The organism is Microtetraspora fusca (genome assembly GCF_001570365.1).
Classification (GTDB): domain Bacteria; phylum Actinomycetota; class Actinomycetes; order Streptosporangiales; family Streptosporangiaceae; genus Microtetraspora; species Microtetraspora fusca.
This window is the reverse complement of sequence record NZ_BBYK01000043.1, coordinates 268,197-323,981: the sequence shown is the minus strand read 5'-3', so window position 1 is coordinate 323,981 and position 55,785 is coordinate 268,197. Positions and strand designations below refer to the sequence as shown.

Below are 55,785 nucleotides of genomic sequence, written 5' to 3'. Positions count from 1 at the left end.
GCTGTGCGCGGTGAACACCAGCCGCGCCCGGTCCCGCAGCCCCTCGGGGAGCCGCTCCAGGGCCTCCCGCGTGTGGTCCGCCATCGCGGCGACGAAGCCCGGGTGGTCGAAGAAGTGGCGCAGCTTCACGATCTCCGGCGCCCCCGGCACCGCCGCCCTGGCCCGCTCGATGTCCTCGATGTACTGCCGACAGCTCGAATACGAGCGGTGCGCGGACGTGACGAAGGCGGCCGCCCGGCGCACGCCGTCGGCCGTCATCTGGCGGACGGTGTCCTCCAGGAAGGGGTGCCAGTTGCGGTTGCCCCAGTAGACAGGGACGTCCACGTCCAGCGCCGCGATCAGGTCCCGGCACTGCCGGTTGATCGGACTGACCCCGCCGAAGCGCTGGTAGTGCGCCTCCACCTCCAGCAGCCGCTCGCGCGGCACCCCGCGCCCGCGCACGACGTTCTCCAGGAACGGCATCACGTCCTCTGGCTTCTCCGGCCCGCCGAAGGACACCACGAGCAGCGCGTCGTAGCGCGGGGCCCGCCCGCCCTCAGGTGTCAGATCGCCCATCGCTCCCCGCCCGATCAGCTTCGCCGTACCGGCCGTCGGCCGGCCCGGTCTCACAGATTATGCGGCCGCGTCTCCGGTCGGCCGCGCGGACCGTCCCGGCCGCCGACGGGTGATCAAATGCCTTGGTCACCCCAGACGATCGGGGTAGGTTCGATCGGTGAGTCATTTCCGGGATATGAGTGAATACGTCGCCCTGCCGCGCGTGCTTTCGCTGCGGCTCTCCCCGGACGGGACCCGGCTGGTGTCCGTGGTCCAGTCCCTCAATCCGGACAAGAAGTCGTACGGCACCGCCCTCTGGGAGATCCCCGTCGATCCCGAGGGCCGCCCCCACCGGCTGACCCGGTCCGCCAAGGGCGAGGCCGGCGCCGACTTCACCCCCGACGGCGAGGTGCTCTTCGTCTCGCGGCGCCCCGACGAGACGGTCAAGGGCGAGGGGGAGGAGGTCCCGGCGCTGTGGCTGCTGCCCGAGCGCGGCGAGCCGCGGCGGATAGCCGAGCGTCCGGGAGGCGTCACCGGCGTCCACGCGGCCGGCGGCACGATCGTGTACAGCGCCGACGTTCTTCCGGGTGACGCCGCCACCGAGGGCGAGCGCCGCAAGGTCCGCAAGGAGGCCGGGGTCAGCGCGATCCTGCACGAGAGCTACCCGGTCCGCTACTGGGACCACGACCTCGGCCCCGGACAGACCCGGCTCTTCGCGGCGCGCGCGGGAGCCGCGCCGGACCGGCTGGACGCGCGAGACCTGACCCCCGAGCCGGGCAGGGCGCTCGACGAGGCCTCGTTCGCGGTGACGCCGGACGGCCGCACGGTCATCACCTCCTGGTACGTCCCGCTCCCGGGCGGCACGCAGCGCTCCGAGATCGTCGCCATCGACCTGGACGCCGACGCGGGAGCCGAGGGAACGGGCCGCAGGGTGCTCGCCTCCTCCGACACCCACGACTTCTGGGGGCCGGTCGCCGTCTCGCCCGACGGACGGTACGTCGCCTGCACTCGGGGCCGGCACGCGAACGAGGAGCTCTCGACCACGTCCGAGTTGTGGGTCATCGACCTGGAGACCGGCGAGGGGCGGGCGCTCGGCGGCGAGCTGTTCCCGGCCGACATCGCCTGGGCGCCCTCCTCCGACGCGATCTTCATCGTCGCCGACCACCAGGGCCGCCGCCCGATCTTCCGGGTGGCCCTGGACGGGGACGGCACGGCCGTCCGCGTCACCCCGGACGACGGCGCCTACCTTCAGCTCTGCCCGGCGGCCGACGGATCGGTCTACGCGCTGCGGAGCGCCGTGGACTCCCCGGCCGTGCCGGTGCGGGTCGCCCCCGACGGCAGCGTGACCCGTCTGCCGTCCCCGGCCCCCGAGGTGGAGCTGCCCGGCACGCTGACCGAGGTCAGCGCCGTCGCCGAGGACGGCACCGAGATCCGCGGCTGGCTGGTCCTGCCCGCGGGGGCGAGCGCGGAGAACCCCGCCCCGTTCCTGCTGTGGATCCACGGCGGCCCCGTTTCGAGCTGGAACGACTGGTCCTGGCGCTGGAACCCGTGGATCATGGCGGAGCACGGGTACGCGGTGCTGCTGCCCGACCCGTGCCTGTCCACCGGGTACGGCCAGGCGATGATCGACCGCGGCTGGGCGAACTGGGGCCCCGTCACCCACGCCGACCTGATGGCGATCACCGACGAGTGCCTCAAGCTGCCCGAGATCGACGAGCAGCGGATCGCGGCGATGGGCGGGTCGTTCGGCGGCTACATGGCCAACTGGGTCGCCGGGCACACCGACCGGTTCCAGGCGATCGTCACCCACGCCTCCCTGTGGAACCTGGACCAGTTCGCGGGCACGACCGACGCCTCGATGTACTGGGAGCGCGAGTTCGGCCGGCTGGGCCACGAGCGGTACGCGCGGCTCTCCCCGCACAACTCGCTGGGCGAGATCAGGACGCCGATGCTCGTGATCCACGGCGACAAGGACTACCGGGTCCCCATCGGGGAGGGGCTGCGGCTCTGGTGGGACCTGCAGCGCTCCGGCGTCGAGTCCAAGTTCCTCTACTTCCCGGACGAGAACCACTGGGTGCTCAAGCCCGGGAACGCCGTGGTCTGGTACCAGACCGTGCTGGCCTTCCTCGCCCAGCACGTCCTCGGAGAGGAGTGGGCGCGCCCCGCCGCCCTGGAGTGACCGCTGACCCGGTCACCCTGGCCGCGTCGGTGTCGCAGTGACCCGATCCATGCCGCCCCGGGTACCGGATCGCCGGGATCCACGCGCCCCTCACGCCCCGCCGGTCCGCGACGGACCGGCGGGGCGGTCCGTGTCCACCCTCCGCCGGGACCGGGGGCCGATTCCCGGTACGCCATCCGGGACCGGCCGCCCGGTCCCCGTGCCCGTCCTGCCCTCCCCGGGCGGGCCTGCCCCGCATCCCGATCTGGGAGGATGCCTCAAGTGACCCTTTAGTCACGAAATTTCAGAACTTGACGTGATCGGACCGAGGAGGGGGCGGGTCAGGATGGCCGAGGAGCGGGTCTCACCCGATCAGGCGGAGTTGCTAGCGCTGGCGGTGAGCATCGCCGAGGAGGCGGGACGGATGCTCGTCGCCAAACGCCCGGCCCGGCCGGAGGTGGTCGAGACCAAGTCCAGCCCCACCGACGTCGTCACCGCGCTCGACCGCGCCGCCGAGGAGCTGATCCGGGCCCGCATCGCCGAGGCCAGGCCGCACGACGCGGTGCTGGGCGAGGAGGGCGGCGACACTCCCGGCACGGGCGGCGCCCGCTGGGTCGTCGACCCCATCGACGGCACGGTCAACTTCCTGTACGGCCTGCCCGACTGGGCGGTCAGCGTCGCCGTCGAGGTGGACGGCGAGATCGTCGCGGGGGCGGTGAGCGTCCCGCAGCGCGGCGAGCTCTACTCCGCGTCCAAGGGCGGCGGGGCATGGCTGGGCGGCGAGCGGCTGCGGTGCAACACCGGGGTCGAGCCGGGGCGGGCGCTGGTCGCGACCGGGTTCGGGTACGACGCCGCCCGCCGCGCCGTCCAGGCCGAGGTCCTGGCGCACGTGCTGCCCCGCGTCCGCGACATCCGCAGAGGCGGGTCCTGCGCCGTCGATCTCTGCTCGGTCGCCGCCGGCCGGGTGGACGCCTACTACGAGCGCGGCACCCAGTACTGGGACCACGCCGCCGCTGGGCTGATCGCCACCGAGGCGGGCGCCCGGATGGGCGGCCTGCGCGGCAAACCGTACGGCACGGACATGCTGGTGTGCGCCGCCCCCGGCCTGTTCGAGGAGCTGGACGACCTGCTCGCGCCGCTGGACCCCGAACGCGACACGCCCGCCGGCCGGGAGTGACGGCAGGGCCGGTTCCGGGGAGCCGCGAGCCGGGCCCGGAGCGCGGGCGCGGCGAGGAGAAGGCGGCCGTGGAACGGCGCCGGAGGCGAGGCCGCGGCGCGACACGGACGGTGGAACGCGTGGAAGCCGGTTCGTGAACGCGGCGAGAAGATTGGAAAACACAACGCGGGGACCCGCCGGAAGGGCGGGTCCCCGCGTCGTCGAGGGGTGCTATCGCTCGATGGCGATGCCGTGATCGACGGCCAGGCGGCGCAGGTCCTCGATCTCGGCGGTGAGGGTGTCGGCGAGGAAGTCGTCCCCGTTCGCCGTGGCTTCCTGGAGACCCTCGTAGGCCTGGTTGAGCCGGGTTTCGATCGTGGTCGTGAACTCGCCCATACTCACCTTCTTTCTCAGGGGGCGAAAAGGTGCCGGTCGACCCCGGTGACGGATCCTGGGGAGAGCATGGCCCTTCCCCGGCACACGGCAAAGGGGTGTAGACCTGCCTTACCCACCCTGCGGGAACTCTCAAACCACCCAATACTTGTGCTCTACGTCACGTAGAGCTGAGGAACCGCTTACCGTCGACTTACGTCCCACCGGGTCACAATGAGTGCCTGAGACCTTCCGAGGAGGACCTGGATGCGCGTGCTTGTGGTGGAGGACGAACGCGTCATGGCGGACGCGATCGCCACCGGACTCCGCCGCGAGGCGATGGCCGTGGACGTCGCCTACGACGGCGCAGCCGCCCTGGAGAAGACCGGTTACATCGACTACGACGTGATCGTGCTCGACCGCGACCTGCCCAAGGTCCACGGCGACGAGGTCGCGCGCCGCCTGGTCGCCCAGCGGTCGGCCTCCAGGATCATCATGCTGACCGCCTCGGGCGAGGTCGACGACAAGGTCGAGGGCCTGGAGCTGGGCGCCGACGACTACCTGGCCAAGCCGTTCGCGTTCATGGAGCTGGTGGCGCGCGTGCGCGCGCTCGGCCGCCGCTCGGCCCCGGCGCTGCCGCCGGTGCTCGAACGCGGGGGCATACGATTGGACCCGGGCAAGCGCCTGGTGACCAGGGACGACAAAGAGATCTCCCTCACCAAGAAGGAGTTCGCCGTCCTGGAGGAGCTGATGCGCGCCGAGGGTGCGGTCGTCAGCCAGGAGGACCTCCTCGACAAGGCGTGGGACGAGCACATCGACCCGTTCACCAACGTGGTCCGCGTGACCATGATGACGCTGCGCAAGAAGCTCGGTGAGCCCCAGATCATCGAGACCGTGCCGGGAGTTGGATACCGACTGTGACCGAGCCGTACGAGCCCGCGAGGGACGAAGCGGACGCCGCCCGGGGGTCCTCCCCGGGCTCGGAGGGCACCGCCGCCGCACCCGCCCCAACCCAGGGAGGCCAGGGCGCGTGGACCCCCCAGAGGAGCTCGCCGACACGTACGCGCCCGAGTCGGATGACATCGACGATGGGGACCGGGCCCTACCGCGCCCAGGTCCCGCCGCCGCCGAGCGGCCCGCCGGTCTGGGACGGCCCGCCGCCGCTGGCGGCGATGCCGGTGGAGCCCGGTCTGCTCGACCAGATACGCGCGCTGCCCGGCCGGGTGAGCATCCGCTGGCGGCTCACCCTGGCCTACGGCGCGCTGTTCTTCGCCGCCGGCGCCGTGCTGATCTTCGTGATGTACGTCATGGTCGGCTGGGCGATCCAGGCGAACTGGCCGGACCTCCCGGTCGTCTGGCCCACCGTGGAAGACCGCGTCCTCTTCGAGACGTACGTGCAGTCCATGCAGGTCGCGGCGATCGAGGGCGCGCGGCGGGGCCTGCTGATCCGGTCGCTGCTGGCGCTCGCCGGGATGGGCATCATCGCGCTCATGCTCGGCTACTTCGTCGCGGACCGGGCGCTGGGGCCGGTGAAGAAGATGACCGCCACGGCCAGGAAGCTCTCCGGCACCTCCCTCGCCCACGAGCGGATCGACCTGCAGGGCCCGGACGACGAGCTCAAGGAGCTGGCGGACACCTTCGACGACATGCTCACCCGGCTCAACTCGGCCTTCGACGCGCAGCGGCGGTTCGTGGACAACGCCTCCCACGAGCTGCGCACGCCGCTCGCGATCAACCGGACGGTCCTGGAGGTCGCGCTGTCCGACCCGCACGCGTCCGAGGATCTCAAGGTGCTCGGCCGTACGCTGCTCGGGACCAACGCACGTAACGAACGTCTCATCGAGGGGCTCCTCCTGCTCGCCCGCAGCGAGCGCGAGCTGTCCGTGCGCAAGCCGGTGGACGTCCAGGAGGTCGCCACGACCGCCGTCGAGCAGCTCGCCTCCTTCGCCGCCGAGCACGACGTCGCCGTCGAGCACGATCTCCATCCCGCCCCCGCCACAGGGGATCCCGTCCTGCTCGAACGCTGCGTCTCCAACCTCGTGGAGAACGGCATCAAGCACAATTCCGGCACCTCCGGAAAAGTCTGGGTACGGACGGGAATGGTGGACGGGGCCCCCGTTGTTCAGGTCGCCAACACGGGGCAGCACGTTCCCGCGTACGAGGTGGACTCCATCTTCGAGCCGTTCCGCAGGCTGAACGCCGACAGGGTGGAGTCCGCCAAGGGTGCGGGGCTCGGGCTGTCCATCGTGCGGGCGATCGTCCGCGCGCACGGCGGCGCGGTCACCGCCGTCCCCAGGGACGGAGGCGGTCTCGTGGTGACGGTGCGCCTGCCGGGACCGGGCGCTCTGGCCGCGACGACACTGTCGGCGCGCTGATGGAGCGGCCGCCCCGCACATGTGGTTGGATGTGCCGTCGAACGCGATGGGTCATACCCGCAATGCTTTAGTTTTCGCCATATTTGGCTAACTGGAGCCTTGCGCGGCATCCCCTCGCGTGCCGGAAGGTTCAGTGATCCGGGAACCGGGGTACCGATTGCAAAATCTCCCGGGCGAAACGGGCACAAGAACGGCCTTCCAAGCGTTAAAGACGCGCGACCCGCGCGACAGATAGATGAGGGGGATGGAGTACGCACATGGCTACCGACTACGACAGCCCGCGCAAGACCGACGACGACCTGAACGAGGACAGCCTCCAGGAGCTTCAGGCGCGGCGCAGCGACAAGTCGTCGGGCAGCATCGACATCGACGAGACGGACCTCGCCGAGTCTCTCGAGCTGCCGGGGGCGGACCTGTCGAACGAGGAGCTGTCGCTCCGCGTGATCCCGCGCCAGGCCGACGAGTTCACCTGCTCGCGTTGCTTCCTGGTGCACCACCGCAGCCAGTTGGCCTCCGAGAAGAACGGCCAGCAGATCTGCCGCGAGTGCGCCGCCTAGCAGACGCGGGGAGGAGTCCGTTGACTTCGGAAGCGGATCGATCACAGGACGAGGTCGCCGAGCTGGTCGGCAGGCTCGTGACCCCTGAGGAAACGAACGGGGCCGAGCGGCGCCGGCTGCTCGGCCGCCTCAGTACAGTGCTCGTCCGGTCCGCCAAGAAGACGAAGGACTCAGTTCCGGGGCGTGGCCGCTGGCTCGCCGATGTCTTCATGAACATCGCGCCGCGTCTCCCGATCAGGGACGCCGCGACGCTTCGGGAGCACCATTACGGGCTCACCGGCGAGCAGCTGGCCGACGATCTGGTCCGTACGGCGGCGAAGGGCACGATGGCGGTCGGCGCGGTGGGCGGAGCCCTGGCCGCGGCCCAGTTCGCCGCTCCTCCACTGCTGCTTTCCGCTCCCGCCCAACTGGTCGCCGAGACGCTCGTCGTCGCGGCCATCGAGGTCAAGCTCATCGCTGAGCTGCACGAGATCTACGGCGTGCCGGTCCCCGGCACGACCACCCAGCGCGCCACCGCGTTCGCGGTGGCTTGGGCCAGGGAGCGCGGGGTGAACCCGCTCGCCCCCGGCTCGGCCACCATCGCGGTCGGGGCCGCGGCGAAGACCGCGTTGCGCAACCGCCTGATGAGGACGCTCGGGCGGCATTTCACCACACTTGGCCCCTTCTTCACGGGAGCCGTCGCGGGCGGCACGCTCAACCGCATCGCGACCAAGAAGCTCGCCCAGGCCGTACGAGCGGACCTGCGCGGGCGCGCCCTTCCCCCTGCCTGACCCCGGTCCGCGGCGCTCACGCCCGACCGCGCGGTACGTGACCGTACGGTACGGAAATGTAACCGGCTGGTCTAAACCTCTTGGTCGACGCCCGTGACCAGGGGAGATCATTCTCACACCTGCCCAAATGAATTGTGCACTTCATGGCGGGTATGGGCGGCATGACTGGCCTTTCGTATGGTTGTTCTACGGGGGCTCGGCGTAGTGGACGATCTCCGGAGGGCTCAATGGATGGCACCAGCTCGTTTCTGATCGTCGCGAATCGGCTGCCGGTCGACCGGGTCGGCGAGTCCGAATGGCGGCGCAGTCCGGGCGGCCTGGTGACGGCGATAGCGCCGGTGATGCAGCGTCGCGACGGAGCGTGGCTCGGGTGGACCGGCGCCGCCGGCGAGGAGCTGAAGCCGTTCGACCACGACGGGATGCACCTGATCCCGGTGCCGCTCTCCGCCCTGGAGGTGGAGCTCTACTACGAGGGCTTCTCCAACGCGACCCTCTGGCCCCTCTACCACGACGTCGTCGCGACGCCGGTCTACTCACGGGTGCTGTGGGACGCCTACCGCGCGGTCAACGACCGGTTCGCCCGCGCCGCCGCCGACGCCGCGGCCCCCGGCGCCGTCGTCTGGGTGCAGGACTACCAGCTCCAGCTCGTCCCCGCGATGTTGCGCCGGCTCCGTCCCGACCTGCGCATCGGCTTCTTCCTGCACATCCCCTTCCCGCCGGCCGAGCTGTTCTGGCAGCTCCCGTGGCGCAGGGAGATCCTCGAGGGCCTGCTCGGCGCCGACCTGGTCGGGTTCCAGCGCCCAGGCGGGGCCTCCAACTTCATCCGGCTCTGCCGTCGCCTCCTCGGCCTGCAGAACCACCGGAACGAGGTGCAGGTCGAGGGCCGCACCGTCCGGGCCGAGGCGTTCCCCATCTCGGTCGACTTCGGCGAGCTGGACCAGCTCGTCCGCGAACCGCACATCCTGGCCCGGGCCAAGGAGATCCGGGCCGAGCTCGGCGACCCCGAGCACGTGCTGCTCGGCGTCGACCGGCTCGACTACACCAAGGGCATCGGCCAGCGGCTCAAGGCGTTCGGCGAGCTGCTCGGCGACGGCTCGATCCAGCCGGGGGAGGCGGCGTTCGTACAGGTCGCCACCCCCACCCGCGAGCGGGTCGCCGAGTACATCCGGCTGCGCAACGACATCGAGCTGCGGGTCGGCCGGATCAACGGCGAGTACGGCATGCTCGGCCGCCACCCCATCAACTACCTGCACCAGTCGTACGACAAGAACGAGCTTGCCGCGCTCTACCGCGCCGCCGACGTCATGGTCGTCACCCCGCTGCGCGACGGCATGAACCTGGTGGCCAAGGAGTACGTCTCCTGCCGCCACGACCTGCGCGGGGCCCTCGTGCTCAGCGAGTTCGCCGGGGCCGCCGACGAGCTGCGCCAGGCATACCTGGTCAACCCGTACGACATCGATGGGATGAAGCGGGCGATGCTGGCGGCGATGCGGGCGACGCCGCACGAGCTGGCCCGGAGGATGCGCTCGCTGCGGCGCCGGGTGGCCACCCACGACGTCGACAAGTGGGCGGGGGACTTCCTCACCGCGCTGGAGAACGGCTGACGGTCAGAGCTTGGCCTCGGCCTCGGACTTCCACGAGTGCCACTTCTTGGCCGCGGCGCGCATCGCGACGATGCGGGCGACCTCCATGCCCAACCCCATCACCACGGCGTAGGCGATGGCCTCACCCAGGCTGATGTCCAGCGAGTCCGCGCTGGCCGGGGGCTTTCTCCCGGTCGTCTTCTGCCAGGCGAACGTGAGCACCTTGCGCGAGGCGAAGCCCACGCCGAGGCCCACCAGGCCGCCGACGATCTTCCATGTCATATCGGGCTTTTCCGCCGCGCCTGATTCGTGGCCGGCGTGCGTGATTTCCGCCATGATTCCTCCTCGGTAACGACCCTAGTCTCTCGGTACAGCGCGCCCGCCGACGCCATACCATTAGTCGGCATGACCGAACAGCCACTGCGCACCACCGCCATGCCCGAGAAACCCACTCTGGATGGACTCGAGGCGGTATGGGTAGCGCGCTGGGAGGCGGACGGCACCTACCGCTTCGACCGGTCCCGCACGCGCGACGAGATCTACTCGATCGACACGCCGCCGCCCACGGTCTCCGGCTCCCTCCACGTCGGGCACGTCTTCTCCTACACCCACACGGACACGGTCGCCCGCTACCGGCGGATGCGCGGGCGCGAGGTCTTCTACCCCATGGGCTGGGACGACAACGGCCTCCCCACCGAGCGCCGGGTGCAGAACCACTTCGGCGTCCGCTGCGACCCCTCGCTGCCGTACGACCCGGACTTCCAGCCGCCGGCGAGCGGAGGCAAGGGCGCCAAGGGGCAGGTCCCGGTGTCCAGGAAGAACTTCATCGAGCTGTGCGAGCGGCTCACCGCCGAGGACGAGAAGGCGTTCGAGGAGCTGTGGCGCCGCCTCGGCCTGTCCGTGGACTGGTCCCTGACGTACGCCACGATCGGCGAGCGGGCGCGGGTCGCCTCCCAGCGGGCGTTCCTGCGCAACCTCGCCCGCGGCGAGGCCTACCTGTCCGAGGCGCCCACGCTGTGGGACGTGACGTTCCGCACCGCCGTGGCCCAGGCCGAGCTGGAGGACCGGGAGTGGCCCGGCGCCTTCCACCGCATCGGGTTCGAGCTGTCGCCCGAGCAGCGTGAGCAGGGCTTCGGCGACCGGGTGTGGATCGAGACGACCCGCCCCGAGCTGATCCCCGCCTGCGTCGCCCTGGTCGCCCACCCCGACGACGAGCGCTACCGCCCGCTGTTCGGCACCACCGTGCGCACGCCGATCTTCGGCGTCGAGGTGCCGGTCCTCGGCCACCATCTCGCCGAGCCGGACAAGGGTTCGGGCATCGCCATGATCTGCACCTTCGGTGACGTCACCGACGTCATCTGGTGGCGCGAGCTCGACCTGCCCACCCGCCCCGTCATCGGCTGGGACGGCCGCCTGCTGACCGACCCGCCGGAGGGCGTGCCCGCCGAGCCGTACAAGGAGCTGGCCGGCAAGACCGTGCACAGCGCCCGCGAGCGGATCGTGGAGATGCTGACCGAGTCGGGCGACCTGGACGGCGAGCCGCGCAAGGTCCAGCGCCCGGTGAAGTTCTACGAGAAGGGCGACCGGCCGCTGGAGATCGTCACCACCCGCCAGTGGTACATCCGGAACGGCGGACGTGACGTCGAGCTGCGCCTCGCCCTGCTCGACCGCGGCACGGAGCTGCGCTGGCACCCGCCGCACATGCGGGTCAGGTACGACAACTGGGTCGAGGGCCTGGCCGGCGACTGGCTCATCTCCCGGCAGCGCTTCTTCGGCGTGCCGATCCCCGTCTGGTACCCCCTGGACCGCGACGGGCGGCCCGTCTACGACGCGCCGATCCCGGCCGACGAGGCCTCCCTGCCCGTGGACCCGTCCACCGACGTGCCCCCGGGCTTCACCGAGGACATGCGCGGCACGCCGCTCGGCTTCGTCGGCGATCCCGACGTGATGGACACCTGGGCGACCTCGTCGCTGTCGCCTCAGATCGCGGCCGGCTGGGAGCACGACGACGACCTGTTCCGCCGGGTCTACCCCATGGACCTGCGCCCGCAGGCCCACGAGATCATCCGGACCTGGCTGTTCTCCACGGTCGTCAGGGCGCACCTGGAACACGGCGGCCTCCCCTGGAGGCACGCGGCGATCTCCGGCTGGATCCTCGACCCCGACCGCAAGAAGATGTCCAAGTCCAAGGGCAACGTGGTCACGCCCCTCGCCCTGCTGGAGCAGTACGGCTCGGACGCGGTGCGCTACTGGGCGGCGAGCGGCCGGCCCGGCACGGACACCGCGTTCGACACCGGGCAGATCAAGATCGGCCGTCGCCTGGCCATCAAGATCCTGAACGCCTCCCGCTTCGTGCTCGGCTTCGGCGAGGTCCCGGCGGGCGAGGAGCGGGTCACCGAGGCGCTCGACCTGTCCATGCTGGCCGCGCTGCGCGCGGTCGTGACGGAGGCCACCGAGGCGTTCGAGGAGTACGACTACACCCGGGCGCTCGAACGCACGGAGCGCTTCTTCTGGGAGCTGTGCGACGACTACCTGGAGCTGGTCAAGGCCCGCGCGTACGACGGGAACGCCTCGGCCGTCACGGCGCTGCGGCTCGCGCTCGGCGTGCTGCTGCGGCTCTTCGCGCCGTTCCTGCCGTTCGTGACGGAGGAGGTCTGGTCGTGGTGGCGGAGCGGTTCCGTGCACCGCGCCGCCTGGCCGACGCCGTCCGAGATCGACGCCGTGGCCGGTGACGGCGACCCGGCCGTGCTCGGCGCCGTGGCCGAGGTGCTGCGCCGGGTGCGCAAGGCCAAGTCCGAGGCCAGGCTGTCCATGCGGGCGGAGATCTCCCGGCTCGTCGTGTCCGGCCCGCACGCCCGGCTCGTACGGCCCGCCCAGGACGACCTGTGCGCGGCGGGCAACGTCGAGGAGTTCGTCCTCGACGTCGCCGGAGACGAGCAGGTGGTGTCCGTCACACTGGCGGGGTGACATGGCGCGATGTTCGTCGTCGGATGAATAATCGGCTGCGCGCATCGGGGGCTGACGTGTCAGGCTGGACGTTGTGATCCCGGAAAAGCAACGTCGCACCCTTCACGTGCCCCCCACGCTGCTCACGCTGGCAGTGTGGGGCGCCTGCCTGATCGTGCTCGGCGTGGTGATCTACTTCTTCTGGCAGATCATCGGCCGCGTCGGCATCATCGCGCTGCCGGTCGCGGTGGCCTTCCTGTTGACGGCGCTGCTCTATCCGGTCACCGGACGGCTGCGCCGCGTGATGCGGCCGATATACGCCACCTGGCTCACGATGCTGCTCTTCTTCGCGGTCATCGTCGGCATCGGGTTCCTGATCGGCATCCGGGCCAACGAGGAGGCGCCGCGGCTCATCGACCAGATCGCCAAGACCTCGCACGAGGTGCAGGACTGGCTGATCCACGGGCCCTTCCAGGTGAAGGAGTCCCAGATCACCGGCGTCGTCGACGAGCTGACGAAGCAGCTCTCCGAGCGGCGCGGCCAGATCACCGGCACGGTCATCACCGGGGCCACCGCCGTGATCGAGGTGCTCGCCGGCATCGTGCTGATGCTCTTCGTGACGTTCTTCTTCCTCAAGGACGGCGACCGCATCTGGAACTGGTTCCTGCGCGCGTTCGGCGGCGCGGCGCCCCGGGTGGACCGCGCCGGTCGCTCCGCCTGGCGGACGCTCTCCCACTACGTCCAGGGCACCGTCGCGATCTCCGCGATCCACGGCGTCGTCATCGGCGCCACCCTGGCCGTGCTGGGCGTGCCGCTGTGGGCGCCGATCGCGGTGCTGGTCTTCATGTCGAGCTTCATCCCGATCGTCGGCATCCTCTTCGCGGGCGCCGTCGGCACGCTCGTGACGTTCGGCTCGCAGGGCTGGCTGGCCGCCGTGATCTTCATCGGCGTCCTCATCGTCGAGCAGCAACTGGAGAACCACGTCCTGCAGCCGCTCATCGTCGGCCGCGCGGTCGAGTTCCACCCCCTGGCGATCATCCTGGTGCTGGGCGTCGGCGGCGTGATCGCCGGGATCGCCGGGGCGGCGGTGGCGGTCCCGGTGTCGGCGGTCATCTACCGGGTGCTGCAGGAACTGTTGCGCCGCGAGCCGCCCGCGCCCGCGGCGGCGCCCCCGGAGTCGCCGCCGCTGCACCCGGAGGGGGACGAGCCCAAGGACCGCTCCGCGTCGGCGTCGCAGCAGCCTCCGACGTCGCCGCCGCTGCACCCGGAGGGAAACGAGCCTGAGGAACGCTCCACGCCGGAGCCGCCGGGCACCGGAGAGGCGGTATCTCCCCAGCGCAACGGGTAGTGTCTTGGCCCATGAATGTTGAGGTGCTGATCCACCGTCTCGACACGGGGCTCCCGCTTCCCGGCTACGCGCACCCCGGCGACGCCGGGGCCGACCTGTACGCCGTCACGGACGTCGAGTTGCTGCCGGGGGAGCGGGCCGTGGTCGGCACCGGGGTGGCCATCGCCCTCCCCGACGGGTACGCCGCTTTCGTGCACCCCCGCTCGGGGCTCGCGTCGAAGTACGGCGTCACCCTGGTGAACGCGCCGGGCACGGTCGACGCGGGGTATCGCGGCGAGATCAGGGTCACCCTCCTCAACACCGACACCAAGGAAGCCGCCCGGCTCAAGCGCGGCGACCGCATCGCCCAGCTGGTCATCCAGCGCGTGGAGAGGGCGTCCTTCCACGAGGTGGAGCGGCTGCCCGGTTCCGTTCGCGGGGCGAACGGGTTCGGCTCCACCGGTCGTTGATCAAAGGCGAGCACAGGTCCTAAGGAGTGTGAACGACGTGTTCGGACGCCGTCGGCGCGCGGAGGAGGAGACGGCGCAGGCCGTACCCGAGAGGGAGCCTGCCGTTCCCGCGCGCGAATCAGGTCCATGGGACGCCGACGAGGGCTATCCCGAGGCCGAGCGGGTCGACCTGGGAGGTCTGCTCCTGCCCGTCGGCCCCGGGTTCGAGGTCCAGCTCACCGTCTCCGGCGACAGCATCGTCGGCGCCGTCGTCCTCGTCGAGGAGAGCGCCCTGCAGGTGCAGGCGTTCGCCGCGCCGAAGCGCAGCGGCATCTGGGACGAGGTCCGGGCGGAGCTGGCCCGCGAGGTGGCCGCCCTTGGCGGCAGCACCGAGGAGCAGGAGGGGCCCTTCGGCACGGAACTGGCCGCGCGGGTCCCGGCGCAGGACCGGGAGCCGCAGCCGGTGCGCTACATCGGCGTGGACGGGCCGCGCTGGCTGCTGCGGGCGGCGCTGAGCGGCCGGGCCGCGCTCGACGAGGCCGCGGCGGCGACCCTCGAGGGGGTCGTCCGCGACATCGTCGTCGTTCGCGGCGACGAGCCGATGGCGCCGCGCGAGCCCATCGAGCTGCGGCTGCCCTCGGAGGCCAGGCATGCCATGGAGCAGGAGCCCTCGCACGAGGAGTTCCGGCCGTTCGAGCGGGGTCCGGAGATCTCCGAGATCCGGTGAAACCCGGACCGCGCTTCGCCGCCTCCCATCGCCTACGCTTGGGATGGCATGGACACGGAGCGAGCTCGGTGAGCACGCGGAGTGCCGGGCGGGCGCCCCACGAGGTGGGAGCGTCCCCGGCGGCGAAGCGGCCCGCAGGGCCCGCGAGGAGACGGTGAACGATCGATGAGCACGGCGGAGCCGGTGAAGAAGGGCCGACTGCGCGGTTTCTTCCAGCGGCTGACCAGTACCCAGGCCGAGTTGGAGGCCGAAGAACTCCGCGAGGACCTCGGGCGGCACGGCGCGACGCCCATCGCCTCCTGCGCGGAACGGCAGCGCTCCTGCGTCGCAGGTACGCTACGGACCGTCACGCTTCGGCCTCGGGGCGGGGCACCCGCCCTGGAGGCGGAGCTGTACGACGGATCCGACGTGATCGATCTGGTCTGGCTCGGCCGTCGCAAGATCGTCGGCATCGAGCCGGGCCGCGTGGTCCGCGCCGAGGGCCTGATCAGCATCCAGGACGGCCGTAAGGTCATGTTCAACCCACGGTACGAGCTGCGCCCCGCCGGAGGGCAGTGATCAGCGGGGGAGCGCGCGTGAGCGCGCTCGCCCGGCGGGCCGACGCGCGCGACGCGCCGCGCGGCCGGACGAACCGGTCGCAACGCGAGGAGGAATCATGAGTGCAGCGGACGTCACGGCGACGCACGCCGCGCACGACACCGTCGAGGCCGCCCTTCGGGCCCAGCTCGGCAGGGCGCTCGGCGGCAAGCGAGGGATCGTCGAGGCGGCGGTTCCCACGATCGCCTTCACCGCGATGTGGGTGAGCACCAACCAGCTCAAGCCCTCGCTGATCGTGAGCATCGCCACCGCGGTGGTCCTGCTGCTGGTGCGGCTCGTGCAGCGCAGCACACCCCAGTTCGTGATCAACAGCCTCGTCGGCATCGCCATCGGCGCGTTCTTCGCCACCCGCAGCGGCGACGCGAAGGACTACTTCCTCCCCGGCATCCTCTACAACGCCGCGTACGCCGGGGCCATGCTGGTGTCGATCGTGACCCGGTGGCCGGTGGTGGGCTTCCTCATCGGCTCGGTGACGGGGGACCCGACGGCGTGGCACAAGGACCCCGGCATGGTTCGGCTGTGCTCCAGGCTCACCTTGCTGCTGATGCTGCCCTGCCTGATCCGCGTGATGGTGCAGCTCCCGCTGTACATGTTCGACCAGGTGGTCACGCTCGGCGTCACCAAGATCGCGCTGGGCTGGCCGCTCCAGGTCGCCGGGCTCGCCGCCATGGTCTGGGTGCTCGCCCGGGGCCGTACGCCGCTCCAGGACGCAGGCGCGGCCGGCTGAGACCCGCCGGTTGAGCGGCGCCCGGGGGCGGCCCGTCACGAACGCGCCCCAGGGGCCCGCCGGCTCAGCGTCCCGACAGCAGCTCGGCCAGCTCGTGCTCCACGTCCTGGTTGGCCACGAACAGCAGTTCGTCGCCCGCCTCCAGCGGGTCGTCCGCGGAGGGGACCAGGACGCGGCCCTCACGCAGGATCGCGACCAGCGCCGCGTCCACCGGCCACGGCACCGAGCCGGCCCGCTGGCCCACCACGGGCGCGTCCTCGGCCAGGGTGAGCTCGACCAGGTTCGCCTGGCCCTGGCGGAAGGTCATCAGCCGGACGAGGTCGCCCACGCTGACCGCCTCCTCGACCAGCGCCGACAGCAGGCGCGGCGTCGAGACCGCCACGTCGACGCCCCAGGACTCGTTGAACAACCACTCGTTCTTGGGGTGGTTGATCCGGGCGACGACCCGCGGCACGCCGTACTCGGTCTTGGCGAGCAGGGAGACGACCAGGTTGACCTTGTCGTCGCCGGAGGCCGCGATCACCACCTGGCAGCCGTTCAGCCCCGCCTCGTCGAGCGAGGAGATCTCGCAGGCGTCGGCGAGGAGCCACTCCGCCCGCGGCACGCTGTCGATCTTGATGGCCCGTGGGTCGACGTCCATGAGAAGGACCTCGTGGCCGTTCTCCAGGAGCTCGGCGGCGATGGAGCGCCCGACGGCGCCCGCGCCCGCGATGGTGACGCGCATCAGTGCTCACTCTCCGACGGTGCGGCGGCCAGCACCTTGTTGATCCGGTCCATGTCGTTCTCCGCGGCGATGACGTGCAGGATGTCGCCGTCCTGGATGACGGTGTCGTCCTTGGGCACCAGGGACTCCCCCATGCGGTTGAGGAAGGCGACCCGGCCGCCCGTGACCTCCTCGACCTTGCGGGTGCGAGTCCCGATCCAGCCGGAGTTGAACGCCATCTCGGCCAGGATCACCGTCCCGGTGGGGTCGCGCCACAGGGGCTCGGCGCCCTCCGGGAGGACCCGGCGCAGGATCTGGTCGGCGGTCCAGCGGACCGTCGCCACCGTCGGGATGCCGAGGCGCTGGTAGACCTCGGCCCGCCGGGGGTCGTAGATGCGGGCGACCACGTTGTCCACGCCGAAGGTCTCGCGGGCCACCCGCGCGGAGATGATGTTGGAGTTGTCGCCGCTGCTCACCGCGACGAAGGCGGACGCCGTCGCCAGCCCCGCCTCCTCCAGGACGTCGCGGTCGAACCCGACCCCGGTGACCCTGCGGCCGCGGAAGCCCGCGCGCAGCCTGCGGAAGGCCTGCGGGTCACGGTCGATGATCGCGACCGAGTGGCCGCTGTCCTCCAGGATGTGGGCGAGAGTCGATCCGACCCGCCCGCATCCCATGATCACGATATGCATGCTCTCCCGCCGTTGGGTAGAGGCGGTCTCCTTCGAGCACAGTATGTCTCCCAGAGCGGACGCCGGGTGCGCGGGGAGCCGAGGTGAAGGACTAGCATCGACAGTCGTGCCAAAGGTGACGGACCTCGTCAAGCGACTCCTCGTGGGGCGTGCGCTTCGCAGCACGCAGCTCCATGACCAGCTGCTCCCCAAACGCGTCGCGCTTCCGGTTTTCGCCAGTGACGCACTTTCCTCCGTCGCGTACGCGCCGCAGGAAATCCTCGTCATCCTCTCGCTGGGCGGGGCTGCGTTCTACAGCTTCAGCCCGTGGGTGGCCGCGGGCGTCGTCCTGGTCATGCTGACCGTGGTCGCCTCGTACCGGCAGAACGTTCACGCCTACCCGAGCGGAGGCGGCGACTACGAGGTGGCGACCACCAACCTCGGGCCCAGCGCCGGGCTCACGGTGGCCAGCGCCCTCCTTGTGGACTACGTCCTGACGGTCGCGGTCTCCGTGGCCAACGGCGCCGACTACGTGGGCGCCACCGTGCCCTTCGTCGCCGAGAACCGGCCGCTGGTGGCGATCGCGATCGTCGTCCTGCTGACCATCATGAATCTGCGCGGCATCCGCGAGTCGGGCGTGGCGTTCGCCGTCCCGACGTACGCGTTCATGTTCGCGGTGATCGGCATGGTGTTCTGGGGGCTGTTCCGGCTGCTCGTGCTCGGAGACGAGTTGCACGCCCCCACCGCCGACTACACGATCGTGGCGGAACAGGCCGACATCGCCGGGTTCGCGATGGCGTTCCTGGTGTTGCGCGCGTTCTCGTCCGGCTGCGCCGCGCTGACCGGCGTCGAGGCGATCAGCAACGGCGTGCCCGCGTTCCGCAAGCCCAAGAGCAAGAACGCGGCGACGACGCTGCTCATGATGGGCGTCATCGCGGTCGTCATGTTCAGCGGCATCATCTATCTCGGCCTCAAGTCCGGGGTGAAGCTGACCGAGCCGGCGAACGCCGCCAGGGACATCCTGATCAACGGCCAGCCGGCCGGGCCGGGCTACTACCAGCAGCCGATCATCGCGCAGGTCGCGTCCGCCGTGTTCGGCGACGGCTCGATCCTGTTCATCGCGATCGCCGCGGTGACCGCGCTCATCCTGTTCCTGGCCGCGAACACCGCCTTCAACGGCTTCCCCGTGCTCGCGTCGATCCTCGCCCAGGACCGGTACCTGCCGCGCCAGCTCCACACCCGCGGCGACCGGCTGGCCTTCAGCAACGGCATCATCCTGCTCGCCGCCGGAGCCTGCCTGCTCATCTGGGCGTTCCAGGCCGACGTCAGCAAGCTGCTCAACCTGTACATCGTCGGCGTCTTCGTGTCGTTCACGCTCAGCCAGATCGGCATGGTCCGGCACTGGACCCGGCACCTGAAGACCGAGACCGATGCCCGGACGCGCTTCCGGATGCACCGCTCCCGCGTCATCAACGGGTTCGGCGGCGTCATGACGGCCATCGTGCTCGTCGTCGTCCTGCTCACGAAGTTCACCCACGGCGCGTGGATCGTCTGCATCGCCATGCCGGTGCTGTTCCTGATGATGAAGGGCATCCGCCACCACTACGACCGGGTGGCCGCGGAGCTGGCCGCGCCCGAGGGCGAGATCGACGAGACGCTGCTGCCCGCGCGCAACCACTCGATCGTGCTCGTGTCCAAGATCCACAAGCCGACGCTGCGCGCCCTCGCGTACGCCAGGGCCACCCGGCCGTCCACACTGGAGGCGGTCACGGTCGGCGTGGACGCCGACGAGTCGGCCAAGCTCCAGGAGGAGTGGGACCGGCGCGGCATCCCGGTGCCGTTGAAGATCCTCGACTCGCCCTACCGGGAGATCACGGGGCCGGTGCTCGACTACGTCAAGTCGCTGCGCCGCAAGTCGCCCCGTGACGTCGTGACCGTGTACATCCCGGAGTACGTCGTGGGCCGCTGGTGGGAGCACCTGCTGCACAACCAGAGCGCGCTGCGGCTGAAGGGGCGGCTGCTGTTCAAGCCCGGCGTGATGGTCACCAGCGTGCCGTGGCAGCTCGCCTCCTCGGACCGGCTCAAGGGGCGTCCGGAGGCGTTCGCGCCCGGGGCCGTACGGCGTTCGCACGGCGAAGTGAAGAAGGGCGAGATCAAGGCATGAGCCGAGACGTGATCGGCGGGGGGAGCACGATGGCGATCGAACTGACGGTGGGCCAGGTCGCGAACGGCGGCTGGTGCGTGGCCCGCCACGAGGGCCGGGTCGTGTTCGTACGGCACGCCCTGCCCGGAGAGCGCGTGATCGCGGAGATCACCGAGGAGACGGCGCGGTTCCTGCGCGCGGACGCGGTCGAAATCCTGGAGGCGTCGCCGGATCGGGTGACCCCGCCCTGCCCGTTCAGCGGCCCGGGGCGTTGTGGCGGCTGCGACTGGCAGCACGCGTCGCCCGAGGCCCAGCGCCGGCTCAAGGCGGCCGTCGTCGAGGAGCAGCTCGCCCGGCTCGCGGGCATCGAGCGCCGGGTCACGGTCGAGGAGGTGCCCGGATCGGCGGGCGGGCTCGGCTGGCGGACGCGCGTGCAGTTCGCCGTCGACCGGGACGGCTCCATCGGCCTGCGCCGCCACCGCTCCCATGACGTCGAACGCGTGGACCACTGTGCGATCGCCCATCCGGCGGTCGAGGAGGTCGGCGTGGAGGCGCTCACCTGGCCCGGGGCGGCGGCCGTCGAGGTGGTGGCCGCCTCCGGCGGCGACCGCGCCGTCATCGTCACCCCGAAGCCCGGCAGGAGGGTGTCCCTGCCCGACGTCGACGCCGCGGTCCTGATCGACGAGGGCAAGCGGGGGACGCGCGCGCTGCGCGGCCGGGCGGCGATGACCGAGCGCGTCGGCGACCGGGACTTCCGGGTCACCGCGAGCGGATTCTGGCAGGTGCACCCCGGGGCGGCGGCGACGCTCCTCGACGCCGTGCTCGACTTCGCCCGCCCGAAGGCGGGGGAGTGGGCGCTCGACCTGTACTGCGGTGTCGGCCTATTCGCCGCGGGGCTCGCCGAGGCGGTGGGGCCGGAGGGCGCGGTGCTGGGCGTCGAGTCGGACTCGCAGGCCGTACAGGACGCCCGGTGGAACCTGCGGGACCTGCCGCAGGCCGTCACCGAGCGGGGCAAGGTCGAGGAGGCGCTCGACCGGCTGGAGATCGAGCGGGCCGACCTCGTCGTCGTGGACCCGCCGCGCGCGGGGCTCGGACGGTCCGTGGTGGACCGGGTGGCCACGCTGGACGCGCTCCGGATCGTCTACGTCTCCTGCGACCCCGCCACCATGTCGCGGGACATCGCGTGGTTCGCCCCGTACGGCTACCGCCTGGCGGACCTGAGGGCGTTCGACCAGTACCCGATGACCCACCACGTGGAGTGCGTCGCGCTCCTGATCAAGGAGTTGGCATAGCGTCTGACCTGGGGTGGAGCACTTTGCAATCCTCCACAGTCCTCCAGAGTTCTCCAGACTCAGCCAAGATCAACGCGCACGAGTGACGCACGATCATGAAAAGCGCCCCGCCGCCTGAATGGCGGCGGGGCGCACGTGCGCACAGGCTTAACACTCGGCCCGCAGCGCTCCGGCTAAAGAGGTGGGCAGGGGCGGCAAACCCAGAAGGATGTTCGGTCGTCTCATATTCGAGTCGCTCCGCGCCGAGACGGCTCACGCCAGGGGACCGGCCCGTCTCCTCGTCAGGGGAAGGCGGGCCATCATCCTCGCCTGTGTTGCCAATGGAACGGCTCTCGATCGCCAACATGCTCCCGCCGGCAGGCGTCTTACTGTGGCACCCACCCCAAGCAAGGGAGCGATCATGCGTACCCTCGTTCTCGCCGCGACCCTCGCCCTGACTCTCGCCGGCTGCGAAGCTCCTGCCTTCGTGCCCGGGGCGCCGCCGTCCTTCACGGCCTCGGGTACTGTTCTGGCGGCTGGGGCCTCCTCGTCCAACAAGGAGGGCGAGAAGTGCGAGTACACCAGCAGAAAGAGCGCCGACATCAAGGAAGGTCTGCGACTCGTCCTCACTGACTACGCCGGCAAGACCGTCGCTATCGGAAGCCTCGGGCCCGGCACGCTCATGCTGGGGGACAACCCGCCCGCCACGCAGCGATGTGAGTTCCGGTTCTCCATCCCGAATGTGCCCGGCCACTCGACCTTCTACGGTCTGAAGATTGGCGACCGGGAAAGCGTCGAATTCAATGCTGCGAAGCTGCGGAGCGGCGGGCTCAGGATCGACACTGACGTCTGACTCGAGCATGAGAGAGCCCCGGCCATGTCTTCCCAACGGGCCGGGGCTCTCTCGTCTCAGCTTGTCGGAGTGGACGCCCAGACCAACCTGATCATCAACCTCACCGGGCCGATCGCCGTGACCAGGCCCCTCGGCCGTCGCGAGCACATCACCACGGTCCGCTTCTACGCCGACGACCCCGGCTCTGCCCTGAGAACCTGACAACGTGACAGCACTCCTGGCACGTCTTCACCTCGGGTGGCCACGATGGGGATCCTCGCGTTGTGGGCCAAGACGGAGCGATCGGCTACCGCTGGCCCGGCTCCTATCCACTCGTACGGAGCCAGCCCGGCAGGTAGTCCACGGACGGCGGGACGATGACCTCGCGCTCCAGGCCGAGGCTCACGATCTCGGGCACTGTTCCTCCTTCGGTTGCGGTGCAGGGGTGGCCGGTGCGGTGGACGGGCGAGGCGCTCCGGCCTGCACCCAGGCGTACAGCGCGGGCCCGGGGCAGCCGGTGGAGTAGCCGTCCTTGTGGCCCTTGATCTCGCGATCGGCGCCGTCCTCGCGACGGAGCCAGTCGATCGCGTCGAGGATCGCGTGCAGCCCTCGTTTCGCCGCCGCGGACGCCGTACGTCGAGTGCTCCCGGCCAGGGGCTGACGCCGGGCGGTCATAGATCCCTTGCAAATAGTGATCAAATTAGAGAAATCGGTACATCTCTCCGCTCCGGGCGGGGAATCTCCTTCTCCGCAGACATCCGACGCGGCCCGGCCGGCCGGGCGGTCACGATCACGGGGGAAGCATGAAGCAAGAAAGCAAGATCACGGCGGAGATGCAGCGATGCATCGACAAGTGCATGGAAGTGCACAGCTGCTGTGAGCAGACCATGACCCACTGTCTCCAGCGGGGCGGCAAGCACGCCGACATGGCGATGATGGGCGTCCTGATGGACTGCTCCGACATGACCCGCATCTGCGGCGACATGATGATGCGCCAGTCGCCGATGGCCATGGAGATGGCGTCGCTGTGCGCCCGGGCCGCGGACAAGTGCGCCGAGATGGCGATGTCCATGAGCGACGGCGACCCGATGATGCAGAAGTGCGCGAACGTGTGCCACGAGTTCGTCCAGGTCGCCCGCAAGCTGTCCCCGGCCCGCGCCTGATCTCGGCACCGCCCGCGTCGCCCCGCTCCGCCGCCGCGGAGCGGGGCGTCGTCGTGTCGGGCTTCACGACAGCTCCGCCCCCGGGGGCCTCGGCAAACGGGACGGCGGGCTATTTCCCGGCGTACGACCAGGAGTGCCAGGAGGTGACCTGGATCAGGATGGCGGGACCGGCGGGCGGCCGCTCCTGGTACTGGGCGTACTTGGCGACGAGGGGGGCCAGGGCGGGTGTCCGCTCCGCGTCGTCCTCGACGACCGTGGCGAACCCGTCCACCCGGACCCACCACAGCTCGTCCCAGTCGTCGGCGTAGTGGTCGGCCAGCACGCACACGTTCGGGTTCTCCTCGATGTTCCGGAGGCGGCGCAGGCGCGTCGTGGTCTTCGGCTTGTGGTCGACGGCCGTGACGATCGTGTCCCCGGTGAGCGCGAACGTGACGGGCACCATGTGAGGGACGCCGGCACCGCTCACCGTGGCCAGCCGGGCCACCCGGGCCTCCTCCAGCAACCGTCGTGCGTCCATGTCCTCATTGAAACAGCGGCCGGACGATCAGGATCCGGCGGTGCCCAGGATCCGGCTCACCTCGTCGCTCGGCCGGGCGCCCCGGACCGAGACCCAGGCGAGGCCGTTGCGCGCGCGGAAGCCGGCCAGCCGCCGCGCCCGCCCGCTGCCGAGGTCGGCGGGGGAGGCCAGCACCGGGGCGAGCGCGATCCGCTGCCACGCCGCCTGCCCGGTCAGGCCCAGGACGTCCCCGAACTGGGCCTGTACGGCACGGGCCGCGACCGCCAGCCGGTGCAGGTTGCCGGACGCCCCCGTACGGAAGGGCACGAGCAGGTTGACGGCCCGGATCTCCACCCCCGCGGCGCGTACGGCGCGCAGCATGGCGGCGTCGGCGGTGGACAGGCCCGACTCCGCGGCGGGGAGCGTGAAGGTGACGGCGAGCGGGCGCCCGGCCGCCGCGGCCTCCCGCTGCAGCAGGCCGAGCGCCGCCGCCCGCCGGGCGGTCGCCGCCGCGTCGGTCGAATCACGCACCTCGAAGTCGATGACGGCGGGGTCGAAGGCTCCGATCACCCGGCGGTAGGCGGCGAGCAGCAGGTCCGGCTCGCGGCAGGTCTGCGCGAGCTCCTGGCCCGAGGGGCCGCCGAACGCGATCCCGGCGTCGCCGCCCTGTGCGCGGAGCGGCCCGAGGCGGTTCGCGACGGGGTTCCTGCCCTGCTCGGTGACGCCGCCCCAGCGCGGCGTGCAGCCGTCCGGCCCGGGGATGAGATGGCCGAGGGTGTACCAGCCGGTGCCGGTCCGACGGGCCGCCCCTGCCAGGTCGAAGCCGGGCTCGCGCACCGCGTCCACGAAGACGACGTAGCCGGTGGGGCCGCCGGTCCGCGCCCCCACCGGGATCGGCGTAGCCGGCCGGGACTGGCGCCAGGTGGCCGCGCCGGCGCTCACTATGGGCACGGGGGCGGTCGGGACGGGGCTGGGCGCCGCGGCGGTGACGCCGGGAGCGGGAGCGGCGGCGGAGGCCGGCACGTCAGGGAGTGCCGTGGCGGGCAGCACCCACATGGCGTATCCGGTGCCGACGGCCAGGGCCGCGCCGGCCAGGGCCACCAGGGGGCGCGGAGGCGTCCCCGGCTTGCGCTCGCCTCGTTCGGAATCCACGCGTTCACCACCTGGAGTCATATTGCGACTACGTTACGCGCATGATGCGTGGACCATATCAACCACGCCGGAGCGGCCGGGGAGATAATGGCCGGATGAAGCTGAGGATCTTCACCGAGCCGCAAGAGGGCGTGACGTACGACGAGCTGCTCGCGGTGGCACAGGCCACGGAGCGGCTGGGGTTCGACGCGTTCTTCCGCTCCGACCACTACCTGCGCATCCGCCCCGGCGACCCCGGCGCCGGCTCGTCGGACGCCTGGGTTACCCTCGCCGGCCTCGCCAGGGAGACCTCGCGCATCCGGCTGGGCACGCTGGTCACGCCGGTGACCTTCCGGCTGCCCGGCCCTCTCGCGATCAGCGTCGCCCAGGTCGACCAGATGAGCGGCGGCCGGGTCGAGCTGGGCCTCGGCACCGGCTGGTTCGAGGCCGAGCACACCGCGTACGGCATCCCGTTCCCGCCGGTGAGCGAGCGCTTCGACCGGTTCGAGGAGCAGCTTGAGATCATCACCGGGCTCTGGGGGGCCACCAAGCCGTACTCCTTCGAGGGTGCGCACTATCGGCTGGAGGAGTCTCCGGGGCTGCCCAAGCCCGTGCAGCGGCCCCGGCCGCCCATCATCATCGGCGGCGGCGGGCCCCGCCGCACGCCCCGGCTGGCCGCCCGGTTCGCGGACGAGTTCAACCTGCCGTTCCGGACCCTGGACGAGACGCGGCAGGCGTTCGGGCGGGTGCGCGAGGCGTGCGAGGCGGCCGGGCGCGAGTCCATGGTCTACTCCGCCGCGCAGACGGTGTGCGTCGGCCGCGACGAGGCCGAGATCGCCCGGCGGGCCGCGGCGATGGACCTGGACGTCGCGTCGCTGCGCGCGGGCGGCCTCGCCGGCACGCCCGCCGAGGTCGTGGAGAAGATCGGCCGGTTCGCGGAGATCGGCGCGGAGCGGATGTATCTCCAGATCCTGGACCCCACCGACCTCGACCACCTGGAACTGATCGCCGCCGAGGTCATGCCGCACGTGTGACGCCCGCGCCCGGACCGGCGCCCTTGCCCGGGGTAGCCGGTCCGGGGGATCGGGCGCGGGCCTCGCAAACCGGTGGAAAGCGCGGGAGACGGTGCGGAATGCTTGATCCGTGCTTCTCACGATCTCGACCGTTTCCTCCGTGACGTCCCGCCCGGCGACCGATCTCGGCTTCCTCCTGCACAAGCACCCCGACCGCGTGCAGGAGTTCGCCCAGTCGTTCGGCACGGCGCGGGTCTTCTATCCGGAGGCGACGGAGCGGCGTTGCACGGCGGCGCTGCTGCTGGACGTCGATCCCGTCCGGCTCGCGCGCTCTCACGGGAAGACCGCGCCCGACTTCAGCCTGGGCCAGTACGTCAACGACCGCCCGTACGCCGCCTCGTCGCTGCTCGCGGTGGCGCTCGGGGACGTCTTCCGTACGGCCCGGACGGGGCGCTGCGCCGCCAGACCCGAACTGGCGGAGGCGCCGATGCCGCTGGAGATCCGCCTGCCCGCGCTGCCGTGCCGCGGCGGCGCGGCGCTCGCCCACCGGCTGTTCGAGCCGCTCGGGTGGGAGATCGCGGCGGAGGCCCTGCCGCTCGACGAGGGGTTCCCCGAGTGGGGCGACTCCCGGTACGTACGGCTCGCGCTGCGCGGCGAGGTGCGGCTGGCCGACGCGCTCAACCAGCTTTACGTGCTGCTCCCGGTGCTGGACGACGCCAAGCACTACTGGCTCGCGGGCGACGAGGTGGACAAGCTCGTCCGGGCGGGTGGGGGCTGGCTGGCCGGGCACCCGGAGAAGGGCCTGATCACCCGCAGGTACCTCGGCCGCCGCCGGGCGCTGGAGCGCACCGCCTTCGCCCGGCTGGCCGAGCTCGGCGACGACGTCGAGGAGGCCCTTGAGCCGCCCGTGGACGAGGAGGTCGTCCCGGAGCGGGAGGACGGCGTCGCCGGGACGGACGTGGGCGACCCGGAGACCGCGGCCGTCGCCGAGGGCCTGGGCGAGCACGCGGACGAGCACACGAGCGAGCACGGGGGCGAGGCGCCGCACGACTCGGCGGCTTCGGAGACGCCGGATGGGGACGCCACCGGCCCGGAGGCCGTCCGCGTCCCGCTGAACGTCCTGCGCAGGGACGCCGTCGTCGCCGCCGTCGAGGAACTCGGCGCGCGTACGGTGATCGACCTCGGATGCGGGTCGGGTCAGCTGCTGACCGCGCTGCTGGCGCGGCCGGCATTCACCAGGATCGCGGGCGCCGACGTGTCCACGCACGCGCTCGCCATCGCCGCGCGCAAGCTCAGACTGGACCGGATGCCGGACGCGAAGCGGGCCCGCCTGGAGCTGTTCCAGGGCGCGCTCACCTACGCGGACCCCCGGTTCGCGGGATACGACGCGGCGGTCCTCATGGAGGTGATCGAGCATGTCGACCCGCCCCGGCTGCCCGCCCTGGAACGGGTGGTCTTCGGAACGGCGAAGCCCGCGCACGTCGTGGTGACCACGCCCAACCGCGAGTACAACGTGCGCTACGACTTCCTGGGCGAGGGCCGGGCGATGCGCCACCCGGACCACCGGTTCGAGTGGACGCGGGCCGAGTTCGCCGCGTGGGCCCGCGCGGTGGCCGACCGGTACGGCTACCGGGTGGCGTTCCGGGCGGTGGGAGACGACGACCCGGATGTCGGGCCGCCCACGCAGATGGCGGTGTTCAGCGTGGCGGGGGAGAGGAGCGAGGGCGATGGTTGAGGTCAAGGTCCCGGAGATGGGCCTGGTGGTGCTCGTCGGCGTGTCCGGCAGCGGGAAGTCGACCTTCGCGGCCCGGCACTTCGCGCCCACCCAGGTGATCTCGTCGGACTTCTGCCGGGGCCTGGTCTCGGACGACGAGAACGACCAGTCCGCCACCCCGGACGCGTTCGACCTGCTGCACCACATCGTCGGGGTCCGCCTGCGGCGCGGCCTCCTCACCGTCGTCGACGCCACGAACGTGCAGTGGGACGCGCGCAAGAAGCTGGTCGAGCTGGCGAAGAGCCACGACGTGCTCGCCGACGCCATCGTGCTCGACGTCCCCGAGAGCGTGGCCATCGCCCGCAACGCCGTACGGCCGGACCGGGACTTCGGGCCGCGGGTGGTCGCGCGGCAGAGCAAGGACCTGCGGCGCTCGCTCGCGCGGATGTCGAAGGACGGCTTCCGCCGGGTCCACGTCCTGCGCGGGGACGAGATCGACCGGGCGGTCGTCGCGTACGAGCGCGCGTGGACCGACAAGACCGAGCTGACCGGCCCGTTCGACATCATCGGCGACGTGCACGGCTGCCGGTCGGAGCTGGAGGCGCTGCTGCGCGCCCTCGGCTGGGAGGTCGGCGCCGGGGGCGCGGTCCACCCCGAGGGGCGTACGGCGGTGTTCGTCGGCGACCTGGTCGACCGCGGGCCGGACACCCCTGGCGTGCTGCGCCTCGTCATGGGCATGGTGGCGGCCGGCACGGCGCTGTGCGTCTCCGGGAACCACGAGCAGAAGCTCGTCCGGGCGCTCAACGGGCGCAAGGTCACGGTCGCGCACGGCCTGAAGGAGTCCCTGGAGCAGCTCGCCGCCGAGCCGGAGGAGTTCCAGCGCGAGGCCAGGGCGTTCATGGACGGCCTCATCAGCCACTACCGGCTCGACGGAGGGCGGCTCGTCGTCGCGCACGCCGGGCTCAAGGAGGCCTACCACGGGCGGGCCAGCGGCCGGGTCCGGTCGTTCGCGCTGTACGGCGACACGACCGGCGAGACCGACGAGTACGGCCTGCCCGTCCGTTACCCGTGGGCGGAGGAGTACCGGGGCCGGGCGACGGTCGTCTACGGCCACACGCCGGTGCCGGAGCCGGAGTGGGTCAACAACACGATCTGCCTGGACACCGGCGCCGTCTTCGGCGGGCGGCTGACCGCCCTGCGCTACCCGGAGCGCGAGCTGGTCTCCGTTCCGGCGGAGAAGGTCTGGTACGAGTCGGTGCGGCCGCTCGGCGCGCCGAAGGCGGGCCGGGAGCCGGGCGCCCTGCGGATCGGCGACGTGTCCGGCACCCGCTACGTGGACACGCGCTTCGGCGGGCGGATCAAGGTCCGCGAGGAGAACGGCGCCGCCGCTCTGGAGGTCATGAGCCGTTTCGCGGTCGACCCTCGCTGGCTGGTCTACCTGCCGCCGACCATGGCGCCGCCGGAGACGTCCACGCTCGACGGCTTCCTGGAGCACCCGGCGGAGGCGTTCGAGGAGTTCGCCGCGGCCGGGGTCACGCGGGTCGTGTGCGAGGAGAAGCACATGGGCTCGCGGGCGATCGCCGTACTGGCCCGGACCCCCGAGGCGGCGGCCAAGCGGTTCGGGATCACGGACGGGAGCGCGGGCGCGGTCTACACACGCACCGGGCGGCCGTTCTTCGGCGACGGCCGGATGGGCGAGCTGGTCGACCGGCTGCGCGAGGAGGCGCGCCCCCTCTGGGACGAGCTGGTCTCGGACTGGGTGGTGCTCGACTGCGAGCTGCTGCCCTGGTCGGCGAAGGCGGAGGAGCTGATCCGCGGCCAGTACGCCTCGGTCGGGGCGGCGGCGCGGGCCGCGCTGCCCGACGCGGTCGCGGCCCTGTCCGCGGCGGCCGGGCGCGGTCTAGACGTCGGCGACCTGCTGGAGCGCACCCGGCGTCGCCTCGACAACGCCACGCGCTTCCGCGACGCGTACGCGCAGTACTGCTGGCCGGTGTCCGGGCTCGGCGGGGTGCGGCTCGCGCCGTTCCAGGTCCTCGCCTGCGAGGGACGGGCGACGGCGGCCACGGAGCCGCACTCGTGGCACCTGGAGGTCCTGTCGCTCCTGACCGGCGAGCCGGGCGGGTCCCCGGAGGCGACCACCGACCGGCTGTTCGCGCCGACCCGGCACGTCTTCGTGTCCCTGGACTCGGAGCGGGAGCGGGCGGAGGCGGTCGAGTGGTGGTCGGCGCTCACCGAGGCCGGCGGTGAGGGCATGGTCGTCAAGCCGGTGGACGTCGTCACCGGCCGCGTGCAGCCGGGCCTCAAGGTGCGCGGGCGCGAGTACCTGCGAATCATCTACGGCCCGGACTACACGGAGTCGCTCGACGTGCTGCGGCGCCGGTTCCTCGGCAGGAAGCGCTCGCTGGCGCTGCGGGAGCACGCGCTCGGCATGGAGGCGCTCACCCGGCTCGCGGAGGGAGAGCCGCTGTGGCGGGTCCACGAGCCTGTCTTCGCCGTGCTGGCCCTGGAGTCCGAGCCCGTGGATCCGCGCCTGTGACGTCCGTCGGGGACCGGCCGGGGCCGGGGGGAGCCGCGACGGGGATCGAGGACCTGGTGCCCCGGCACCTCGTCCTGTCCGTGGTCGTCGGTTCGCGCGCGTACGGCCTGGCCACCGCGGACAGCGACGTGGACCGGCGGGGCGTCTTCGTGGCGCCCACGCCGATGTTCTGGCACCTGGACAAGCCGCCCACCCACGTGGAGGGGCCGCGACCGGAGGAGTTCTCCTGGGAGGTCGAGCGGTTCTGCGCGCTCGCGCTCGGGGCCAACCCCACCGTCCTGGAGTGCCTCTGGTCGCCGCTCGTCGAGCATGTCACCGAAACCGGCGCGCGGCTGCGCGCGATCAGGAAGGCGTTCCTCTCGGTCCGGGCCGAGGAGACCTTCCTCAGGTACGCCGACGCCCAGTTCCGCCGGATCAGCCCGGAACGGCCGAAGTGGAAGCAGGCCATGCACATGATCAGGCTGCTGATCAGCGGCCGCCACCTGGTCCGCGAGGGCGAGCCGCTGCTGGACATGTCCGGGCACCGGGACCGGCTGCTCGCCGTCCGCCGGGGTGAGGTGGCCTGGCCCGAGGTGGCGCGGTGGCGCGCCGACCTGGTCGCGGACCTGTCCGGAGGCGGCGGTCCCGGCGCGCTGCCCGCCGAGCCGGACCGGGCCGCGGTCGAGGAGTTCCTGATCGACGTGCGGAGGAGCGCGCTGTGACCGTCGTCCCACCCGCCTGGCTCGCCGACGTCTGCGCCGGCGAGCCCTATCCGCTGCTCTTCGCGACCGTCAGCGGCGCCCACCTCTACGGCTTCCCCTCACGTGACTCGGACGTGGACCTGCGCGGCACGCACGCGCTCCCGGCCGAGGAGGTGGTCGGCCTGCGGACCGGCGAGGAGACGATCTCCCGGTCGTGGGAACGCGACGGCGTCGAGGTCGATCTCGTCACCCACGACCTGCTCAAGTTCTGCCGCCTCCTGCTGACCAGGAACGGTTACGTGCTGGAGCAGCTCCTGTCGCCGCTGGTGGTGGCGTCGTCCGCCGTCCACGAGGAGCTGGTCGCGCTCGCGCCCGCCTGCCTGACCCGGCACCACGCGCACCACTACCTCGGCTTCGCCCGGACCCAGTGGCGGCTCTTCGAGCGGACCGGCGAGCTCAAGCCCCTCCTCTACACGTTCCGGGTGCTGCTGACCGGTGCGCATCTCATGCGCACCGGCCGGGTCGTCGCCGACCTGACCCGCCTGTTGCCGTACGGCCCGCCGTACCTGCCGGAGCTGGTGGAGGCCAAGCGCGCCGCCGAGCACGGCGCGCTGCCCGGGGACGGCCCGGGCCGCGAGCGGCTCGCCCGGGACGTGCTCGGGCTGACGGCCGCTCTGGAGGAGGCGAGGGAGGCGTCGGCGCTGCCGGACGCGCCCACGGCGGGCGCGGCCGTACACGATCTCGTGGTCCGCGTACGGCTCGGCCGGGCGGGGTGACCGCGGGAAGAGGCGGGGAGGATCAGCCCATCTCCTCCAGGGCGCGCCCCTTCGTCTCGCGGAGACAGCGGATCACGAAGACGGCCGACAGCGCGGCGTAGCACGCGTAGATCAGATAGGTGGCCTGCAGGTTCCAGGCGGACAGGCTCGGGAAGGTCACCGTGACCAGCCAGTTGGCCAGCCACTGGGCGGTGGCGGCCACCGACAGCGCGGCGGCCCGGATCCGGTTGGGGAACATCTCGCCCAGGAGCACCCACACCACGACACCCCAGGAGAGGGCGAAGAACAGCACGAAGAGGTTCGCCGCGACCAGCGCGATCGCGCCCTTGTCACCGGGGAGGGTGACGGTCCTGCCGACCTTCTCCGCGAAGCTGAAGGCCCACGAGGCCGCGGCCAGGGACAGCGCCATGCCGACTGAGCCGGTGAGCAGGAGCGGCCGGCGCCCGATCCGGTCCACCAGGGCGATCGCGATGAACGTGCCGACGATGTTGATGACCGAGCTGGAGAAACTGATCAGCAGCGAGCCGCTCTGGCTGATCCCGACCGACTGCCACAGGGCGGACGAGTAGTAGAAGATCACGTTGATGCCGACGAACTGCTGGAACACCGACAGCACGATCCCGGCCCAGACGATCGGCAGCAGGCCCAGCCGGGGACCGCGGAGGTCGGACAGCCTCGGCCGCCGCTCGCTCCGGAGCACGGACTCGATGTCGGCGATCCGCTCGTCGAGGTCCGTCGTCTCGCCCTCGATCTTCGCGAGGACCCTACGCGCCTCGACCCTGCGGCGTACGGCGATGAGGAACCGGGGGGACTCCGGGATGATCAGTGCGAGGCTCAGGTAGACGGCCGCCGGGACGACGCAGGCGACGAGCATCCACCGCCACGCCTCCAGCCCGGCCAGCACGCCGCGCACGTCCCCGCCCGCCAGCTCGGCGAGCACGTAGTTGACGAGCTGCGACGTCGCGATGCCGAGCACGATCGCGAGCTGCTGGAACGACCCGAGCCTGCCCCGGTAGGCCGGCGGCGCCACCTCGGCGATGTACGCGGGGCCGATCACGGACGCCATGCCGATGGCGGCGCCGCCCAGGACCCGCCAGGCGGCCAGGTCGTAGATGGCGAACGCCAGCCCGGACCCGACCGAGCTGATCGCGAACAGGGCCGCCGCGATCCGCATGACCGGCAGTCGGCCCAGGCGGTCGGCGAGCCCTCCGGCGAACCACGCCCCGAGCGCCGACCCGAGCAGCGCCGAGGAGACGGTCGCGCCGATCTCGACGTTCCCGACGGCGAACCGCTTCTGGATGCCGGTGACGGCGCCGTTGATCACCGCGCTGTCGTAGCCGAAGAGGAAGCCGCCGATCGCCGCGGCGGCCGCGATGAAGACGACCCGCTCCAGAGTCCCTCGTGCGCCGGAAGCAGGCAGCGCCCTCATCCTTCCTCCTCACCCGGCATGACGATCTTGCTGCCGTCCTCTACCCCGGAGAGGACGCGAAGAACGCGACCGGCACGGCGTTCGCCGCGTCCAACCTGGCTGGTGACCGCCTGACCGATGTGGTGTGCGGCCTGCGGAGACCATGGAGCGGGCGTGTAGGTGAACTCGTGGAGTTCTCCCGGGTCGGGGAGCCTCCGGTACCGTGATCGGGTGATCAATTCGGTCGATCTGGTGATTTTCGACTGTGACGGGGTGCTGGTGGACAGTGAGCCCATCGCAGTCCGTACGCATTCCGCGGTGCTGACGGAGCTGGGCTGGCCGATCAGCGAGGCCGAGGTGACCGCGATGTTCGTCGGGCGGTCGACGGCTTCCATCAACGAGCTGGTCGAGGAGCGGCTCGGGCCTGAGCTCACGAGGGAGGCCGAGACTCGCTTCCGGCGACTGCACCACGAGGCGGTGGAGGCCGGGCTGACCCCCGTGGACGGCATCGTCGAGGCGCTGGACGCCATCACGTTGCCGACGTGTGTGGCGTCCAGCGGCAGTCACGACAAGATGCGGCACACCCTCGGCCGTATCGGCCTGTATCACCGCTTCGACGGGCGGATCTTCAGCGCGACCGAGGTCGCCATGGGTAAGCCCGCGCCCGATCTGTTCCTCTTCGCCGCGGCGCGGATGGGCGTCGCGCCGTCCCGTTGTGTGGTCGTCGAGGACAGCCGTTACGGCGTCCAGGCCGCTCGGGCGGCAGGTATGCGCGCCTTCGGCTACGCCGGCGGGCTCACCCCCGCCGCCTGGCTCGAAGGACCCGGCACCACCGTCTTCGACGACATGCGCAAGCTGCCCGCGCTCCTGGAGGACCAGTGAGCGGGCAGCAGGTCCGGGGAATCGCGGGGTATCGCAACGAGGCGGACGTCCTCGCCGAACAGTACGAAAGCGTCGCGTTCTCCGAAGTGCACGGGGACACGGGCGAGCTCTTTCCCGCCCGGCCCAGCCGCATTCTGGATATCGGGGCCGGGACCGGACGCGACGCCGCCGCGCTCGCCGCGCTGGGTCACCGGGTCGTGGCCGTCGAGCCGACCCCGGAACTGCGCTGGCACGGGCAGCGGCTCCACGCGGACCAGCCCATCGAATGGATCGACGACCACCTCCCGGACCTGGCGCGACTCGGTGGCTCCGACCGGGAGTTCGACCTCATCCTGCTCACCGCCGTCTTCATGCACCTCGACCGCCCGGAACGGGAACGGGCGATGGCGAGGATCGCCGGTCTTCTCGCCCCCGACGGCATCGTGATCATAATCCTGCGGCACGGACCGATCCCGGCGGGACGGCACATGTTCGACGTCACCGACGAGGAGACCGTCGCGCTCGCCGAGAGCGTCGGCCTGCGCACCGTTCACCGGGGCAGCCGCCCGGACCTCCATGGCCGGCAAGGAGTCCACATGAGCACCCTCGGCTTCCGGGCCCCGGCCTAGCTAGCATCGGAGGGTGCCTCCCGTTCCGCCGCCCACGCCCGCCGATCTCGAAGCGGCGAGGGACGCCGTGATCGACGATGTGCTCGGGCCCGATCTCGACGTGCTCTTCTGCGGCATCAACCCCAGCCTCTACTCGGCCGCGACGGGACACCACTTCGCCCGGCCGGGCAACCGGTTCTGGCCCGCGCTCCACCTGTCCGGCCTCGTGCCGCGCAGGCTCGCGCCGTACGAGCAGCACCTGCTCCCCGGTTACGGCCTCGGCATCACCAACCTCGCGCCCCGGGCGTCCGCGCGCGCCGAGGAGCTCACGGCCGAGGAACTGCGTCAGGGCGCCGAGCGGCTCGCCCGCCTGGTCGCGGAGATCCGCCCGAGGGTCCTGGCCGTCGCCGGGGTCTCCGCGTACCGGCTCGCGTTCGGGCGGCGCAGGGCCGCGATCGGCCCGCAGGACGAGGAGATCGCGGGCAGCGAGGTGTGGGTGCTGCCCAACCCGAGCGGGCTGAACGCGCACTGGACCCTCGACGGCATCGCGGACCAGATGCGCCTGCTGCGCCGGCCTTCCTGACCCTGCCTCACCCGGCCCCGTGGGAGCCGAGGTCGTGCAGCGCGACCGGATCGGTGATACCTCCCGGGCTGTAGGTGGCCGCGACGTCCCATCCGGCCCGCCGGGCGCCCGCCTCGTACGCGCTGCGCAGGAAGTCGAGCACGGTCCCGCGCGGGTCGGCGGCGGTACGGGCGTCCGCGTAGCGCAGGATCGCCAGGTGGCTGCCCCGCAGCGGCTTCCACCGCGCCTCGGGAGGGCGGAGCGGCTCCTTCTCCAGCCCCGGTGGTTCCGGCGCCGTATAGGAGTAGAAAGCCGGTTCGGGCAGGTCGCGGTCGCCGAACCAGAACCCCGCGCTGATCACCTCTCGGCAGTACGCCTCCCGGGTCACCACGTCGACCTCCGGCCTCTGGTCCACGTGGCGGCCGGAGAATCGGGTGACCGCGATGTCGAGGGTGTGCCAGAAATGGTGGACCGGGCTGATCTTGCCGGAGAAGTCCGCGGAGAAGCGTTCGAGCACCTGGGCGACCTGGCTGAGCACCTGCCAGTAGCGGGTCACCATGGTCGTGTCGTACGCCCGGTGGACGGTGTCCTCGGCGAAGGGGATGTCGTCCTCGAGATCGAACGGCGTCGCCCGGATGGGGACGTCGATGCCGAGCCGGTCCAGCGCGCCGAACAACTCCTGATAGAACGACGCGACCGAGTGGCCGGGCATGGAGAACGAGGCGGTGCGTCCGTCGATGACGTTCACCACGAGCCGATGATCGACGAAGTCGAAGTCGATGGCGAAGACGGGCGTCCGGTCGTCCAGCCCGCCCATCGGGCGCGTGGTGATGCCTCGCCCGGTCAGGTGGAAGGGCACGTTCCACCAGTGGTTGCGGCGGACGCTCGCGGCCAGCCGTACCTTGCCCACCATCTGCGCGAATCTGTGGACCGTCGCCTTGCTGTCGGCCCATGCCTCCAGCGGGATGTCCGGGAAGACCTCCATGCGGCGCACTCCTTCACCCGGTTCGACCACATTCGGAGCAATCCCCGGAAGCGGGTCACGGCATGGCCATCGCAGGGGACCGCGATGTTCTACGCCGTGGGTGCCCGCCTCGTTCCGGTGACCGAGCCGATCTCAACACGTTCTGCGACGCGTCGCGGGGCGCGGGAGGCCGGTTCGGAGCCCTGCGGGGTGAGGTGGTGAGAAACGGACGATCCTCACGCCATGTTCGCGCTGCCGAAGGGCTGCAATTCGGGGCGCTTGGCGGTACGGCCGTCGCCGGAGGAACGGCCCCGGAGGCGGCGGACGATCCACGGACCCAGGAAGGCGCCGACCCAGGCGAGCTCGACCGCTGCGCGCCGCCAGATCGGCATGGTCGGGAGCGGTGGGAGGGGATCGGTCCAACTCGGGCCGGCGCCGGGGACCTTCAGAGCATGCGCGGCGGCCGCGGCTATGCGCGCGTGACCGAGTGGGGTCGCGTGAATGCGGTCCTTGCTCCACAGACGCGGATCTGTGGCGATCGGGTGGTGGAAGGTGTCGACCAGGGTGGCGCCGTGACGTTCGGCCATGACGCGAATGCGGTCGTTGAAGTCGAGGACCTTGGGACGAAGGTGGCGTACCAGAGGCGCGATTTTGGCGACGTCGGGAAAGGTGAAGGTGACCACGGTCGCGCCGGAGGCCGTGAGCGCCTTCAGCATGGCCTCCAGGTCGGCCGCCACGGCGGTGGCGTCGAAGCCGGGGCGGACCAGGTCGTTCATGCCCGCCATGACACTGATCAGGTCGGGGTTCAGAGCGAGCGCGGCCTCGGCTTGTTCGGCTCTGACCTGGGCGGTGAGGCGGCCTCGGACGGCGAGGTTGGCGTACCGGAAGTCCGGATGGTGAGTGGCGAGGATCTCGGCCAGCCGGTCGGCCCAGCCCCGGTAACCGGTCTCTTCGGTGCCGTCGTTGAGACCCTCGGTCTGGCTGTCGCCGAGTGCGACATAGCGCTGGTACGGCATGGCTACTCCGCGGGGATGCTGGTGCGTTGATCGAGGATGGCCAGGGACTGGCGGATCCAGCGGACGTTCTCGCGTTCGAACGCCAGGCCGCGCAGCAGGGTCAGATACGGGCCGATACGGTCGGCCTGCGTGAGGTGCTCCTCCTCGGTGCGGCCGTTCAGGAGGCGCGCGCGGAGGCGTTCGAAGCGGGCGATCTTGGCTTCGGCCCAGCTCATGCGTTCACGGAGGGCGTTCTTGACGGCTTCGGCGTCACCCGCGTCGAGCGCCTGGACCTGCACCATGAGCTCGTCGCGGATCGCGCCGGGGTGTGGGGGCGTCGCGGTGAACTCGTGCAGGGCGCGGCGGCCGGCCTCGGTCAGGGAGAACAGCCGCTTGTTGGGACGGCGATCCTGCTGAACGACCCGGCCCTGGATCAGCCCGTCGGCCGCCATCTTGTCCAGCTCGCGGTAGAGCTGCTGAGGGGTGGCCATCCAGAAGTTGGCCACCGACGCATCGAAGCTCTTGGCCAGGTCGTACCCGGATGCCTCACCCTCCAGGAGCACGGCCAAGACGGCGTTGCGCAACGACATGCCCCGAACGTAGCACGCGATGTACCCATATATGCGAATAATCAACTATGTGACTATTCGCGCGGGCTCATGGGGCCAGATATGACCTGTGACGACTACGCCTCGAAGTCGCGACCTGTCTGATCGCTACGCTGCGGCTGGCCGGAGGGTGGGCCGTCAGGGGCGCGGGATCCTACTTTCGTCAGGGGTGGTTGTGGCGGATCGCCAGATCTTTCCGAGGCTGCCGATTTCTAGCGTCTTCTTCTGTGAAACGGAAGCTCATCACCTTTGCCCGGCGGACCGGCCTGGCTGTGCCCCTCGCCGTGTCCCTCGCTGTGTCCCTTGCTGTGGCCCCCTTGACCCTGCCCCTCGCCGTATCCGCCTCGGCCTCGGCCGTCGCGCCCGCCGGCGGTGAGCCGTCCTCAGCCGCCATCGACGCCTACCTCGCCGAGGCCATGGAATCGACGGCTCTGCCCGGGATGTCCGTCGTCGTGACCCACGACGGGAAGATCGTGCACGCTGCCGGGTACGGGCACGACTCGGCGGGCGAGCCCGTCACCGAGAACACCCCGATGCGCGTCGCCTCGGTCAGCAAGTCGTTCACCGCCATGGCCGTCATGACCCTGGTCGACGACGGCAGGCTCTCACTGGACGAGCCGGTCGCGAGGCGACTGCCCGAGTTCCGCATGGCCGACCCGCGAGCCGGTGGCATCACTCTGCGGCACCTGCTGAACCAGACCTCGGGCATCTCCGACAGCACCGTCGACATCCGCGCGGCGGAGTCCGCGACGACCCTCGCCGGCTACGTGGCCGCGCTGCGCAGCGGCGCCCTGGCCGCCGACCCGGGCACGCGCTGGGCGTACTGCAACGTCAACTACGAGGTGGCCGCCCGGCTGGTCGAGGTCGCGGGCGGCATGAGCTTCGGCGAGTACATGAAGCAGCGCGTCTTCGGGCCGCTCGGCATGACCGGCAGCGCCGTCGGCGATCAGGAGATCACGCCGTCCAAGGGGTTCGACTCGCTGTTCGGGGCCTGGGTACCGCGGTCGGAGCTGCGCGACTTCCTCTACGGCGGCGGCGCGGGCGGCGTCGTCACCGACGCGGCCGACATGGGCAGGTGGCTGATCAGCCAGACCGGCGACGGCGCACAACTGGTGAAGCCGGAGAGCCTGAAGACCATGCACGCCTCCTCCGGCGTACGCGACTACGGCATGGGCTGGGGCCGGGAGACGGTGAACGGCGCCGACCTGCTCGTGCACTCGGGCAACCTGTTCACGTACACCGCCGTGGAGGCGATCGCTCCGGACACGGGGTACGGCTTCGCCGTCATGACCAACAGCGCCGGCCTCTACGACGACGTCTACGACGTGCTGACCGGGCTCGTGGCGATGAGCCGGGGCGGGACTCCGGAAGTGCCGGGCGGCGGCCGGCAGCAGGCCGAACTGGTCCTGGGGCTGATCGCGCTGGGCGCGGCGGGGCTGGGCGTGCTGGGCGTGCTGCGGTCGCGCCGCTGGGCGAGCCGGCGCACGGGGAGTCCCGCCTGGCGGGTCGGGCTGCGCCTGGTCCCGGCGCTGCTGCCGGTGCCGCTGTTCGCGCTGTACCCGGATCTGATCTCGTTCCTGATGAACGGCCGGACCGTCACGTGGGAGCAGCTCACCTACTCCGCCGCGCCCATGACGATCACGTTCGCCGTCGCTGCCGCAGCGGGCGCGGTCACCGTCGTGACGCGGCTGGTCAGACTGCTCAAATCGCGATCGGTAGTCTCATCGCGGTGAGAAACCGTGCGATCCTGGCGTTGATCGCCGAGATCGGCGTCGTCAACGGGCTGCACCTCGACGACGTCCCGGCGTGGCGGCAGCTTCTGTTCGTGGTGCTGGCCGTCGCCGCCTACCTCCATGGGCGTCACCTGCCCGAACGGCGTGACTGGCTGCTGCCGGCCGTCGCCGCGACGCCCGGCGCGGTCTTCGTCGTGCTGGATTTCTGGGACGGCGTCGGGGCACTGATGGCCCTCGGCCTCTTCGTGGTGCTGCCGTGGCTCGCCGGACGCTTCCGGCGGCAGCAGGCCGAACTGGTGCTGGCGGGCCGGGAACGGGTCGCCCGGCTCGAACGCGAGCAGGAGTTGATCGCCGAACGCGCCCGGCTCCGGGAACGCGCCCGCATCGCCGCCGACATGCACGACTCGCTCGGCCACGAGCTGGCGCTGATCGCGCTGCGCGCCGGAGCGCTGGAACTCGCCGCCGACATGACCGAGCCGAACCGGGAGGCGGTGGCGCAGCTGCGGGCGTCCGCGGTCACCGCGGCCGACCGGCTCCGCCGTACGGTCGGGGTGCTGCGGGAGCCCGGCGCCGCCCCCGGGGACGTGACCGGGAGCCGGACGCCGACCGAGCCGCCGGACGAGACCGTCGAGGCGCTGGTGGATCGCGCGCGAGACGCCGGGATGACGGTCGAGTTCCGGTACGACGGGGAGCGGGCGGCCCTGCCTCCCCTGGTGGACAGGGCCGTCCACCGGGTGGTGCAGGAGTCGCTGACCAACGCCGCCCGGCACGCGCCCGGCGCGGACGTGCTCGTCCACGTCGAGCGGTCCGCCCTGGCGGTCGCGGTCACGGTGCGCAACTCCGCGGCTCGCGACGAGCCGGGGCCGTCCGGCGGCGGCAGCGGCCTGGCGGGTCTGCGCGAGCGGGTACGGCTGCTCGGCGGCACGCTGCGCGCCGGACCGCATAAGGATGGGTTCGCCGTGAGGGCACGGTTTCCCAGTGGCCAGGGAGAAAGCGAGGCGAGCCGGTGATCCGGGTGGTGCTGGCCGACGACGAGCCCATGATCCGGGTGGGAGTGCGGTCGATCCTGACCACGGACCCGGAGATCGAGGTGGTCGCCGAGGCCGGGGACGGGCGCGAGGCGGTCGAGCTGGTGCGCGCGCACCGGCCCGACATCGCGATGCTCGACATCCGCATGCCCCGGCTCGACGGCCTGTCCGCCGTCGCCGAGCTGCGCGCCGCCGTACCCGACGTCGCGATCATCGTGCTGACCACGTTCGACGAGGACGAGTACGTCTCCCGGGCGCTCGCCGAGGGAGCCGCCGGTTTCCTGCTCAAGGCCGCCGACCCGCGCGAGCTGATCATCGGGGTGCGGGCGGTCGCCGACGGTGCGGCGTACCTGTCGCCGAGGATCGCGCAGAAGGTCATCGCACGCCTGGGCGGCGGCCGGCTCTCCAGAGCGGACACCGCACGCAGGCACGTGGAGACGCTGACGCCGCGCGAGCGCGAGGTGCTCGCCCTCGTCGGCCGAGGCCTGTCCAACCAGGACATCGGCCGTGCGCTCTTCCTCTCGGAGGGCACCGTCAAGTCCCACGTCAGCGCGATCCTGCTCCGGCTCGGTCTGAACAACCGCGTCCAGGCCGCGATCGTCGCCTACGAGGCCGGCCTGGCACACGCCGACGACGAGTGACCTGATCGGGTCAGGGTCGGCCGCTGTGTCCGTGACGGCGGTGGAAGCGGCGGTGGTGGGCGAGGCCGAGCACGGCCATCGCGATCCAGCCGAAGAGGAGCAGCTTGAACGCGGCGAACAGCGGCCAGGTCACCCCGGACACCAGTGCCGCGGTGACGAGGCCCGCGATGATCAGGAAGGCGACCGGCGGCGGGCCGCCGCGGCGGATGCCGTACGGACCGCGTCGCGCGTAGGCCGCGCGGCGGCTCCACGGGGCGGGGCCGAGGCCCCACGGGCCGGGCCTGTGCCCGGCTCTGCGGGCCGCCCACGGGTCGAGGCCGCCCGCGGTCCAGGGGTGGTGGCCTGTCCTGGCGCCCCACGGGCCGTGTTCCGGCTGGTCGGCGGCCCAGGGAAGGTGACCCATCCCGTCGGGGCGCCCCCGTCGGCCCCGCGCCCAGGGGGCTCCCTCCTGTACGCCGTCCGGCTCCCGGCCGTACCCGCCGGGCAGGTCGGCGGTCACCCGGCGCAGGTCGCCCTCGGTCTTCGCGGCGAGCGTGGCGTCGAGGCGCTCGTCCAGCTCCTCGCGGGTGATGCGGCCCTGGGCGAACGCGTCGTGCAACGCCCGGGTCACCTCGTCGCGCTCGCGGTCCCCGATGCGGAGCCCGTCACGCGGCGCCGGCTCCGGCCGGGACGTCGAAGGCCCTTCCGGGCGCGAAGGGGACGGCTGCTCGGAGAAAGACATGTCGATCACCTCACCTCGTCGTGGGGGAAACCCGCGATGCGGTCATGGGAGGAAGGGGACACCGCGCGTCACTCGTCCTCGGTGTCGCCGTCGGCCAGGATGTGGTAGAGCTTGCGGCGGGTCTCGACGAGCACCTGCCTGGCCTTGCTGACCTGGCTCTCGCTGCCGCTGTGCGCGATCTGGAACAGCGCGGACGCGGCCTGGCGGGACAGGTCGAACAGCTCGTGCACGTTCTCCCCGATGTCCGGCGTCATCTCCTCCCAGGGAGCGCGGACCTCGTCCCGGTGCTCGGCGACGTAGGTCTGCCCGGCCTCGGTCAGGCGGAAGGTCTTGCGCCCCTCCGTCTCGTCGGAGAGGACCAGGCCCTCGTCGGTGAGCTGCTGAAGCGCCGGGTAGACCGCGCCCGGGCTGGGCTTCCATCCGCCCTGGCTGCGCTGGGCGATCTCCTGGATGATCTGGTACCCGTTGCGGGGCTCCTCCGCGAGCAGGGCGAGGATCGCGGCGCGGACGTCGCCGCGCTTGGCCTTGCGGCCCCGGCCGAAGCCGCGCCCGCCGAACGGGAAGCCCGGGCCGCCGAAGGGGCCGCCGGGGCCGAAGCCGCCGCCGAAGGGGCCGCGTCCCCACGGTCCTCCGCGGTGCCGGCGCTCGTGCGACCCGCCCTCGTCGTGCGGGCCGGGGCCGTGCGGCGCTCCGCCGTGGTGGCCGGGGTTCCAGGCCGCGGCGCCGCGGCACATGGCCTCGCGGACGGCCTCCCGCATCCCGTGGCCCATGTGGTGGAGGGCCCATGGCCCTCTCATGGCATACGCGTGGTTCACGTTCGTCTCCTGACAGTCCTTCGATCGTTCTCGATGCTTCAACGATATATCGAGAACATTACTGGAGCAATCCCGCAAATGCGACAGACCGGTCCCAGATTGCGCGGGACGGATCGACCCGATGAGGCGAGGCCGCTATGCTGACACCACCTAAATACGTTTGGCGGTGTTGATGGTCGAGGATGTCGCACGTACCGTCGCCGGCGGCGAGGGCGCTGTCGTCACCGGTACGGACGAAGTCGAGGCATCTGAGACGGGGAACCGGACGCACTCCGAGGCGCCGGAGCCGGTCGCCGCGCCGGACGGACCGTCCCGGGCCCGCAGGAACGAGGTCGTGCTCGTCGCGTTCACCGCGATGACCAACCTGGCCGATGGGGTTCTGAAGATCGTGTTGCCGCTGCTCGCCGTGGGGCTGGGCGGCTCGCCGGGCCAGGTCGCGCTGGTCGGCCTCACGCTCACGCTTCCGTGGCTGGTCGTCTCGCTGCCGGTGGGGGTGCTCGCCGACCGCGCGGACCGGCGCGTACTCGTCATCGGGGCCGACCTCGTCCGGCTGGCGGCCGTCGCGGGCCTGCTCGCCGCCGTCGCGGCGCAGGCGTGCTCCCTGCCCGTCCTGTACGCGTGCGGGCTGGTCGTCGGGCTCGCCGAGGTCGTCGCCAACACCGCCGGCGGCGCCCTCGTGCCCGCCGCCGTCCCGCCGGAGCGGCGGGCACGGACGAACGCCTGGATCGCCGGGGCCGAGACGGTGGCCAACGAGTTCTGCGGCCCCGCGGTCGGCGGGCTCCTCGTGGGGCTGGGCGCGGCCGTCGCGCTGGGCTCCGTCGCGGCGGCGTTCGTCGTGGGCGCCGTGCTCATCGCCATGCTGGCCGGCCGGTTCCGCCCCGTCCCCGCCTCGCCGGGGCGGGCCGGCGACGGCGCCGGGGCGGGCGGTGTGATCGCGGATATCCGGGAGGGGCTCGGCTTCGTGTGGCGGCATCGCCTGCTGCGCACCCTCACGTTGACGATCGCCGTGCTCGCCGCCTCATGGAGCGCGTGGCTGGCGCTGCTGCCGTCCTACGCCGCCTCGGTGCTGGAAACGGACGCCGCCGGGTACGGATTCCTGATCAGTGCGATCGGACTGGGCGGGCTGGCGGGGGCGGGGTTGGTCACCGTGATCAACCGGCTTCTGGGCGTCAGGTGGGCGCTCTTCGCCGACCTCGTGGGAACGTTCCTCATGATGGGCGTGCCCGCGATCTTCCCGACGGCCTGGGCGGTGGCGGCCGCGGCCTTCGCCGGAGGCATGGGCGGCACGCTCTGGACGGTCAACTCCCGCACGATCGCGCAGGCGCTCGTTCCCGACCGGCTCCTCGGACGGTACGGCGCCGCCTCCCGGCTGCTCGGCTGGGGAACGCTCCCGGTCGGCGCGGGCCTCGGCGGGCTGCTCGCCGAGATCTTCGGGATCCGGACGGCGTTCGCGCTGTTCGCCGTGATGGTGGTGATGCTGCCGATTCCGTTCCTGCGGACCGTCACCACGGCGGAACTTGCCAGGTCAGCGGGGTCGTGACCTAGATCACAAGAAATCGGTGCAAAACGCGGGAACACGTCCCGAGACCAAAGCGTTGTCACCCATAGACGGGATTGTTCTGCTCTGAGAGGGCTGGGGGGTGCTCTTGGAGCGGAACGATCCCGTCTTCGTTTTCTCCCCGTCCTGACCGGCCGCGGCCGATCTCGGGTGTCCCGAGGTGCGCGGCGGGGGAGCGGAGAGCGTGACCTGTCCCGTCGCTCCGCTCATGGAACGCGCCACGCGCGGTAAAGATCGATTTTGTCGGTCCTTTCCCGTAGCATTACCCGGCGTGATCTGGACATGATGGGACACTCGCACTCACTGAGCGGGGCGGTCGTGTGGCTCGGGGTCGCGCCCGGCCTGGCCGCGCTCCCGGCCGTCGTCGCGCCGGAACTCGCCTCCGTGACCGCCAACATGCTCAGCCCCACGGAGCTGATCGCCGGATCGCTGGTCTGCGCGGGCGCCGCCATGTTGCCGGATCTCGACCATCCCAGCGCCACGATCGCCCAGACCTTCGGGCCGGTCACGTACTGGCTGAGCAAGGGGGTCAACTTCATCAGCGGCGGGCACCGGCATGCCACGCACTCGTTGCTGTTCGCCATCGCGATGGGCCTCGGAACGTACTTCCTGGCCGAGAACTATCCGATCGGGCGCGACGTCATCGTCGTCCTCATGATCGGTCTGGCGCTGCGCGCCATCGGCATCGGCGTGCCGGGGAAGACGCTCACGTCCGCGGTGGTCAACGTCTTCCTCACCGCCGGGGTCTTCGCCACCTTCCATCTGCTCGGCGTGGGCTACGCCTGGCTCGGGCTGGCCATCGGCATCGGCTGCCTGACCCACGTCTGCGGCGACTGCCTGACCGAGCACGGCTGTCCCGTGCTGTGGCCGATCAAGGGCCGGTGGGTCCTGCCGTACAAGATCGGATTCAAGACGGGGAAGGCGTTCGAGCAGAAGGTGCTCGCGCCCGCGCTCTCGCTGGCCGTCGTCGCCCTGCTCTGCCTGCGGCTCATGCCGGCCTGACCTTCCCCGGCGAGCGTTCGTCCGTGCGAACTCCTGGATCTCCCCGAAAAACCGGATGATCCGCCCACACAATCGGCGCGCGGCGGGAGATCATGGCGGCATGGGCAACGCCTCCCGGACCACGGTCACGCTCGTGCTCGCCGTCGCGGCGCTCGCCGCCTGCGGGACCGGAGGCGCTCCTCCGGCCTCTCCCGCCGGGCGGGCCGCGCCGTCGCTCGCGGCCGACGGCGGCGCCCCGTCACCGTCGGGAGTTGGGAGGAGCATGAACGGAGCGTCCCCGGGGCGGGAGGACCTGTCCCGCGAGCAGGCCGCCACGCTGGCGAGTCTGCGCAAGGTGGACGACCACCCCTTGTGGACGATGACCTACCAGGGCGGATACGACCGCCTGGCGACGGTCGCGCCCACGCTGACACCGGACACGTTCGGCTGCTCGCTGTTCGCCGCGCACGGCGACCCGGCGGCGCCGGTGTTCGGCCGGAACTTCGACTTCGACCACCAGCCCGCGCTGCTGCTGTTCGCCTCGCCGCCGGACGGGTACGCCTCGGTCTCCATGGTGGACGTGTCGTACCTCGGGCTGAGGTCGGACGCCGACTTCACCACCGACGCCGGGCGGCGGGCCCTGCTCGGTGCCCCGCTGCTGCCGTTCGACGGGATGAACGCCAAGGGGCTGGTCGTGGGCATGGCGACCGTGCCCGAGGCGAAGCCGACGTTCGACGCCAAGCGTCGCACCGTCGGCAGCCTGCGCGTCCAGCGCCTCGTGCTCGACCAGGCGGCGACCGTGGACGAGGCGATCGCCGTCTTCGGCCGGTACAACGTCGACTTCAGCGACAGCCCGCCGCTGCATTACATGTTCGCCGACGCTCAGGGGCGGTCGGCGGTCGTCGAGTTCACCGGCGGCGAGATGGTGGTACGGCGCGGCGAGGGCCCGTGGCAGGCCATGACGAACTTCACCCTGGCGACGTCCACGGAGGAGAGCCGCCGGGCCGATCAGCGCTACCGGACGCTGAGCGAGGCCCTGGAGAGCAGCGGAGGCAAGGTGTCGGACGGCCGGGCCATGGATCTGCTCGCCGACGTCCGGCAGGGCCACACGCAATGGTCGATCGTGTACGGCCAGAAGAGCGGAGAGGTGCGGCTGGCCACCGGTCAGAGGTACGGCACCGTGCACCGATTCCGGCTCCCCGTCGGCTGACGCGCCTCGCCGGTTCCCGCCTCGTACGCTCCCGGGCCGGAGCTTCCGGGGGCGATCGGGGGACTTAATTTGATATCAAGATATCTACCGAGATATCTTGATATCGAGAGACTCCCAAACCGGTTAGGTGAACCTAACTGTCGGACGTGTTCCGTGGGTGCGGGAGGATGCGAAAGCGAACTTTGACGGCCCGTAACCTGGGGAGGCGAAACGTCGTGTCCGAGAACAGCTTCGGCAGCCGCGACACGTTGCGCGTCGGTGACGCGTCCTACGAGATCTACCGGCTGGACGCCGTCGAGGGGTCGGCGCGCCTCCCGTACAGTCTGAAGATTTTGCTGGAGAACCTGCTCCGCACGGAGGACGGCGCGAACATCACCGCCGACCACATCCGTGCCCTGGCGAGCTGGGACCCGAACGCCGCGCCGAGCGTCGAGATCCAGTTCACCCCGGCCCGTGTGATCATGCAGGACTTCACCGGCGTGCCCTGCGTCGTCGACCTCGCCACCATGCGCGAGGCCGTACGCGACCTCGGCGGCGACCCGGCGCGGATCAACCCGCTCGCCCCCGCCGAGATGGTCATCGACCACTCCGTCATCGTCGACTACTTCGGCCACCCGGACTCCTTCGCCCGGAACGTCCAGCGCGAGTACGAGCGCAATCACGAGCGCTACCAGTTCCTGCGCTGGGGCCAGACCGCGTTCGACGAGTTCAAGGTGGTCCCGCCGGGCACCGGCATCGTCCACCAGGTGAACATCGAGCACCTCGCCCGCGTCGTGATGATCAGGGACGGCAAGGCCTACCCCGACACCTGCGTCGGCACCGACTCGCACACCACCATGGAGAACGGCATCGGCGTCCTGGGCTGGGGCGTCGGCGGCATCGAGGCCGAGGCCGCCATGCTCGGCCAGCCGATCTCGATGCTGATCCCGCGCGTCGTCGGCTTCAAGCTGACCGGCAAGCTCCCGGCCGGCGCCACCGCCACCGACCTCGTCCTCACGATCACCGAGATGCTGCGCAAGCACGGCGTCGTCGGCAAGTTCGTCGAGTTCTACGGCGAGGGCGTCTCCAGCGTTCCGCTGGCCAACCGCGCCACCATCGGCAACATGAGCCCCGAGTTCGGCTCCACCTGCGCGATCTTCCCGATCGACGGCGAGACGATCGGCTACCTCACGCTCACCGGCCGCTCGGCCGAGCAGGTCGCCCTCGTCGAGGCGTACGCCAAGGAGCAGGGCCTCTGGCTGGACCCGTCCGCTCCGGAGCCGGTCTTCTCCGAGTACATCGAGCTGGACCTGTCCACCGTCGTCCCGTCGATCGCCGGTCCGAAGCGTCCGCAGGACCGCATCGCCCTGGCCTCGGCCAAGGAGGCCTGGCGGGCCGCCGTGCGCGACTACGTGCCCGGCGACAGCATCCAGGGCCCGGCCGACGAGGCGTCCGCCGAGTCGTTCCCGGCGTCGGACTCCCCGGCGATCTCGCACGGTGGCGCGGGCGACGCTCCGCACGCCGCCCGGCTCAACGGCGGCCGTCCGAACCGGCCGACCCCGGTCACGCTGGCCGACGGCACCTCGTTCGAGGTCGACCACGGCGCGGTCGTGATCGCCGCGATCACCTCCTGCACGAACACCTCGAACCCGTACGTCATGCTCGGCGCGGCCCTGCTCGCCAAGAACGCCGTGGACAAGGGCCTGACCCGCAAGCCGTGGGTGAAGACGTCGCTCGCGCCCGGCTCCCAGGTCGTCACCGGCTACTTCGAGCGTTCCGGCCTCCAGCCGTACCTCGACAAGCTCGGCTTCAACCTCGTCGGCTACGGCTGCACCACCTGCATCGGCAACTCCGGCCCGCTGCCGGAGGAGATCTCGGCCGCCGTGCAGAGCTCCGACCTCGCGGTGACCGCGGTGCTGTCCGGCAACCGCAACTTCGAGGGCCGGATCAACCCGGACGTCAAGATGAACTACCTGGCGTCCCCGCCGCTCGTGGTCGCGTACGCGCTGGCCGGCACGATGGACATCGACCTCAACAACGAGCCGCTCGGCGTCGGCGCCGACGGTCAGCCGGTGTTCCTCAAGGACATCTGGCCCTCGCCCGAGGACGTCTCCACGGTCGTCGCCGAGTCCATCGGCCAGGAGATGTTCCTGCACGACTACGCCGACGTGTTCAAGGGCGACGAGAACTGGCAGTCGCTGCCCATCCCGACCGGTGACACCTTCGAGTGGGACCCGGCCTCGACGTACGTGCGCAAGGCGCCGTACTTCGAGGGGATGCCCGCCTCGCCCGAGCCGGTGACGGACATCTCCGGCGCCCGGGTGCTGGCCCTGCTCGGCGACTCGGTCACCACCGACCACATCTCGCCGGCCGGCTCGATCAAGGCCGACTCGCCCGCCGGGCAGTACCTGCGCGAGAACGGCGTCGCGGTCAAGGACTTCAACTCGTACGGCTCCCGCCGGGGCAACCACGAGGTGATGATCCGCGGCACCTTCGCCAACATCCGGCTGAAGAACCTGCTGCTGAAGGGTGTGGAGGGCGGCTACACCCGCGACTTCACCAAGGGCGGCGAGCAGTCGTTCATCTACGACGCCTCGCAGAACTACCAGGCCGCGGGCATCCCGCTGGTGGTCCTGGCCGGCAAGGAGTACGGCTCCGGCTCGTCCCGCGACTGGGCCGCCAAGGGCACCGCGCTGCTCGGCGTCCGCGCCGTCATCGCCGAGTCGTACGAGCGCATCCACCGCTCCAACCTCATCGGCATGGGCGTGCTGCCGCTGCAGTTCCCGGAGGGGCAGAATGCGGCATCCCTGGGCCTGACCGGCGAGGAGACCTTCGACATCGTCGGAGTCGAGGAGCTGAACACGGGCACCACGCCCGCCACCGTGACCGTGCGCGCCGGGGACGTCGAGTTCCAGGCCGTCGTGCGGATCGACACCCCGGGCGAGGCGGACTACTACCGCCACGGCGGGATCATGCAGTACGTCCTGCGTTCGCTGCTCGCCAAGAGCTGAGCTGCCGGACGCGGATCCCGGCCGCCTTCTCGGCGGCCGGGGCGTGCCCCCAGGCCATCTCCGCCGGGCACGCACCGAGGCCGTGAACCTCGAACAGGCCGCGGAGCCGTCCGGGCAGGGACACCCTCCCTCCCCGGACGGCTCCGGTGTTTTCTAGAGCATCTCGCGAACCCACTCGGCGATCTCCGACACCACGTCAAGGGAGACACCGCCGATCCTTGACCCGAATCGCGTGGGCGAGATCGCTCGCACCTGCTCAACCATCGCCCAACTGGACTTCGGCAGACCGGTTCCTTCCGGCTCTATCTCGATGTGCGTCTCCCAACCCCGGAACCGCGTGGTCAGGGGAACGGCGAGCACCGGATCCCAGACGGTTCTGATCGTGCGATCGTTGCTGATGACGAGCGCGGGACGGACGTATCCCTGTTCCCGGCCCGCGGGCTCACCGAGATCGGCCCACCAGATGTCACCCTGCGTGATCCGCACGGCCATCCTCCGGGAGTGTGATCACGCCCTCCCACTCGGGGGCTATCCGTCGCGTCGGAGAAGGGCCACCGAGCCATAGTTCTTGCTCGGCGAGATACTCGGCCCAGCTTTCGGGGTCTTCCCGTCTGGTTCGTTCCATCTGCTCCGCGACCCGCTGCCAGCGGAGTTTCCTCTCCTGTTCTTTGATGGCGTCGTCAATCACTGCCGTCATTGACTTTCCTTCCTGTTCGGCGAGTTTTGCGATCTTGTCGCGCGTGGCGAAGCTGACCCGGATCGTCGTCGTCTTGGGCTCGGTGCTCATACTCAAGAGGCTACGACGACATCTACATAACGGTCTACGACTCCGTCTCAAGGTCGATTTTAGTGACCGTCCGATTACTCTCGCAAGAGGATTCGATTACTGTCAGTGATTGTCCGGGTATGTCAGCTATGGCGGCGGCGGTATGGCGGGTGAAACCGGGTTTCGGACGGTGGTTAGCCTCGGCTGGCATGGATCACGATGTTCATCTCCTGCTCGTCGCGGGCCTGGCGGTCTGCGTCGGGGCGATCGTTCAGGGCGGTGTGGGTTTCGGTCTGGGCCTGGTCGCCGCGCCGCTGCTGACACTGATCGACCCGTCGGCCATGCCCGGGGCCGTCCAGGTGGTCAACGCCACGCTTCCGCTGTTCACGCTGGCCACCGAGTGGCGCAGGGTGGACTGGCGCGGTCTCGGGTTCGGCGTACTCGGCCGCCTGCCCGGCACGCTCGTGGGCGCGCTGGTGGTCGTGCACGTCAGCGCCGGGACCCTGGGCGTGCTCGTCGGGGTGATGGTCGTGGTCGCGATCCTGCTCAGCGCGCGGACGGTCAGTGTCCCGCGCAACGCGGCGACCCTGGTCGGCGCGGGCTTCTGCTCGGGGATCACCGGCACCGCCACCGGCATCGGCGGCCCGCCGATGGCCCTGGTCTACCAGAACGCCAAGGGGCCGCAGATCCGGGCCACCCTCGCCATGTTCTTCTTCTTGAGCGCCGCCCAGTCCCTGGTCGTCCTGCGTGTGGTCGGCAAGCTGCCCGAGCGGGCCGTCGTGGCCGGGCTCTCGCTGATCCCGTTCCTGATCGTGGGATTCCTCGTCTCGCGACCGCTGCGGCGTTACCTCGACGGCGGGCGGACCCGCGCCGCCGTCCTCGCCGTGGCGGCCGTGTCGGCGGGCGCACTCATCGTGCAGAGCCTGGCCGGCCAGGCCGGTTGACCGTACATTTCTTGATTGTTACTGCGGACAACAAACGTTACCTTCCTGTGTCTTTCAACAGCATTGGCCCTGGATTACGTTGTGCCAAACAACATTCACCGATGCGGTGACCACCGTGACCCGGAGGTGCCGTACCGGACCGGCGCAGAGCTCGGCCACGTCCAGACCCCCAGTGTCAGAGAAAGGACCCAGGCAGTATGCGCAAGGGGATCCTCAGCATCGCCGCCGCTGGCGCGGCGCTTTCCCTCGGTCTCACCGCCTGCGGGGGCGAGAGCGGTGACACCACCACGGCGCAGGCCGGCGACACTCCCTCCGCGTCGTCGGCCCCGAGCGGCAAGATCGGCGTCATCCTCCCCGACAGCAAGTCCTCGGCCCGGTGGGAGACCGCCGACCGCAAGTACCTCGAAGAGGCGTTCAAAGCCGCGGGCGTCGCCTACGAGATCCAGAACGCGCAGGGGGACAAGAACTCGTTCCAGACCATCGCCGAGCAGATGATCACCGGCGGTGTGAACGTCCTGGCGATCGTCAACCTGGACAGCGGCACCGGCAAGGCCGTCCTCGACAAGGCGAAGTCGCAGGGGGTGGCCACCATCGACTACGACCGCCTCACGCTGGGAGGCAACGCCGACTACTACGTGAGCTTCGACAACACCGCCGTCGGCAAGCTCCAGGGCGAGGGCCTGGCCAAGTGCCTGACCGACAAGAAGGCCGACAAGCCGATCATCGCCGAACTGAACGGCTCGCCCACCGACAACAACGCCACGCTGTTCAAGGAGGGCTACGACGGCGTGCTCAAGCCCAAGTACGACGCCGGCGAGTACGTCAAGGGCCCCGACCAGTCGGTGCCCGACTGGGACAACACCCAGGCCGGCACCATCTTCGAGCAGATGCTGACCAGCACGCCCAAGATCGCCGGCGTCCTCGCGGCCAACGACGGCCTCGGCAACGCCGCCATCTCCGTGCTGAAGAAGAACAAGCTCAACGGCAAGGTGCCGGTCACCGGCCAGGACGCCACCGTCCAGGGCCTGCAGAACATCCTCGCCGGCGACCAGTGCATGACGGTCTACAAGGCCGTCAAGCAGGAGGCGGACGCCACCGCGGGGCTCGCGATCGCCCTCGCCCAGGGCCAGAAGCCGGCTGCGAACGGCAGCGTCAAGGACACCGAGACCGGCAAGGACGTCGCCGCGGTCCTGCTCACCCCGAAGGCCATCTACTTCGACAACGTCAAGGACGTCGTGGCCGACGGATACGTCAGCAAGGACGAGCTGTGCACCGGCGACTTCGCCGACAAGTGCGCCGAGGCCGGAGTCAGCTGATCCCCTTCCCCCCGGCCGCGTACGGCTCGCGCTCCGTCGGCCGGGCGCGGGACGCGCCGCGCGGCGCGCCCCGCGCCCGGCCCGCGAGCGGTGCCGGCCCCCGAACAACGGAGTAGTCCATCGTGTCCCAGGCACCTGTCCTGGAACTGCGCGGGATCCACAAGAGCTTCGGTCCCGTGCAGGTCCTTCACGACGTCGCCTTCTCGGTGTTCCCCGGCGAGGTGACCGCGCTCGTCGGCGACAACGGGGCGGGCAAGTCCACGCTGGTGAAGTGCATCGGCGGCATCTATCCGATCGACTCCGGCGAGTACTTCTTCGAAGGCGAGAAGGTCCAGGTCAGCGGGCCCAGGGACGCGGCCGGCCTGGGCGTCGAGATCGTCTACCAGGACCTCGCGCTGTGCGACAACCTCGACATCGTGCAGAACATGTTCCTCGGGCGGGAACGCAGGAGCGGCCTGATCCTGGACGAGGCCACGATGGAGGAGCTGGCGGCCAGGACCCTGGACGGCCTCGCGGTCCGCACGGTGACGTCGCTCCGTCAGCGGGTGTCCAGCCTCTCGGGAGGCCAGCGGCAGACCGTCGCGATCGCCAAGGCCGTCCTGTGGAACAGCAAGGTCGTCATCCTCGACGAGCCGACCGCCGCCCTCGGCGTCGCCCAGACGGCGCAGGTCCTCGATCTGGTGCGCCGCCTCGCCGACCGGGGGCTCGCCGTGGTGCTCATCTCGCACAACATGAACGACGTCTTCGCCGTGTCCGACCGGGTCGCGGCGCTCTACCTCGGCCGGATGGCCGCCCAGGTGAAGACCTCCGAGGTCACGCACTCCCAGGTCGTGGAGCTCATCACGGCCGGACGCAGCGGCGAGCTCGGCCTGCAGAACGGCAACGGAGCTACGTCATGACGACCACCATGGTTCCGGAGAAGGGCGCCGCCGGCGCTCCGGCCCTCGCGCCGCACGTCCGCGACTACGTGGAGCGGGTCCGGGGCGGAGAACTCGGCGCGCTGCCGGCGGTGACCGGGCTGGTCGTGCTCTGCGCGGTCTTCTCCATCCTGCGCCCGGCGTTCCTGTCGCCCATCAACTTCGCCAACCTGTTCACCCAGGGCGCGGCGGTCGCGGTCATCGCGATGGGCCTGATCTTCGTGCTGCTGCTCGGCGAGATCGACCTGTCGGCGGGCTTCGCCAGCGGCGTCTGCGCGGCGGTCCTCGGGGTGCTGCTCACCAACGAGGGCTGGCCCTGGTACGCGGCCGTGCTCGCCGCGATGGCGACCGGCGCGGCCATCGGCCTCGTGATCGGCACACTGGTGGCCAAGCTCGGCATCCCCTCCTTCGTGGTCACGCTGGCCGCGTTCCTGGCCTTCCAGGGCGTCGTCCTGCTGCTGCTCAAGGAGGGCACCAACATCTCGATCCGGGACCAGACCATCCTGGCGATCGCCAACAAGAACATGGCACCCGCGCTCGGGTGGGTGTGCGTGGCGGCCGGGGTGCTGGCCTACGCCGCGCTCCAGGTCGTGCAGGCCCGCAGGCGGACGGCGAGGGGACTGCCCGCCGTCCCGATGTCGCTGATCGCCTTCCGGGTGGGAACGCTCGCGGTGATCTCGGGCGTCGCCGTCTTCCTGCTCAACCTTGAGCGCAGCCGCAACGCCGTCATCGTCTCGCTCAAGGGCGTGCCCATCGTGGTGCCGGTGATCGTCGTCCTGCTCGTCGTGCTGACGTTCGTGCTGCAGCGCACGGCGTACGGCAGGCACATCTACGCGGTGGGCGGCAACGCGGAGGCGGCGCGCCGCGCCGGCATCGACGTGGACCGGATCCGCATCTCGGCGTTCGTCGTCTGCTCGTTCATGGCGTCGATCGGCGGCATCATCGCGGCCTCTCGGGCCAACTCGGTCGACCCGAACACGGGTGGCAGCAACGTGCTGCTGTTCGCCGTGGGCGCCGCGGTGATCGGCGGCACCAGCCTCTTCGGCGGCAAGGGCCGGGCACTGGACGCGCTCCTGGGCGGCGCCGTGGTGGCGGTGATCGAGAACGGCATGGGCCTGATGGGCTACACATCGGGCGTCAAGTACGCGGTCACCGGCTGCGTGCTGCTGCTCGCCGCGGGTGTGGACGCCCTGTCCCGCAAGAGGGCGGCGGCCACCGGCAGGAGATGACCCCGCTATCGTGGTCCCCGAACCATGAACCCCCGACGAAGTCCGGACGGATGATGCGCGCAGGTCCCTCACAGGAGGAGATCCGCAGGCACAACCTGGGCACCCTGCTCCGCCACGTGCACCTGAGCGGGCCGACGTCCAGGGCCGAGCTGGCGGGCCGCATGGGATTGAACCGCAGCACCATCATGGCGCTCACCGCGGACCTGACGGCGGCGGGACTGGTGCGCGAGGAGCTGCCGCGGGAGACCGGCCGGGCCGGACGGCCCTCACTGGTCGTGCGGCCCGAGTCCGCCCGGGTGTACGTCCTCGCCTTCGACGTGGGCGTCGACCGGCTGGTCGCCGCCCGGGTCGGCATCGGCGGCGTGATCCTCGACCGCCGCGAGACGGTGCGGCCGCGCGGCGGCTTCGAGATGCCCGAGGTTGTCGCCGCGCTGGCGGGCTTCGCGCGGCAGATGCACCGCAAGACCCGCCCGGACACGGTCTGCGTCGGCGCCGCGGCGGCGATCTGCGGCTCGGTCGGCCGGACGGACGGCGTCGTCAGGTTCGGTCCCAACATCGGGTTCAAGGACGCGCCGTTCGGCGAGGAACTGTCGAAGAGGCTGGCCCTGGGCCTGCCGGTCACGGTCGGCAACGACGGCAACGTGGGCGCGATCGCCGAGCAGTCGCGGGGCGTCGGGATCGGCTGCCGGGACCTGATCTATCTGCACGGCGACGTGGGCATCGGCGGCGGCATCGTGGTGAACGGCCAGCTCCTCGGGGGCCTGGCCGGCTACGGCGGCGAGGTCGGCCACATGGTCGTCAACCCCGGGGGACGCCCCTGTGCCTGCGGCTCCCGCGGCTGCCTGGAGGCCGAGGTCGGGGAACGCGCGCTCATGGAGCTGGCCGGTCACAGCACCGAGCTCACCGGCAGGGAGGCCGTGCGCGCGGTCGTCGACGCGGCGGGCCGGGGCGACGTGCGGGCGCAGGACGCCCTGCACCGGGTCGGCGACTGGCTCGGTCTCGGCGTGGCCAACCTGGTCAATATCTTCAACCCGGAGATGGTCATCTTCGGGGGAGTGCTGAGGGAGCTCTATCTCGGCGCGGCCGCCCAGGTCCGGAGCCGGATCAACACCTCGACGCTGGTCGCGTCGCGCGAGGACCTGCGGCTGCGCATCTCGGCGCTGGGCGACGACGCGACGGTGGTGGGGGCCGCCGAGCTGGCTTTCGCCCAGGTGCTCGCCGACCCCCTGGAAGTCCTGTCGCGCCTCGCCTGAGGCCGTGGGTCAGGCGACCCGCGCGTTCGGCGCCGCCCAGGTGTTGCAGGCGCCGGGCGAGGCGGAGTCGAAGCCGCGCTCCAGCCAGTACGCCTGGTTGCGGCCCTTGCCGTGCGCGCTGTCCGTGGCGTTCTTGGAGGCCCAGTCCACCACGTAGTCGTACTCGCGCTGATCCACCGGCAGGTAGTCCTCGGCGGCGCGGAGGAAGACGCCGGAGAAGCACTCCGCCTGCTGCTCCAGGCGGTGGCTCATCAGGTTCCGGGCGGTGCGGTT

55 protein-coding genes (2 of these 55 running past the window's edge) are annotated in these 55,785 nt (G+C 71.1%); 38 read left to right on the top strand and 17 right to left on the bottom strand.

Translation table 11 applies throughout. The features are described 5' to 3' along the window. Window positions 1-555, bottom strand: partial view of a ferrochelatase gene (locus AWQ68_RS12450; RefSeq protein ID WP_066939409.1) — the 5' portion only. It extends 441 nt beyond the left edge of the window; the window shows 555 of its 996 coding nt (coding positions 1-555); its start codon is at window positions 553-555; its stop codon lies beyond the left edge, outside the window. A gap of 175 nt (window positions 556-730) precedes the next feature. On the opposite strand from AWQ68_RS12450, the gene AWQ68_RS12445 reads away from it, so the two are divergent. Further along, entirely contained in the window at window positions 731-2,713 is a 1,983-nt protein-coding gene (locus AWQ68_RS12445; protein WP_066939406.1) for a S9 family peptidase, read from the top strand. 325 nt (window positions 2,714-3,038) lie between these two features. After that, window positions 3,039-3,869, top strand: coding sequence for an inositol monophosphatase family protein (locus tag AWQ68_RS12440; RefSeq protein ID WP_066939403.1), 831 nt, complete (start codon window positions 3,039-3,041; stop codon window positions 3,867-3,869). 210 nt (window positions 3,870-4,079) lie between these two features. Here the strand turns inward: AWQ68_RS12440 and AWQ68_RS43520 are convergent, their stop codons facing one another. Next, a complete protein-coding gene (locus tag AWQ68_RS43520; protein WP_169808901.1) occupies window positions 4,080-4,244 on the bottom strand; it encodes a hypothetical protein in 165 nt (54 codons plus the stop codon). A 243-nt stretch (window positions 4,245-4,487) separates the two neighbouring features. Between AWQ68_RS43520 and AWQ68_RS12435 the strand changes: the two genes are divergently transcribed. From AWQ68_RS12435 to AWQ68_RS12415, 5 genes are all read left to right on the top strand, one after another. Next, the gene (locus tag AWQ68_RS12435; protein ID WP_066939400.1) at window positions 4,488-5,141 is read left to right on the top strand and encodes a response regulator transcription factor; all 654 of its coding nucleotides are present in this window, start codon (window positions 4,488-4,490) and stop codon (window positions 5,139-5,141) included. Window positions 5,142-5,296: 155 nt separating this feature from the next. Then, complete coding sequence (locus AWQ68_RS12430) at window positions 5,297-6,595, top strand: sensor histidine kinase (protein WP_066939397.1); 1,299 nt, start codon at window positions 5,297-5,299, stop codon at window positions 6,593-6,595. 257 nt (window positions 6,596-6,852) lie between these two features. Then, the gene (locus AWQ68_RS12425) at window positions 6,853-7,152 is read left to right on the top strand and encodes a DUF4193 domain-containing protein (protein WP_066939395.1); all 300 of its coding nucleotides are present in this window, start codon (window positions 6,853-6,855) and stop codon (window positions 7,150-7,152) included. Between the two features lie 20 nt (window positions 7,153-7,172). Then, on the top strand, window positions 7,173-7,922 hold the full coding sequence (locus AWQ68_RS12420) for a hypothetical protein (RefSeq protein WP_066939392.1): 750 nt from the start codon (window positions 7,173-7,175) through the stop codon (window positions 7,920-7,922). A gap of 227 nt (window positions 7,923-8,149) precedes the next feature. Beyond that, entirely contained in the window at window positions 8,150-9,526 is a 1,377-nt protein-coding gene (locus AWQ68_RS12415) for an alpha,alpha-trehalose-phosphate synthase (UDP-forming) (protein ID WP_066939388.1), read from the top strand. Between the two features lie 3 nt (window positions 9,527-9,529). Here AWQ68_RS12415 and AWQ68_RS12410 read toward each other — a convergent pair whose 3' ends face one another. Beyond that, window positions 9,530-9,841 (bottom strand): DUF4235 domain-containing protein, encoded by a 312-nt coding sequence (locus tag AWQ68_RS12410; protein ID WP_066939385.1) that lies wholly within the window; start codon window positions 9,839-9,841, stop codon window positions 9,530-9,532. A 69-nt stretch (window positions 9,842-9,910) separates the two neighbouring features. Between AWQ68_RS12410 and valS the strand changes: the two genes are divergently transcribed. The 6 genes from valS (at window position 9,911) to AWQ68_RS12380 (ending at window position 16,278) form a co-directional block, all read left to right on the top strand. Continuing rightward, entirely contained in the window at window positions 9,911-12,472 is a 2,562-nt protein-coding gene (gene valS, locus AWQ68_RS12405; protein ID WP_066939382.1) for a valine--tRNA ligase, read from the top strand. Between the two features lie 106 nt (window positions 12,473-12,578). Further along, window positions 12,579-13,799 (top strand): AI-2E family transporter, encoded by a 1,221-nt coding sequence (locus tag AWQ68_RS12400; RefSeq protein WP_066939379.1) that lies wholly within the window; start codon window positions 12,579-12,581, stop codon window positions 13,797-13,799. Window positions 13,800-13,810: 11 nt separating this feature from the next. Then, window positions 13,811-14,248 carry a dUTP diphosphatase gene (gene dut / locus AWQ68_RS12395; protein WP_066939376.1) on the top strand — a complete coding sequence of 146 codons (438 nt, stop codon included), beginning with the start codon at window positions 13,811-13,813 and terminating at the stop codon, window positions 14,246-14,248. 37 nt (window positions 14,249-14,285) lie between these two features. After that, window positions 14,286-14,954 carry a DUF3710 domain-containing protein gene (locus AWQ68_RS12390; RefSeq protein ID WP_066939530.1) on the top strand — a complete coding sequence of 223 codons (669 nt, stop codon included), beginning with the start codon at window positions 14,286-14,288 and terminating at the stop codon, window positions 14,952-14,954. 165 nt (window positions 14,955-15,119) lie between these two features. Further along, the gene (locus AWQ68_RS12385) at window positions 15,120-15,512 is read left to right on the top strand and encodes an OB-fold nucleic acid binding domain-containing protein (RefSeq protein ID WP_066939372.1); all 393 of its coding nucleotides are present in this window, start codon (window positions 15,120-15,122) and stop codon (window positions 15,510-15,512) included. A 97-nt stretch (window positions 15,513-15,609) separates the two neighbouring features. Beyond that, complete coding sequence (locus AWQ68_RS12380) at window positions 15,610-16,278, top strand: DUF3159 domain-containing protein (protein ID WP_066939371.1); 669 nt, start codon at window positions 15,610-15,612, stop codon at window positions 16,276-16,278. A 64-nt stretch (window positions 16,279-16,342) separates the two neighbouring features. Here AWQ68_RS12380 and AWQ68_RS12375 read toward each other — a convergent pair whose 3' ends face one another. Together AWQ68_RS12375 and AWQ68_RS12370 are read right to left on the bottom strand one after the other, a co-directional pair. Then, window positions 16,343-17,002 (bottom strand): potassium channel family protein, encoded by a 660-nt coding sequence (locus AWQ68_RS12375; RefSeq protein WP_066939368.1) that lies wholly within the window; start codon window positions 17,000-17,002, stop codon window positions 16,343-16,345. Then, the gene (locus AWQ68_RS12370) at window positions 17,002-17,670 is read right to left on the bottom strand and encodes a potassium channel family protein (RefSeq protein ID WP_066939365.1); all 669 of its coding nucleotides are present in this window, start codon (window positions 17,668-17,670) and stop codon (window positions 17,002-17,004) included. Before AWQ68_RS12370 ends, AWQ68_RS12375 begins: the two co-directional genes overlap by 1 nt. A 106-nt stretch (window positions 17,671-17,776) precedes the next feature. Here AWQ68_RS12370 and AWQ68_RS12365 point away from each other — a divergent pair, with 106 nt between their 5' ends. From AWQ68_RS12365 to AWQ68_RS45700, 4 genes are all read left to right on the top strand, one after another. Next, a complete protein-coding gene (locus AWQ68_RS12365; protein WP_066939362.1) occupies window positions 17,777-19,813 on the top strand; it encodes an APC family permease in 2,037 nt (678 codons plus the stop codon). 29 nt (window positions 19,814-19,842) lie between these two features. Next, window positions 19,843-21,084: a class I SAM-dependent RNA methyltransferase gene (locus tag AWQ68_RS12360; protein ID WP_157545186.1), complete on the top strand. Its 1,242-nt coding sequence runs from the start codon at window positions 19,843-19,845 to the stop codon at window positions 21,082-21,084. Window positions 21,085-21,484: 400 nt separating this feature from the next. Then, window positions 21,485-21,916: a hypothetical protein gene (locus tag AWQ68_RS12355; RefSeq protein ID WP_066939356.1), complete on the top strand. Its 432-nt coding sequence runs from the start codon at window positions 21,485-21,487 to the stop codon at window positions 21,914-21,916. A gap of 69 nt (window positions 21,917-21,985) precedes the next feature. Continuing rightward, window positions 21,986-22,117 (top strand): hypothetical protein, encoded by a 132-nt coding sequence (locus AWQ68_RS45700; protein ID WP_281217626.1) that lies wholly within the window; start codon window positions 21,986-21,988, stop codon window positions 22,115-22,117. A gap of 180 nt (window positions 22,118-22,297) precedes the next feature. Here AWQ68_RS45700 and AWQ68_RS43950 read toward each other — a convergent pair whose 3' ends face one another. Then, the gene (locus AWQ68_RS43950) at window positions 22,298-22,570 is read right to left on the bottom strand and encodes a hypothetical protein (protein ID WP_066939353.1); all 273 of its coding nucleotides are present in this window, start codon (window positions 22,568-22,570) and stop codon (window positions 22,298-22,300) included. 128 nt (window positions 22,571-22,698) lie between these two features. Here AWQ68_RS43950 and AWQ68_RS12345 point away from each other — a divergent pair, with 128 nt between their 5' ends. Continuing rightward, window positions 22,699-23,058 (top strand): four-helix bundle copper-binding protein, encoded by a 360-nt coding sequence (locus tag AWQ68_RS12345; RefSeq protein ID WP_066939350.1) that lies wholly within the window; start codon window positions 22,699-22,701, stop codon window positions 23,056-23,058. Window positions 23,059-23,167: 109 nt separating this feature from the next. Here the strand turns inward: AWQ68_RS12345 and AWQ68_RS12340 are convergent, their stop codons facing one another. Beyond that, window positions 23,168-23,575, bottom strand: coding sequence for a TIGR03668 family PPOX class F420-dependent oxidoreductase (locus AWQ68_RS12340; RefSeq protein WP_066939347.1), 408 nt, complete (start codon window positions 23,573-23,575; stop codon window positions 23,168-23,170). Between the two features lie 27 nt (window positions 23,576-23,602). Next, on the bottom strand, window positions 23,603-24,706 hold the full coding sequence (locus AWQ68_RS12335) for a glycoside hydrolase family 18 protein (RefSeq protein WP_157545183.1): 1,104 nt from the start codon (window positions 24,704-24,706) through the stop codon (window positions 23,603-23,605). A gap of 95 nt (window positions 24,707-24,801) precedes the next feature. On the opposite strand from AWQ68_RS12335, the gene AWQ68_RS12330 reads away from it, so the two are divergent. From AWQ68_RS12330 to AWQ68_RS12310, 5 genes are all read left to right on the top strand, one after another. Next, window positions 24,802-25,719 carry an LLM class F420-dependent oxidoreductase gene (locus tag AWQ68_RS12330; RefSeq protein WP_066939342.1) on the top strand — a complete coding sequence of 306 codons (918 nt, stop codon included), beginning with the start codon at window positions 24,802-24,804 and terminating at the stop codon, window positions 25,717-25,719. Window positions 25,720-25,828: 109 nt separating this feature from the next. Further along, window positions 25,829-27,433: a 3' terminal RNA ribose 2'-O-methyltransferase Hen1 gene (locus tag AWQ68_RS12325; protein WP_066939339.1), complete on the top strand. Its 1,605-nt coding sequence runs from the start codon at window positions 25,829-25,831 to the stop codon at window positions 27,431-27,433. Further along, window positions 27,426-29,948: a polynucleotide kinase-phosphatase gene (locus AWQ68_RS12320; protein WP_066939337.1), complete on the top strand. Its 2,523-nt coding sequence runs from the start codon at window positions 27,426-27,428 to the stop codon at window positions 29,946-29,948. Before AWQ68_RS12325 ends, AWQ68_RS12320 begins: the two co-directional genes overlap by 8 nt. Next, the gene (locus AWQ68_RS12315; protein ID WP_245655884.1) at window positions 29,945-30,649 is read left to right on the top strand and encodes a nucleotidyltransferase domain-containing protein; all 705 of its coding nucleotides are present in this window, start codon (window positions 29,945-29,947) and stop codon (window positions 30,647-30,649) included. The genes AWQ68_RS12320 and AWQ68_RS12315 overlap by 4 nt, the downstream gene beginning before the upstream one ends. Beyond that, window positions 30,646-31,404, top strand: a complete 759-nt coding sequence (locus AWQ68_RS12310) for a nucleotidyltransferase domain-containing protein (RefSeq protein ID WP_066939335.1) — start codon at window positions 30,646-30,648, stop codon at window positions 31,402-31,404. The genes AWQ68_RS12315 and AWQ68_RS12310 overlap by 4 nt, the downstream gene beginning before the upstream one ends. 22 nt (window positions 31,405-31,426) lie before the next feature. On the opposite strand, the gene AWQ68_RS12305 is transcribed toward AWQ68_RS12310, so the two are convergent. Beyond that, window positions 31,427-32,833, bottom strand: a complete 1,407-nt coding sequence (locus AWQ68_RS12305) for a sugar porter family MFS transporter (RefSeq protein WP_066939332.1) — start codon at window positions 32,831-32,833, stop codon at window positions 31,427-31,429. A 210-nt stretch (window positions 32,834-33,043) separates the two neighbouring features. Between AWQ68_RS12305 and AWQ68_RS12300 the strand changes: the two genes are divergently transcribed. The 3 genes from AWQ68_RS12300 to mug are packed head-to-tail and all read left to right on the top strand — an operon-like array spanning window position 33,044 to window position 34,864. Beyond that, on the top strand, window positions 33,044-33,694 hold the full coding sequence (locus AWQ68_RS12300) for an HAD family hydrolase (protein WP_066939329.1): 651 nt from the start codon (window positions 33,044-33,046) through the stop codon (window positions 33,692-33,694). Then, window positions 33,691-34,302 (top strand): class I SAM-dependent methyltransferase, encoded by a 612-nt coding sequence (locus AWQ68_RS12295; RefSeq protein ID WP_066939326.1) that lies wholly within the window; start codon window positions 33,691-33,693, stop codon window positions 34,300-34,302. Before AWQ68_RS12300 ends, AWQ68_RS12295 begins: the two co-directional genes overlap by 4 nt. 13 nt (window positions 34,303-34,315) lie before the next feature. Then, window positions 34,316-34,864: a G/U mismatch-specific DNA glycosylase gene (gene mug / locus AWQ68_RS12290; RefSeq protein WP_066939323.1), complete on the top strand. Its 549-nt coding sequence runs from the start codon at window positions 34,316-34,318 to the stop codon at window positions 34,862-34,864. A 7-nt stretch (window positions 34,865-34,871) separates the two neighbouring features. Here the strand turns inward: mug and AWQ68_RS12285 are convergent, their stop codons facing one another. From AWQ68_RS12285 to AWQ68_RS12275, 3 genes are all read right to left on the bottom strand, one after another. Next, a complete protein-coding gene (locus AWQ68_RS12285) occupies window positions 34,872-35,828 on the bottom strand; it encodes a DUF5996 family protein (RefSeq protein ID WP_066939320.1) in 957 nt (318 codons plus the stop codon). A 215-nt stretch (window positions 35,829-36,043) separates the two neighbouring features. Next, window positions 36,044-36,823: an SGNH/GDSL hydrolase family protein gene (locus AWQ68_RS12280; RefSeq protein WP_066939317.1), complete on the bottom strand. Its 780-nt coding sequence runs from the start codon at window positions 36,821-36,823 to the stop codon at window positions 36,044-36,046. Between the two features lie 2 nt (window positions 36,824-36,825). Further along, a complete protein-coding gene (locus tag AWQ68_RS12275; protein WP_066939314.1) occupies window positions 36,826-37,392 on the bottom strand; it encodes a PadR family transcriptional regulator in 567 nt (188 codons plus the stop codon). 245 nt (window positions 37,393-37,637) lie between these two features. Between AWQ68_RS12275 and AWQ68_RS12270 the strand changes: the two genes are divergently transcribed. Genes AWQ68_RS12270 through AWQ68_RS12260 form a run of 3 tightly spaced genes read left to right on the top strand, consistent with a single transcriptional unit; the run spans window position 37,638 to window position 40,812 of the window. Next, window positions 37,638-39,143, top strand: a complete 1,506-nt coding sequence (locus AWQ68_RS12270; protein WP_245655883.1) for a serine hydrolase domain-containing protein — start codon at window positions 37,638-37,640, stop codon at window positions 39,141-39,143. Next, window positions 39,140-40,153 carry a sensor histidine kinase gene (locus tag AWQ68_RS12265; RefSeq protein ID WP_066939309.1) on the top strand — a complete coding sequence of 338 codons (1,014 nt, stop codon included), beginning with the start codon at window positions 39,140-39,142 and terminating at the stop codon, window positions 40,151-40,153. The genes AWQ68_RS12270 and AWQ68_RS12265 overlap by 4 nt, the downstream gene beginning before the upstream one ends. Continuing rightward, window positions 40,150-40,812 carry a response regulator gene (locus AWQ68_RS12260; protein ID WP_066939306.1) on the top strand — a complete coding sequence of 221 codons (663 nt, stop codon included), beginning with the start codon at window positions 40,150-40,152 and terminating at the stop codon, window positions 40,810-40,812. The genes AWQ68_RS12265 and AWQ68_RS12260 overlap by 4 nt, the downstream gene beginning before the upstream one ends. 10 nt (window positions 40,813-40,822) lie before the next feature. On the opposite strand, the gene AWQ68_RS44860 is transcribed toward AWQ68_RS12260, so the two are convergent. After that, a complete protein-coding gene (locus AWQ68_RS44860; RefSeq protein ID WP_245655882.1) occupies window positions 40,823-41,533 on the bottom strand; it encodes a DUF1707 domain-containing protein in 711 nt (236 codons plus the stop codon). A 68-nt stretch (window positions 41,534-41,601) separates the two neighbouring features. Then, window positions 41,602-42,348 carry a PadR family transcriptional regulator gene (locus AWQ68_RS12250; protein WP_245655881.1) on the bottom strand — a complete coding sequence of 249 codons (747 nt, stop codon included), beginning with the start codon at window positions 42,346-42,348 and terminating at the stop codon, window positions 41,602-41,604. Between the two features lie 172 nt (window positions 42,349-42,520). On the opposite strand from AWQ68_RS12250, the gene AWQ68_RS12245 reads away from it, so the two are divergent. The 4 genes from AWQ68_RS12245 to AWQ68_RS12230 all read left to right on the top strand — a co-directional run bounded on the left by AWQ68_RS12245 (window position 42,521) and on the right by AWQ68_RS12230 (window position 49,087). Continuing rightward, on the top strand, window positions 42,521-43,888 hold the full coding sequence (locus tag AWQ68_RS12245) for an MFS transporter (protein WP_084463914.1): 1,368 nt from the start codon (window positions 42,521-42,523) through the stop codon (window positions 43,886-43,888). Between the two features lie 300 nt (window positions 43,889-44,188). After that, the gene (locus AWQ68_RS12240) at window positions 44,189-44,908 is read left to right on the top strand and encodes a metal-dependent hydrolase (protein ID WP_066939300.1); all 720 of its coding nucleotides are present in this window, start codon (window positions 44,189-44,191) and stop codon (window positions 44,906-44,908) included. Window positions 44,909-45,008: 100 nt separating this feature from the next. Continuing rightward, window positions 45,009-46,097 (top strand): carcinine hydrolase/isopenicillin-N N-acyltransferase family protein, encoded by a 1,089-nt coding sequence (locus AWQ68_RS12235; protein ID WP_066939297.1) that lies wholly within the window; start codon window positions 45,009-45,011, stop codon window positions 46,095-46,097. A 167-nt stretch (window positions 46,098-46,264) separates the two neighbouring features. Further along, entirely contained in the window at window positions 46,265-49,087 is a 2,823-nt protein-coding gene (locus AWQ68_RS12230; protein WP_174554099.1) for an aconitate hydratase, read from the top strand. A 153-nt stretch (window positions 49,088-49,240) separates the two neighbouring features. On the opposite strand, the gene AWQ68_RS12225 is transcribed toward AWQ68_RS12230, so the two are convergent. Together AWQ68_RS12225 and AWQ68_RS12220 are read right to left on the bottom strand one after the other, a co-directional pair. After that, entirely contained in the window at window positions 49,241-49,579 is a 339-nt protein-coding gene (locus tag AWQ68_RS12225) for a type II toxin-antitoxin system PemK/MazF family toxin (protein ID WP_066939291.1), read from the bottom strand. Then, window positions 49,554-49,874, bottom strand: a complete 321-nt coding sequence (locus AWQ68_RS12220) for a hypothetical protein (protein ID WP_066939289.1) — start codon at window positions 49,872-49,874, stop codon at window positions 49,554-49,556. Before AWQ68_RS12220 ends, AWQ68_RS12225 begins: the two co-directional genes overlap by 26 nt. Before the next feature lie 188 nt (window positions 49,875-50,062). Between AWQ68_RS12220 and AWQ68_RS12215 the strand changes: the two genes are divergently transcribed. The 5 genes from AWQ68_RS12215 to AWQ68_RS12195 all read left to right on the top strand — a co-directional run bounded on the left by AWQ68_RS12215 (window position 50,063) and on the right by AWQ68_RS12195 (window position 55,512). Further along, on the top strand, window positions 50,063-50,797 hold the full coding sequence (locus tag AWQ68_RS12215) for a sulfite exporter TauE/SafE family protein (protein ID WP_066939287.1): 735 nt from the start codon (window positions 50,063-50,065) through the stop codon (window positions 50,795-50,797). 197 nt (window positions 50,798-50,994) lie between these two features. After that, on the top strand, window positions 50,995-52,113 hold the full coding sequence (locus tag AWQ68_RS12210) for a sugar ABC transporter substrate-binding protein (protein ID WP_066939284.1): 1,119 nt from the start codon (window positions 50,995-50,997) through the stop codon (window positions 52,111-52,113). A 122-nt stretch (window positions 52,114-52,235) separates the two neighbouring features. After that, window positions 52,236-53,012 carry an ATP-binding cassette domain-containing protein gene (locus AWQ68_RS12205; protein WP_066939281.1) on the top strand — a complete coding sequence of 259 codons (777 nt, stop codon included), beginning with the start codon at window positions 52,236-52,238 and terminating at the stop codon, window positions 53,010-53,012. Then, complete coding sequence (locus tag AWQ68_RS12200) at window positions 53,009-54,259, top strand: sugar ABC transporter permease (RefSeq protein WP_066939279.1); 1,251 nt, start codon at window positions 53,009-53,011, stop codon at window positions 54,257-54,259. The genes AWQ68_RS12205 and AWQ68_RS12200 overlap by 4 nt, the downstream gene beginning before the upstream one ends. Window positions 54,260-54,312: 53 nt before the next feature. Next, window positions 54,313-55,512, top strand: a complete 1,200-nt coding sequence (locus AWQ68_RS12195; RefSeq protein ID WP_066939521.1) for an ROK family transcriptional regulator — start codon at window positions 54,313-54,315, stop codon at window positions 55,510-55,512. 9 nt (window positions 55,513-55,521) lie between these two features. Here the strand turns inward: AWQ68_RS12195 and AWQ68_RS12190 are convergent, their stop codons facing one another. Then, window positions 55,522-55,785, bottom strand: partial view of a neutral zinc metallopeptidase gene (locus tag AWQ68_RS12190; RefSeq protein ID WP_157545177.1) — the end only. 531 nt of this gene lie beyond the right edge of the window; only the last 264 of its 795 coding nucleotides appear in the window; its start codon lies off the right edge, out of view — the gene reads right to left on this strand; it ends in the stop codon at window positions 55,522-55,524.

Excerpts from the sequence above, each read along its gene's own strand:
- AWQ68_RS12445 (WP_066939406.1), top strand. The coding sequence starts at position 731 with ATGAGTGAATACGTCGCCCTGCCGCGCGTGCTTTCGCTGCGGCTCTCC.
- AWQ68_RS44860 (WP_245655882.1), bottom strand. The coding sequence starts at position 41,533 with ATGTCTTTCTCCGAGCAGCCGTCCCCTTCGCGCCCGGAAGGGCCTTCG.
- AWQ68_RS12275 (WP_066939314.1), bottom strand. The coding sequence starts at position 37,392 with ATGTCGTTGCGCAACGCCGTCTTGGCCGTGCTCCTGGAGGGTGAGGCA.
- AWQ68_RS12230 (WP_174554099.1), top strand. The coding sequence starts at position 46,265 with ATGCGAAAGCGAACTTTGACGGCCCGTAACCTGGGGAGGCGAAACGTC.
- AWQ68_RS12330 (WP_066939342.1), top strand. The coding sequence starts at position 24,802 with ATGAAGCTGAGGATCTTCACCGAGCCGCAAGAGGGCGTGACGTACGAC.
- AWQ68_RS12305 (WP_066939332.1), bottom strand. The coding sequence starts at position 32,833 with ATGAGGGCGCTGCCTGCTTCCGGCGCACGAGGGACTCTGGAGCGGGTC.
- AWQ68_RS12340 (WP_066939347.1), bottom strand. The coding sequence starts at position 23,575 with ATGGACGCACGACGGTTGCTGGAGGAGGCCCGGGTGGCCCGGCTGGCC.
- AWQ68_RS12345 (WP_066939350.1), top strand. The coding sequence starts at position 22,699 with ATGAAGCAAGAAAGCAAGATCACGGCGGAGATGCAGCGATGCATCGAC.
- AWQ68_RS12235 (WP_066939297.1), top strand. The coding sequence starts at position 45,009 with ATGGGCAACGCCTCCCGGACCACGGTCACGCTCGTGCTCGCCGTCGCG.
- AWQ68_RS12415 (WP_066939388.1), top strand. The coding sequence starts at position 8,150 with ATGGATGGCACCAGCTCGTTTCTGATCGTCGCGAATCGGCTGCCGGTC.
- AWQ68_RS12385 (WP_066939372.1), top strand. The coding sequence starts at position 15,120 with ATGAGCACGGCGGAGCCGGTGAAGAAGGGCCGACTGCGCGGTTTCTTC.
- AWQ68_RS12215 (WP_066939287.1), top strand. The coding sequence starts at position 50,063 with ATGGATCACGATGTTCATCTCCTGCTCGTCGCGGGCCTGGCGGTCTGC.
- AWQ68_RS43520 (WP_169808901.1), bottom strand. The coding sequence starts at position 4,244 with ATGGGCGAGTTCACGACCACGATCGAAACCCGGCTCAACCAGGCCTAC.
- AWQ68_RS12245 (WP_084463914.1), top strand. The coding sequence starts at position 42,521 with ATGGTCGAGGATGTCGCACGTACCGTCGCCGGCGGCGAGGGCGCTGTC.
- AWQ68_RS12195 (WP_066939521.1), top strand. The coding sequence starts at position 54,313 with ATGCGCGCAGGTCCCTCACAGGAGGAGATCCGCAGGCACAACCTGGGC.
- valS (WP_066939382.1), top strand. The coding sequence starts at position 9,911 with ATGACCGAACAGCCACTGCGCACCACCGCCATGCCCGAGAAACCCACT.
- dut (WP_066939376.1), top strand. The coding sequence starts at position 13,811 with ATGAATGTTGAGGTGCTGATCCACCGTCTCGACACGGGGCTCCCGCTT.
- AWQ68_RS12370 (WP_066939365.1), bottom strand. The coding sequence starts at position 17,670 with ATGCATATCGTGATCATGGGATGCGGGCGGGTCGGATCGACTCTCGCC.
- AWQ68_RS12320 (WP_066939337.1), top strand. The coding sequence starts at position 27,426 with ATGGTTGAGGTCAAGGTCCCGGAGATGGGCCTGGTGGTGCTCGTCGGC.
- AWQ68_RS12225 (WP_066939291.1), bottom strand. The coding sequence starts at position 49,579 with ATGGCCGTGCGGATCACGCAGGGTGACATCTGGTGGGCCGATCTCGGT.
- AWQ68_RS12440 (WP_066939403.1), top strand. The coding sequence starts at position 3,039 with ATGGCCGAGGAGCGGGTCTCACCCGATCAGGCGGAGTTGCTAGCGCTG.
- AWQ68_RS12435 (WP_066939400.1), top strand. The coding sequence starts at position 4,488 with ATGCGCGTGCTTGTGGTGGAGGACGAACGCGTCATGGCGGACGCGATC.
- AWQ68_RS12380 (WP_066939371.1), top strand. The coding sequence starts at position 15,610 with ATGAGTGCAGCGGACGTCACGGCGACGCACGCCGCGCACGACACCGTC.
- AWQ68_RS12410 (WP_066939385.1), bottom strand. The coding sequence starts at position 9,841 with ATGGCGGAAATCACGCACGCCGGCCACGAATCAGGCGCGGCGGAAAAG.
- AWQ68_RS12360 (WP_157545186.1), top strand. The coding sequence starts at position 19,843 with ATGGCGATCGAACTGACGGTGGGCCAGGTCGCGAACGGCGGCTGGTGC.
- AWQ68_RS12280 (WP_066939317.1), bottom strand. The coding sequence starts at position 36,823 with ATGCCGTACCAGCGCTATGTCGCACTCGGCGACAGCCAGACCGAGGGT.
- AWQ68_RS12375 (WP_066939368.1), bottom strand. The coding sequence starts at position 17,002 with ATGCGCGTCACCATCGCGGGCGCGGGCGCCGTCGGGCGCTCCATCGCC.
- AWQ68_RS12200 (WP_066939279.1), top strand. The coding sequence starts at position 53,009 with ATGACGACCACCATGGTTCCGGAGAAGGGCGCCGCCGGCGCTCCGGCC.
- AWQ68_RS12425 (WP_066939395.1), top strand. The coding sequence starts at position 6,853 with ATGGCTACCGACTACGACAGCCCGCGCAAGACCGACGACGACCTGAAC.
- AWQ68_RS12240 (WP_066939300.1), top strand. The coding sequence starts at position 44,189 with ATGATGGGACACTCGCACTCACTGAGCGGGGCGGTCGTGTGGCTCGGG.
- AWQ68_RS12210 (WP_066939284.1), top strand. The coding sequence starts at position 50,995 with ATGCGCAAGGGGATCCTCAGCATCGCCGCCGCTGGCGCGGCGCTTTCC.
- AWQ68_RS12355 (WP_066939356.1), top strand. The coding sequence starts at position 21,485 with ATGCGTACCCTCGTTCTCGCCGCGACCCTCGCCCTGACTCTCGCCGGC.
- AWQ68_RS12430 (WP_066939397.1), top strand. The coding sequence starts at position 5,297 with ATGACATCGACGATGGGGACCGGGCCCTACCGCGCCCAGGTCCCGCCG.
- AWQ68_RS12285 (WP_066939320.1), bottom strand. The coding sequence starts at position 35,828 with ATGGAGGTCTTCCCGGACATCCCGCTGGAGGCATGGGCCGACAGCAAG.
- AWQ68_RS12220 (WP_066939289.1), bottom strand. The coding sequence starts at position 49,874 with ATGAGCACCGAGCCCAAGACGACGACGATCCGGGTCAGCTTCGCCACG.
- AWQ68_RS43950 (WP_066939353.1), bottom strand. The coding sequence starts at position 22,570 with ATGACCGCCCGGCGTCAGCCCCTGGCCGGGAGCACTCGACGTACGGCG.